The organism is Streptomyces sp. NPDC002403, assembly GCF_053593015.1.
Map to the genome: position 1 here is coordinate 221,968 of NZ_JBSFBQ010000002.1, position 55,878 is coordinate 277,845.

The 55,878-nt window shown below is 72.2% G+C and carries 49 protein-coding genes and 2 pseudogenes (2 of these 51 cut by a window edge); 19 read left to right on the forward strand and 32 right to left on the reverse strand.

Annotated elements, in window-relative coordinates; all coding sequences use genetic code 11:
* The 4 genes in view from ACWCPY_RS03505 to ACWCPY_RS03520 are tightly spaced (at most 5 nt apart) and all read right to left on the reverse strand, a layout consistent with a single transcriptional unit that may run on beyond the window.
* Window positions 1-148 carry the 5' portion of a carbohydrate ABC transporter permease gene (locus ACWCPY_RS03505; protein ID WP_451262646.1) on the reverse strand. Its footprint begins 668 nt before the window's first position, so only the first 148 of its 816 coding nucleotides appear in the window; the start codon lies at window positions 146-148; its stop codon lies off the left edge, out of view.
* Window positions 145-1,107, reverse strand: coding sequence for a carbohydrate ABC transporter permease (locus ACWCPY_RS03510; protein WP_451262647.1), 963 nt, complete (start codon window positions 1,105-1,107; stop codon window positions 145-147). The genes ACWCPY_RS03505 and ACWCPY_RS03510 overlap by 4 nt, the downstream gene beginning before the upstream one ends.
* Window positions 1,108-1,112: 5 nt before the next feature.
* Window positions 1,113-2,441 (reverse strand): extracellular solute-binding protein, encoded by a 1,329-nt coding sequence (locus tag ACWCPY_RS03515; RefSeq protein ID WP_451262648.1) that lies wholly within the window; start codon window positions 2,439-2,441, stop codon window positions 1,113-1,115.
* The gene (locus tag ACWCPY_RS03520; protein WP_451262650.1) at window positions 2,426-3,622 is read right to left on the reverse strand and encodes an aminotransferase class V-fold PLP-dependent enzyme; all 1,197 of its coding nucleotides are present in this window, start codon (window positions 3,620-3,622) and stop codon (window positions 2,426-2,428) included. Before ACWCPY_RS03520 ends, ACWCPY_RS03515 begins: the two co-directional genes overlap by 16 nt.
* 1,337 nt (window positions 3,623-4,959) lie before the next feature.
* Here ACWCPY_RS03520 and ACWCPY_RS03525 point away from each other — a divergent pair.
* Window positions 4,960-6,414 (forward strand): MFS transporter, encoded by a 1,455-nt coding sequence (locus tag ACWCPY_RS03525; protein ID WP_451262651.1) that lies wholly within the window; start codon window positions 4,960-4,962, stop codon window positions 6,412-6,414.
* Between the two features lie 90 nt (window positions 6,415-6,504).
* Here ACWCPY_RS03525 and ACWCPY_RS03530 read toward each other — a convergent pair whose 3' ends face one another.
* Window positions 6,505-7,350 carry a class I SAM-dependent methyltransferase gene (locus ACWCPY_RS03530; RefSeq protein ID WP_451262652.1) on the reverse strand — a complete coding sequence of 282 codons (846 nt, stop codon included), beginning with the start codon at window positions 7,348-7,350 and terminating at the stop codon, window positions 6,505-6,507.
* A gap of 119 nt (window positions 7,351-7,469) precedes the next feature.
* On the opposite strand from ACWCPY_RS03530, the gene ACWCPY_RS03535 reads away from it, so the two are divergent.
* Window positions 7,470-8,084: a TetR family transcriptional regulator gene (locus ACWCPY_RS03535; protein WP_451262653.1), complete on the forward strand. Its 615-nt coding sequence runs from the start codon at window positions 7,470-7,472 to the stop codon at window positions 8,082-8,084.
* Window positions 8,085-8,170: 86 nt separating this feature from the next.
* Here the strand turns inward: ACWCPY_RS03535 and ACWCPY_RS03540 are convergent, their stop codons facing one another.
* Window positions 8,171-10,609, reverse strand: coding sequence for a polysaccharide lyase 8 family protein (locus ACWCPY_RS03540; protein WP_451262654.1), 2,439 nt, complete (start codon window positions 10,607-10,609; stop codon window positions 8,171-8,173).
* Window positions 10,610-10,782: 173 nt separating this feature from the next.
* Window positions 10,783-11,105: pseudogene (locus ACWCPY_RS03545) on the reverse strand (nuclear transport factor 2 family protein); the annotation flags it as partial.
* Between the two features lie 92 nt (window positions 11,106-11,197).
* Here ACWCPY_RS03545 and ACWCPY_RS03550 point away from each other — a divergent pair.
* Window positions 11,198-11,360 (forward strand): annotated as a pseudogene (locus tag ACWCPY_RS03550) (SGNH/GDSL hydrolase family protein); the annotation flags it as partial.
* A gap of 13 nt (window positions 11,361-11,373) precedes the next feature.
* Here ACWCPY_RS03550 and ACWCPY_RS03555 read toward each other — a convergent pair.
* Window positions 11,374-13,773: a SpoIIE family protein phosphatase gene (locus ACWCPY_RS03555; RefSeq protein ID WP_451262655.1), complete on the reverse strand. Its 2,400-nt coding sequence runs from the start codon at window positions 13,771-13,773 to the stop codon at window positions 11,374-11,376.
* A 202-nt stretch (window positions 13,774-13,975) separates the two neighbouring features.
* Between ACWCPY_RS03555 and ACWCPY_RS03560 the strand changes: the two genes are divergently transcribed.
* On the forward strand, window positions 13,976-14,896 hold the full coding sequence (locus ACWCPY_RS03560; RefSeq protein WP_451262656.1) for a metallophosphoesterase family protein: 921 nt from the start codon (window positions 13,976-13,978) through the stop codon (window positions 14,894-14,896).
* Here ACWCPY_RS03560 and ACWCPY_RS03565 read toward each other — a convergent pair.
* The 6 genes from ACWCPY_RS03565 to ACWCPY_RS03590 form a co-directional block, all read right to left on the reverse strand.
* Window positions 14,874-15,239: a VOC family protein gene (locus ACWCPY_RS03565; protein WP_451262657.1), complete on the reverse strand. Its 366-nt coding sequence runs from the start codon at window positions 15,237-15,239 to the stop codon at window positions 14,874-14,876. The two genes, ACWCPY_RS03560 and ACWCPY_RS03565, sit on opposite strands and share 23 nt — an antisense overlap.
* Before the next feature lie 60 nt (window positions 15,240-15,299).
* Entirely contained in the window at window positions 15,300-16,202 is a 903-nt protein-coding gene (locus ACWCPY_RS03570; protein WP_451262658.1) for a glycosyltransferase family 2 protein, read from the reverse strand.
* Window positions 16,203-16,267: 65 nt separating this feature from the next.
* Window positions 16,268-16,696, reverse strand: a complete 429-nt coding sequence (locus ACWCPY_RS03575; RefSeq protein ID WP_451262659.1) for a MazG-like family protein — start codon at window positions 16,694-16,696, stop codon at window positions 16,268-16,270.
* 23 nt (window positions 16,697-16,719) lie between these two features.
* Window positions 16,720-17,601, reverse strand: a complete 882-nt coding sequence (locus tag ACWCPY_RS03580) for a PhzF family phenazine biosynthesis protein (protein ID WP_451262660.1) — start codon at window positions 17,599-17,601, stop codon at window positions 16,720-16,722.
* A 68-nt stretch (window positions 17,602-17,669) separates the two neighbouring features.
* Entirely contained in the window at window positions 17,670-18,137 is a 468-nt protein-coding gene (locus ACWCPY_RS03585) for a lamin tail domain-containing protein (protein WP_451262661.1), read from the reverse strand.
* A 127-nt stretch (window positions 18,138-18,264) separates the two neighbouring features.
* Entirely contained in the window at window positions 18,265-19,038 is a 774-nt protein-coding gene (locus tag ACWCPY_RS03590) for an SDR family oxidoreductase (RefSeq protein ID WP_451262662.1), read from the reverse strand.
* A gap of 261 nt (window positions 19,039-19,299) precedes the next feature.
* Here ACWCPY_RS03590 and ACWCPY_RS03595 point away from each other — a divergent pair, with 261 nt between their 5' ends.
* A complete protein-coding gene (locus ACWCPY_RS03595; RefSeq protein ID WP_451262663.1) occupies window positions 19,300-20,928 on the forward strand; it encodes an alkaline phosphatase D family protein in 1,629 nt (542 codons plus the stop codon).
* Here the strand turns inward: ACWCPY_RS03595 and ACWCPY_RS03600 are convergent.
* Window positions 20,915-21,934: a Gfo/Idh/MocA family protein gene (locus ACWCPY_RS03600; RefSeq protein ID WP_451262664.1), complete on the reverse strand. Its 1,020-nt coding sequence runs from the start codon at window positions 21,932-21,934 to the stop codon at window positions 20,915-20,917. The two genes, ACWCPY_RS03595 and ACWCPY_RS03600, sit on opposite strands and share 14 nt — an antisense overlap.
* 86 nt (window positions 21,935-22,020) lie before the next feature.
* Here ACWCPY_RS03600 and ACWCPY_RS03605 point away from each other — a divergent pair, with 86 nt between their 5' ends.
* The gene (locus tag ACWCPY_RS03605) at window positions 22,021-23,340 is read left to right on the forward strand and encodes a multidrug effflux MFS transporter (RefSeq protein ID WP_451262665.1); all 1,320 of its coding nucleotides are present in this window, start codon (window positions 22,021-22,023) and stop codon (window positions 23,338-23,340) included.
* A gap of 249 nt (window positions 23,341-23,589) precedes the next feature.
* Here ACWCPY_RS03605 and ACWCPY_RS03610 read toward each other — a convergent pair whose 3' ends face one another.
* The gene (locus ACWCPY_RS03610; RefSeq protein ID WP_451262666.1) at window positions 23,590-24,897 is read right to left on the reverse strand and encodes a hypothetical protein; all 1,308 of its coding nucleotides are present in this window, start codon (window positions 24,895-24,897) and stop codon (window positions 23,590-23,592) included.
* A gap of 141 nt (window positions 24,898-25,038) precedes the next feature.
* On the opposite strand from ACWCPY_RS03610, the gene ACWCPY_RS03615 reads away from it, so the two are divergent.
* Window positions 25,039-26,034: a small ribosomal subunit Rsm22 family protein gene (locus ACWCPY_RS03615; RefSeq protein WP_451262667.1), complete on the forward strand. Its 996-nt coding sequence runs from the start codon at window positions 25,039-25,041 to the stop codon at window positions 26,032-26,034.
* A gap of 64 nt (window positions 26,035-26,098) precedes the next feature.
* Here the strand turns inward: ACWCPY_RS03615 and ddaH are convergent, their stop codons facing one another.
* Window positions 26,099-26,956, reverse strand: a complete 858-nt coding sequence (ddaH, locus tag ACWCPY_RS03620) for a dimethylargininase (protein WP_451262668.1) — start codon at window positions 26,954-26,956, stop codon at window positions 26,099-26,101.
* A 126-nt stretch (window positions 26,957-27,082) separates the two neighbouring features.
* Here ddaH and ACWCPY_RS03625 point away from each other — a divergent pair, with 126 nt between their 5' ends.
* Window positions 27,083-27,697, forward strand: coding sequence for a TetR/AcrR family transcriptional regulator (locus ACWCPY_RS03625; RefSeq protein WP_451262669.1), 615 nt, complete (start codon window positions 27,083-27,085; stop codon window positions 27,695-27,697).
* A gap of 143 nt (window positions 27,698-27,840) precedes the next feature.
* Complete coding sequence (locus ACWCPY_RS03630) at window positions 27,841-28,587, forward strand: bifunctional DNA primase/polymerase (RefSeq protein WP_451262670.1); 747 nt, start codon at window positions 27,841-27,843, stop codon at window positions 28,585-28,587.
* A gap of 53 nt (window positions 28,588-28,640) precedes the next feature.
* Here ACWCPY_RS03630 and ACWCPY_RS03635 read toward each other — a convergent pair whose 3' ends face one another.
* The 7 genes from ACWCPY_RS03635 to ACWCPY_RS03665 form a co-directional block, all read right to left on the reverse strand.
* Window positions 28,641-29,612 carry a hypothetical protein gene (locus ACWCPY_RS03635; protein WP_451262820.1) on the reverse strand — a complete coding sequence of 324 codons (972 nt, stop codon included), beginning with the start codon at window positions 29,610-29,612 and terminating at the stop codon, window positions 28,641-28,643.
* Window positions 29,512-30,483, reverse strand: coding sequence for an iron uptake transporter permease EfeU (gene efeU / locus ACWCPY_RS03640; RefSeq protein ID WP_451262671.1), 972 nt, complete (start codon window positions 30,481-30,483; stop codon window positions 29,512-29,514). Before efeU ends, ACWCPY_RS03635 begins: the two co-directional genes overlap by 101 nt.
* A gap of 27 nt (window positions 30,484-30,510) precedes the next feature.
* A complete protein-coding gene (gene efeB / locus ACWCPY_RS03645; protein WP_451262672.1) occupies window positions 30,511-31,785 on the reverse strand; it encodes an iron uptake transporter deferrochelatase/peroxidase subunit in 1,275 nt (424 codons plus the stop codon).
* Window positions 31,786-31,805: 20 nt separating this feature from the next.
* A complete protein-coding gene (gene efeO, locus ACWCPY_RS03650) occupies window positions 31,806-32,942 on the reverse strand; it encodes an iron uptake system protein EfeO (RefSeq protein WP_451262673.1) in 1,137 nt (378 codons plus the stop codon).
* Between the two features lie 191 nt (window positions 32,943-33,133).
* Window positions 33,134-33,976 (reverse strand): heme ABC transporter ATP-binding protein, encoded by an 843-nt coding sequence (locus ACWCPY_RS03655; RefSeq protein WP_451262674.1) that lies wholly within the window; start codon window positions 33,974-33,976, stop codon window positions 33,134-33,136.
* Window positions 33,973-35,070: a FecCD family ABC transporter permease gene (locus ACWCPY_RS03660; protein ID WP_451262675.1), complete on the reverse strand. Its 1,098-nt coding sequence runs from the start codon at window positions 35,068-35,070 to the stop codon at window positions 33,973-33,975. The genes ACWCPY_RS03655 and ACWCPY_RS03660 overlap by 4 nt, the downstream gene beginning before the upstream one ends.
* Window positions 35,067-36,146: a heme/hemin ABC transporter substrate-binding protein gene (locus tag ACWCPY_RS03665; protein WP_451262676.1), complete on the reverse strand. Its 1,080-nt coding sequence runs from the start codon at window positions 36,144-36,146 to the stop codon at window positions 35,067-35,069. The genes ACWCPY_RS03660 and ACWCPY_RS03665 overlap by 4 nt, the downstream gene beginning before the upstream one ends.
* A gap of 133 nt (window positions 36,147-36,279) precedes the next feature.
* On the opposite strand from ACWCPY_RS03665, the gene ACWCPY_RS03670 reads away from it, so the two are divergent.
* The 3 genes from ACWCPY_RS03670 to ACWCPY_RS03680 all read left to right on the forward strand — a co-directional run bounded on the left by ACWCPY_RS03670 (window position 36,280) and on the right by ACWCPY_RS03680 (window position 40,095).
* Window positions 36,280-37,689: an HtaA domain-containing protein gene (locus ACWCPY_RS03670; RefSeq protein ID WP_451262677.1), complete on the forward strand. Its 1,410-nt coding sequence runs from the start codon at window positions 36,280-36,282 to the stop codon at window positions 37,687-37,689.
* A gap of 51 nt (window positions 37,690-37,740) precedes the next feature.
* Complete coding sequence (locus tag ACWCPY_RS03675) at window positions 37,741-39,330, forward strand: HtaA domain-containing protein (RefSeq protein ID WP_451262678.1); 1,590 nt, start codon at window positions 37,741-37,743, stop codon at window positions 39,328-39,330.
* Window positions 39,331-39,408: 78 nt separating this feature from the next.
* Entirely contained in the window at window positions 39,409-40,095 is a 687-nt protein-coding gene (locus ACWCPY_RS03680) for a PhzF family phenazine biosynthesis protein (RefSeq protein WP_451262679.1), read from the forward strand.
* A 15-nt stretch (window positions 40,096-40,110) separates the two neighbouring features.
* Here the strand turns inward: ACWCPY_RS03680 and ACWCPY_RS03685 are convergent, their stop codons facing one another.
* Both ACWCPY_RS03685 and map read right to left on the reverse strand, forming a co-directional pair.
* Window positions 40,111-40,776 (reverse strand): biliverdin-producing heme oxygenase, encoded by a 666-nt coding sequence (locus ACWCPY_RS03685; protein ID WP_451262680.1) that lies wholly within the window; start codon window positions 40,774-40,776, stop codon window positions 40,111-40,113.
* A 280-nt stretch (window positions 40,777-41,056) separates the two neighbouring features.
* Window positions 41,057-41,914, reverse strand: a complete 858-nt coding sequence (gene map, locus ACWCPY_RS03690; protein ID WP_451262681.1) for a type I methionyl aminopeptidase — start codon at window positions 41,912-41,914, stop codon at window positions 41,057-41,059.
* 58 nt (window positions 41,915-41,972) lie between these two features.
* On the opposite strand from map, the gene ACWCPY_RS03695 reads away from it, so the two are divergent.
* On the forward strand, window positions 41,973-42,203 hold the full coding sequence (locus ACWCPY_RS03695) for a hypothetical protein (RefSeq protein WP_072483357.1): 231 nt from the start codon (window positions 41,973-41,975) through the stop codon (window positions 42,201-42,203).
* A 46-nt stretch (window positions 42,204-42,249) separates the two neighbouring features.
* Here the strand turns inward: ACWCPY_RS03695 and ACWCPY_RS03700 are convergent, their stop codons facing one another.
* Together ACWCPY_RS03700 and ACWCPY_RS03705 are read right to left on the reverse strand one after the other, a co-directional pair.
* Window positions 42,250-43,551, reverse strand: coding sequence for an MFS transporter (locus ACWCPY_RS03700; RefSeq protein WP_451262682.1), 1,302 nt, complete (start codon window positions 43,549-43,551; stop codon window positions 42,250-42,252).
* A 69-nt stretch (window positions 43,552-43,620) separates the two neighbouring features.
* Window positions 43,621-44,223: a hypothetical protein gene (locus tag ACWCPY_RS03705; protein ID WP_451262683.1), complete on the reverse strand. Its 603-nt coding sequence runs from the start codon at window positions 44,221-44,223 to the stop codon at window positions 43,621-43,623.
* A gap of 131 nt (window positions 44,224-44,354) precedes the next feature.
* Here ACWCPY_RS03705 and npdG point away from each other — a divergent pair, with 131 nt between their 5' ends.
* A complete protein-coding gene (gene npdG, locus ACWCPY_RS03710; RefSeq protein WP_451262684.1) occupies window positions 44,355-45,065 on the forward strand; it encodes an NADPH-dependent F420 reductase in 711 nt (236 codons plus the stop codon).
* A 123-nt stretch (window positions 45,066-45,188) separates the two neighbouring features.
* The gene (locus tag ACWCPY_RS03715; RefSeq protein WP_451262685.1) at window positions 45,189-45,362 is read left to right on the forward strand and encodes a hypothetical protein; all 174 of its coding nucleotides are present in this window, start codon (window positions 45,189-45,191) and stop codon (window positions 45,360-45,362) included.
* 13 nt (window positions 45,363-45,375) lie between these two features.
* On the opposite strand, the gene ACWCPY_RS03720 is transcribed toward ACWCPY_RS03715, so the two are convergent.
* The gene (locus tag ACWCPY_RS03720; protein WP_451262686.1) at window positions 45,376-46,182 is read right to left on the reverse strand and encodes a site-2 protease family protein; all 807 of its coding nucleotides are present in this window, start codon (window positions 46,180-46,182) and stop codon (window positions 45,376-45,378) included.
* Between the two features lie 202 nt (window positions 46,183-46,384).
* Between ACWCPY_RS03720 and ACWCPY_RS03725 the strand changes: the two genes are divergently transcribed.
* Window positions 46,385-49,684 carry a BTAD domain-containing putative transcriptional regulator gene (locus tag ACWCPY_RS03725; protein ID WP_451262687.1) on the forward strand — a complete coding sequence of 1,100 codons (3,300 nt, stop codon included), beginning with the start codon at window positions 46,385-46,387 and terminating at the stop codon, window positions 49,682-49,684.
* Window positions 49,685-49,693: 9 nt separating this feature from the next.
* Here the strand turns inward: ACWCPY_RS03725 and ACWCPY_RS03730 are convergent, their stop codons facing one another.
* The 3 genes from ACWCPY_RS03730 to panB form a co-directional block, all read right to left on the reverse strand.
* Entirely contained in the window at window positions 49,694-50,548 is an 855-nt protein-coding gene (locus ACWCPY_RS03730) for an ABC transporter permease (RefSeq protein WP_451262688.1), read from the reverse strand.
* A complete protein-coding gene (locus tag ACWCPY_RS03735) occupies window positions 50,545-51,567 on the reverse strand; it encodes an ATP-binding cassette domain-containing protein (RefSeq protein ID WP_451262689.1) in 1,023 nt (340 codons plus the stop codon). The genes ACWCPY_RS03730 and ACWCPY_RS03735 overlap by 4 nt, the downstream gene beginning before the upstream one ends.
* 171 nt (window positions 51,568-51,738) lie before the next feature.
* Window positions 51,739-52,626, reverse strand: coding sequence for a 3-methyl-2-oxobutanoate hydroxymethyltransferase (gene panB, locus ACWCPY_RS03740; RefSeq protein WP_329816148.1), 888 nt, complete (start codon window positions 52,624-52,626; stop codon window positions 51,739-51,741).
* A 193-nt stretch (window positions 52,627-52,819) separates the two neighbouring features.
* On the opposite strand from panB, the gene ACWCPY_RS03745 reads away from it, so the two are divergent.
* The 3 genes from ACWCPY_RS03745 to ACWCPY_RS03755 form a co-directional block, all read left to right on the forward strand.
* Window positions 52,820-54,436, forward strand: coding sequence for an MFS transporter (locus ACWCPY_RS03745; RefSeq protein ID WP_451262690.1), 1,617 nt, complete (start codon window positions 52,820-52,822; stop codon window positions 54,434-54,436).
* Between the two features lie 36 nt (window positions 54,437-54,472).
* Window positions 54,473-55,123 (forward strand): TetR/AcrR family transcriptional regulator, encoded by a 651-nt coding sequence (locus ACWCPY_RS03750; protein WP_451262691.1) that lies wholly within the window; start codon window positions 54,473-54,475, stop codon window positions 55,121-55,123.
* Between the two features lie 236 nt (window positions 55,124-55,359).
* Window positions 55,360-55,878: the 5' portion of an endonuclease/exonuclease/phosphatase family protein gene (locus ACWCPY_RS03755; protein WP_451262692.1), read on the forward strand. Its footprint extends 528 nt past the window's final position; 519 of the gene's 1,047 nt are visible here — the first part of the coding sequence; its start codon is at window positions 55,360-55,362; its stop codon lies off the right edge, out of view.

A 55,878-nucleotide genomic window follows, 5' to 3' on the forward strand; every position in this document is an offset into this window, starting at 1 on the left:
GGTGACCGCCGGGCAGCAGCTTCGGCGGCCAGGAGAACACGTCGCTGTTCTCCTGGGTGGCGGCCATGGCGAGCCAGTAGAACGGACCGACGCAGAGCCCGAAGGCGCCCGCGAGGAGCAGGGTGAGCAGGAGGCTGCGGCGCTTCACTTGCGCTCTCCCATCAGGCGGACCTGCAGGAAGCCGAGCACGGCCACGATGAGCGCGAGCGCGTAGGCGAGAGCCGAGGCGTAGCCGAAGTCGAAGTATTTGAAGCCGTTGTTGTAGAGGTACATGGTGACCGTCAAGGTGGAGTTGTCGGGGCCGCCGCCGGTGAGGACGTACGGCTCGTCGAAGAGCTGCAGGGTGCCGATGGTGGAGAGCACCACGGTGAGGAGCAGGATCGGGCGCAGCTGGGGAAGGGTGATGGAGACGAAGCGGCGGACCGGTCCCGCGCCGTCGACCTTCGCGGCCTCGTACAGCTCCTGGGGAATGCCCTGGAGGCCGGCGAGGTAGATCACCGCGTTGTAGCCGGTGTAGTGCCAGGTGATGACGAGGACGACGCCGACGCGGGCCCAGAAGGGGCTGCCGAGCCAGTTCACCCGGTCGATGCCGAACAGGGAGAGGACCCAGTTCAGCAGTCCGGCGTCGCGGTTGAGGATCACGGAGAACATCACGCCCGCGGCGACCAGACCGGTCAGCGAGGGGACGAAGACGCCGAGCCGCCAGAGCGGGCGCAGCCGGACCTCGGTGGAGTTGAGGCCGAGGGCGACGAGCAGGGCGAGGCCGAGCATCAGCGGCACCTGGACGACCAGGATCAGCGCCGTGTTCTTCAGCGCGGTCCAGAACAGCGGGTCGTTCAGCAGGCGCTGGTAGTTGTCGAGCCCGGTGAAGTGGCGACCGGCGCCGTTGCCGGTGGTGAGGCTGATCCAGAGCGAGGCGACGATGGGGTACGCCTTGAAGATCGCGAAGCCCAGCACGGCGGGCATGATCAGCAGGTACGGGACACAGGTGCGGGTCAGGAGTCGGCGGCGGCCCGGGCGGGCGCGGCCGGTCTGCTCGGTGGTGCCGCGGCCGGCCGGAGTGGCGGTGGCGGTGGCGGGAGCGTGTTCGGACGGGGCGAGGGACATGGTGGTCAGACCGCCTGCTGCCGACCGGTCTGCCGGGCAAGCTGCTCGGCGGCCTTCCTGAGGGCGTCGGCCGGGTCGGCGCCCTTGAGCAGCACCTGGCTCTGGGCGTCGCTGGCGAACTTGAGGGCGCGGGCGTAGTCGCCGGTGAAGTTGGTGGCCCCGGCATCGGCGGAGAGCGACTCGACGAAGGGCTTCAGCACCTTCTGGCCGCCGTAGAAGGGGTGCGGCGCGCTGAACCTCGGGTCGTCGTACGCCGTCTTGAGAGCGGGGAAGACGCCGCCGGAGGCGAACATCCGGTTGATCCGGGCGGGCTCGGTGAGCGCGTACTCGATGAATCGCCAGGCGGCCTTGCGGCGCGTGCTGGAGCCGGAGACGGTCAGGTAGGTGGAGTTGACGATGGCGTTGCGCTTGCCCCCGGGGACGGCGGCGGGCGGCTGCATGGAGCGCCACTTCCCCTTCTGCTCGGGGAAGGTGGAGGCCAGGTACTCCACGGCCCAGGCCGCCTCCGCGTAGGTGGCGAGCTTCCCCTGGCCGAGCAGGCGCTTCTCGGTGCCCTGGCCCGCGGTGTCGGCGATCAGGCCGGCGTCGTTGAGCCGCTTGATGAGGGTGAGGGCCTTGACGGCGGCCGGGGAGGCGAGCGTGATCTTCCCGTCCTGGTCGAAGTAGAAGACGTCCTGGAGCTGCATCAGGTTCTGGAAGAAGTCCATGTCCTGGGTGGCGCCGGTCTTGTCGAGCCCGAGCAGCCGGACACCGGTGGCGTCGAGGATCTTCGACCCTGCGGCGGTCATGTCGTTCCAGTCGCCGATGCCGTCGGGGTCGACACCGGCCTTCTCGAAGTGGTCGTGGCGGTAGAAGAGACCGAGTGGGTTGACCTCCCACGGGAGGGCGTGGGCGGCCTTGTCCTTGCCCATGACGGTCGGCCACAGACCCCTGGCGAAGGCGTCCTTGTACTTGTCGGCGCCGAGCCTGGACAGGTCGGCGATGCCGTCGGGGAACTTGTCCAGGTAACCGGGCAGGTAGTCGACGCCGATGTGCAGGACGTCCGCGAGGCCCTTGCCGCCCGAGGCGAGGCCGACGGTGATCTTGTCCCAGATGGCCGGGTTGCCGACATCCTGGACGTCGACCTCGATGCCGGGGTTGTCCCGCTCGAAGGCGGGGACGACGCTGCGCAGGCCCTCGGCCGCGGTGGTCCAGCTCCAGACCGTGATCCTGCCGCTGTCGCCGTCTCCTCCGACGCTGCCCGATCCGTTGTCGCCGCAGGCGGCGAGGCCGAGTCCGGCGACGGAGGCGGTGGCGAGCTGAAGCAGACGGCGGCGGCTCAGTTGGTGGGACATATGGGCTCCTGGGAGTGGGACGTGGGGCGGGTGAAGACGTGCAGCGCCTCGGTGAGCAGGTCCACCGCGGCGTCGGGGGTCGAAGCGTGGGGAGACAGCCGGATCCACTCGTCGCGGCGGGTGGTGATGACTCCGCTCGCTTCGAGGGCGCGGTGGACGGAGACGGGATCATGACCGGGCAGCCGGAAAGCGCCGATGCCGCCGCGTTCCCGGGGCCCGAGCCCGTCCAGCAGGACCTCGGCACCGGCCTGGCGTGCACGATCGAGCAGTTCGTCGAGGACGGCGCGGATGCGACCGCCGACGACGGCCGGTCCGCCCTGGCGGATCAGGTCGTCGATCGCCGCGCCGAGGGCCGCGGCGGCCGGGAAGTCCGGGTTGGTGGCGAGATGGGCGGCGGCCCCGGGCAGCGGCGGCGCCGGATGCCGCGGCGCGAAGGGATCCGCGACGCCGGCCCAGCCGCCGAGCCCGGGAGCCAGGCGCTCGGCGCACCGGTCGCGGATCAGGAGCAGTGCTGCCCCCCAGCCGGCCCTTAGCCACTTCTGGCCGCCGCTGACGAGGATGTCGGCGGCATCCGCTTCGAGGGGGACGGCGCCCAGGCCCTGGATGGCGTCGACGATCAGCAGCCGCTCGGGCCCGAGGACCTCCTTGAGGGCGGCGAGCGGTGCCAGGTGGCCGGTGAGCGAGTCGACGGCGCTGACGGTGAGGGCGGTGACCTCGGGGGTGAGGTGTCGGCGCAGCAGGTCGGGGGTGATGTGCCGCTGCCCGGCCGGGTCGACGAGACGGACGGCGGGGCCGCCGCGGCCGGCGAAGCGCAGCCAGGGGTAGAGGTTGGCGGGGAACTCGCCACGGGGCACCAGGACGGTGCCGGGGCCGTGGAGCGCGGCGGCCACGGTGAACAGGCCGTTGCTGGTCGACGGGGCGAGGGCGATTTCGTGCGGACGGGCGTCGAGCAGCCGGGCCGCCGAGGCCAGGGCGGCGTCGCCGAGGGCGAAGAGCCGGTCGAGGTCGGCAGGGTCGACGCGGGCGGCGAGCGCGGTCGCCTCGGCGAGTGCGGCGGCGGCCGGGCGGGACAGCGGGCCGACCCTGGCGTGGTCGAGGTAGCCCACCATCGGACCGCCCGAGGAGGCCGGACCGGGGGCCGCGGAGGTGGCGGCTTCGGGTAGCTGGATTTGATCGTTCAAAAACTTGCCCTAACGAAGCTTGTGACATGCGCCTTCTGGGAATTTGAAGGTTCACATTAGGGAGAGCGGGCCGACCGGGCAAGAGGTTCGGCGCAACTGCTTTGCGATGAGTCGGCCGGCCCCGCACGGGTGGGTCACCGGCGCGGGCTCCGCTTCGACGGGAGCCGAGCGCTGCCGTCCTGCATCACTTCGCTCGGAGGACGCCGGATCGTCGGCCCGGGCCCGGAGGGCCGGCGCTCCGCCGGAGCCGCCCGGTGCGAGTCGCTCGCGGGGCTGACCGGCCCGCGCCTGTGCAAGCGGTGCGTCGAGCCGGCGTACGGCCCGACGCGTCCGCCGCCACCTGCGGCTTTGCTCGGGAACGGGCCCTGCGGCCTGGGTCGCAGGGCCCGTTCCGGTCCTTCGGGCGCGGGTGGTCTACGGCTGCCCGGGGTGTCCGGGAGTTCTCGACGGCGCCCGGGTCGGTCCATGCCGGGCATGCCGATCAGGGTGGTGAGGGCTGCTCGCGCAGCGCGCTCCGGGGTCCGCACCGGGCTGGTCACCGGTCACGGTGTGCTCGGGATTCCGGGGCGCGCCGGCCAGTCGCGCCCCGGGAAGCGGGTGGTGCCCCGGGCCCGGCCGTGTCAGCCGTCCTGGTGGTCGGGTTGCTCCGGGGCCTCCAGGTACTCGGGGCATTCGGGGTTATGGCAGGGGCCTGGGTGCCACACGGGCACGAAGATTCCGAGACTCTTGTGGCGTCTCTTCACGACCGCGGTCACGGGCTGCTTGCAGACCGGGCAGACAAGCGCCCCTTGAGGACCGGTCTCATGCTCGGCTTTGCTCATCCTTTGACAATAGGCTCAATAGCCCCAGAGGGGGACAGGGGGCGCGTACGTGTATGCGTTCCCCCGCCTCGATCGGCCTGCCGGACGGCCTGTCGGTGGGGGTGAATCCTTCTTGGTGAGGTGAGCTGTTCGCCGCGACGGCTCCGCTGCGCAGCTGCCAGTCCAGCGGATTCACCCCGGCGGCGCGGACTTCCACCAGTACCTGCCCGGGACCCGGGAGGGGCAGCTCGCGGTCCACCACGCGTAAGACCTCGGGACCTCCGTACTCCGAGAACTCCACGGCGCGATACGTCTTCGTCGTCTCTGCTCTTCTCCGTGCGGGTTCCGGCTGATTGATCAGGATCTCTGACGATTCGTCAACTTCCGTACCCAAGCTGTCGAACGAAGGGCGGCGGGTCGTTCGGCTCCGGCCGGGTCGCGCCACTCGTCCTTGGGTCGCCGGTACTGGTCATGGATACCCCTAGGGGGTATATTCGCGATCCATAGATACCCCCCTCCCGTATAGGAGTGCTTGCAATGACCGTGTCAGCCGCACCAACCGCGTCAACCGATTCGCGGAGATGGTCCGCGCTCGCGCTGATCGCCCTGGCCCAGTTCATCGTCATCATGGACACGTCGATCATCGGCGTGGCCCTGCCCGAGATGCAGGCCGACCTGGGCTTCTCCCAGGAGAACCTGTCGTGGGTGTTCAACGCCTATGTCGTCGCCTTCGGGGGGCTGTTGCTGCTCGGCGGACGGCTGTCGGACCTGCTCGGCGCCAGGCGCCTGTTCGGTGCCGGATGGGTCGTCCTCGCCGCGGGCTCCCTGACCGCGGGCCTCGCCGGTGAGGTCTGGGTCGAGCTGACCGGGCGGGCCCTGCAGGGCGTGGGCGCCGCGCTGATCGCCCCGTCCGCCCTCACCCTGCTGATGACCCTGTTCGGCTCCCGGCCCAAGGAGCTGGGGAAGGCCTTCGCGCTGTACGGTGCGGCCGCCCCGGCCGGCGGTACCGCCGGGGTCTTCCTCGGCGGGGTCATCACCCAGTACGCCAGCTGGCCCTGGGTGTTCTACATCAACGTCCCCGTCGCCCTGATCGTCCTGGCCGCCACGCCCGCCGTCATGCCCTCGGGCGCGGGGCGGCGCGGCTCCATCGACCTGGCCGGCGCGGTCACCGTCACGGCGGGTCTCGCCGCCGCCGTCTACGCCGTCGTCCGCGCCCCCGAGACCGGTTGGGGCTCCGCCCGGACCTGGCTGGTCCTCCTGGCCGGTGCGGCACTGGTCGCCGCGTTCGTCGCGATCCAGTCCAGGCGGCGCGAACCGCTGATGCGGCTGGGCATCTGGCGGGCGCCCAACCTGGCCGGTGCCAACATCGCCCAGCTGCTCATGGCCGCCGCGTGGATACCCATGTGGTTCTTCCTCAACCTCTACCTTCAGCAGGTCCTGGGACTGGGCGCCTTCGCCTCCGGCTCCGCGCTGCTGCCCATGACCGTCGCCATCATGGTCATGATGATCGTCCTGGCGCCGCGCCTGATCTCCCGGTTCGGGCCCAAGCCCCTCATCGTCATCGGGCTGCTCGCGCTCGGCGCGGGCATGTTCTGGCTCTCGCTCGCCCGCCCGGACGGAAACTTCCTCGTCGACGTCCTGCCCGCCTCGCTGCTCTCGGCGGTGGGCATGTCGCTGGCGTTCATCCCCTCGCTCGGCACCGCGCTCTCCAGTGCCCGCCCGGAGGAGGGCGGCCTCGCCTCGGGGATCGTCAACACCAGCTACCAGGTCGGCTCCGCCCTCGGTCTCGCCGCCATGACCGCGATCGCCGCCGCGCACGGCGCCCGTGAACCCGGCGACCCGGTGGCCCTCACCAACGGCTTCTCCGCCGCCTTCCTCGGAGCCGCGGCCCTCGCCGTGGTCGGCGCCCTCGCCGCGCTGCTGACCCTGCGCACCGCACCTGCCGCCGAGGGCGCGGGCAGCGGCGACACGTCGGAAAGGGTCACGGCCTGAAAGGGGGCGGTGGTCCGCCGACGGTGACGGCCGGGCGGCGCCCGCTGCCGGGGCGGACACCCGCCCCTGGCAGCGGACGCCGCCCGCCCGTCATCCGGGCCGTCGGGCGGTGACCAGCAGTGCGGAGGTGCGCAGCCGGAGCGCCCCGTCGCGCTCGTGGGGGCGCAGGAGGTCGACGAGCCTGCTCCGGGCCCGGTCCCGGACGTCCTCCCCGGCCCGGTCGATCAGGTGCCGGCCGGGGCCGGAGTCCAGCAGGAAGCCGGCGGCGTCGTCGGCGTCCCGGCCCCACGTCCCGTACGCCTCGACGGGTGCGGTGCCGATCGCCTCGTACCCGGCCCGGGACAGCACGTCGCGCACCGTCGCCGGGTCCGCCAGCGAGAACATGCCGGGCTCTCCCGGGGCGCCCAGCGAACCGACGGGCAGCAGGTCACGCAGCCCCTGAACGGCCAGCAGCCATTCGGTCCGGCCGGGCTCCGCCGGGCAGACGAAGGCGATACGGCCGCCGGGGCGCAGCGCCCGCCCGATGTTGGCGAAGGCGGCGACGGGATCGGCGAAGAACATCACCGCGAACCGGCTGATCGCCACGTCGAAGCTCCCGGGCCCGAACGGATGGACCTGGACGTCCGCCTGCTCGAACGTCACATTGCCGAGTGCTTCCTGCTTTGCGGACTCCCGCGCGCGGGCGAGCATCGGCGCCGACAGGTCGAGTCCCAGCGCCCGTCCGCCGCCCGCCCGCCGTGCGGCGAGCAGGGTGGTGGACCCCGCCCCGCAGCCGACGTCGAGGACCCGCTCCCCGTCGGTGATCGCCGCGGCGGCGAGCAGGGGTTCGTCGAATCCCTCGTTCACGGCGTCCCAACGGGCCCGGTGGGTGGCCCAGTACGTTCCCTCGTAACCGTTCCACGCCTGCTCCTGGTCCGTGTTGACGATGTGTCGCATGCGGTGCTCCCCGGTGGATGAGGGCGCCCGGAGGTGTCAGGGCAACTAGTATGGGCGGGCGCCCATTCAAAGGTATGGGCAATCGCCCATACTGTAAACACACCGGGAAGGAGGGGCCCATGTCACCGCGTGGCGTGACGACCCCCGACGTCCGCGAGCTGCTGTTCGGTGCAGCGGAGCGGGTGCTGGAGCGCGAGGGGCCGGGAGCCCTGACGAGCAGGGCGATCACCGGCGAGGCGGGCTGTGCGAAGGGCCTGCTGCACGCCCATTTCTCCGGACTGGACGAGTTCGTCGCGGAGTTGGTCCTGGACCGCTTCGCGCGAGTGGCCCGGCACGCCGAAGAGCTCCGGGGGCGGGTGGGGCAGCGCACCGTCGCGGAGAACCTGCTCGGGACCGCTCTCGCGCTGCTGTCCTCGGCCGGCCCCACCGTCGCGGGCCTGGCGCTCGTCAGGCCCGCGGCGTCCTCACGCATCCGCGAGGCCCTGGTGGGCGGTGCGCCGGGCTTCGACACGGTCCAGGACGCGATCGCCGACTACCTGGACGCGGAGCGGCGGGGCGGCCGGGTCGCCGAGGGGGCCGACACCGCCACCGCGGCCCTCGCCCTGGTCGGGACCGTCCACCACCTGCTCATGACCGGCGGACCCGACCGGCAGGACGCGCGGGAGCGGGTCGGGCGGCTGGTCGCCCTGCTCGAAGCCACCCTCCGGAACGGGCCCGGCGGCCACGTCGGGTGAGCCGGTACGGGAACGGGGGTGCCGCCGCGGATCCGTACCCGCGACGGCACCCCCGTCCGGCCCGGCTCAGCCGGTCCGGCCCGTGATCACCGCACCCGGACGCGCACCGTGTGCGTGGCGCCCCGGCTCTTGCTCAGGTCGCCGTAGGTCACGGTCACCGACGAGCCGGTCCGGACACCGCTGACGCTGTCCGCCCTGGACAGGACGGACTTGACCGGCCGCTGCCAGGTGAGGGTGAGCCCGGTGACGGTCCGGGACGGGTCGGAGACGCAGATCGTCGCGGTGCCGTCGCGCTTCTCGTGGATCTGCACGCAGACCGGCGCGCTCGCCGTGACCTTGCCCGCCGTGCCGGCCTCCCAGAAGTTGACACCGGTGAAACCGAGGGAGGGGACCCGGATGCCGGTGCGCCGGGCGTCATTGGCGAGGATCTGCAGCCAGCCGGTGTCCTTGGCGCGGTCGGCGGTGCGCTTGCTGCTCGCGCCCGGCAGCAGGATGTACGCGTAGGAGCTGTCCGCCGGGTCGGTGCCGTGGTCCTGCCAGAGGGTCAGGTACCGGCGGGTGTTGGCCGTGGCGGTGCCGCCGTCGTTGATGTCCTTCCAGGCACCGGTGCGCTCCTCGCGCAGGGCGTGCAGTTGGGTGCCGCCGGGGAAGACGTATCCGGCATGCCGGTCGAGGTGGGCCCAGGTGGTGGTGCGGGTGGTGGTCCAGCCCTGGGCGGCGGGCTGTGCCACGCCGTCGAGCAGCAGCCGCTGCGTGCCGCCCGCGCCGAGGCAGCGGTTGTCGACGACCGTCTCCACGCCCGCGCCGTCGGCGGAGGTGATGCCGGAGCCGAGGCAGACCACGCAGTCGTCCAGCCAGAACCACGACTTGCGGGCGTGCATCGTGCTCGCCAGGCCCTGGAGGTGCTGGCCGGTGGTGCCGAACTCGCCGTCGCCGGTGCCGCCGACCCACCGCGTGTCCGGTGTCGGGTTGGCCCAGGCGCCGCCCTGCCCGTCCGCGAGCCGCTTCCGGGAGACGGTGATGCCGGGCAGCCGGTACGGGTCCACGGTCGGCCAGTACGCGTCCGAGTACTGGTCGAGCCCGGCGCCGTCGCCCCACCACTGGAGCCAGCCCGCGCCGGTGTGCCAGCCGCGCTTGTTCTCCCCGTTGCCGAACTCGTAGTGGGCGATCCGCTCGGAGGCCATGGAGAGCCCGGCGCCCCAGCCGCGGCGGCGGTGGGTGACCCGGTCCATGTTGTGGAAGCTGCGGTGCGCGGACGGCTCCGGGGACGCGGTGACGGTGGCGTCGTCCAGCAGGGACTGCAGCCGGGCGGTGTTGACCAGGCTCAGGGAGCCTGCCTTGAGCGCCGGGGCGTAGTAGTCACGCTGGAGCCAGCCCTTGACCATGGCGCGCCAGCGGGCGTTCTCCTCGGGGGCCGCGCCCATGCCGAGCAGCACGATGGAGGCCATGACGCCGTGGGCGCGGGTGTGGTCGCTGGAACCGACACGGGTGATGCCGCGGCCCGAGACGTTGTCCATCATCAGGCCGTCGTAGATGAACGGGGCGATGGCCGCGTCGATGGTGTCGAGGAACTGCCGGCTGCCCGGGTCGGTGATCTCCCAGGTCGAGCCGCGCAGCAGGGCGAAGAGCCGGCCGAGCCCGTCGTTGAGGACCGCGCCGTAGCCGCCGATGTACGGGATGGAGGTGTGCTGGACGAAGGAGCCGTCCGCGTAGAAGCCGTCGCCGGTCGTGACGTACGGGAAGACCGGCGAGAGCGCGGCGACCGCCCGCGCGATCTTGGCGGTGCTCGCGCCGACGATGCCGCGCAGGATCATGCCCCGGCACAGGTCGACACGGTTGGCGCCGGTGCTGGTACCGGTGTACGAGCCGACGGCCGAGTCCGGCAGGAACGTGTCGACGGCCGCGCAGTAGTTGGCCCTCTGGGCGTCCGACAGGGCGTCGTGGAGCAGCACGCAGGTGTCCATGAGGGCCTGGGGCGCGCCGATCTGCCAGTTCCACCAGTTCCCGTAGCGGGTGGTCGTCTCGTTGAAGACGTCGGCGTACAGGTGGTCGAGGCCGGTGATGACCGCGTCCCTCAGCCCGGTGTCTCCGGTGACTCCGGTGCCGGGCTGGGCGTACGCCTCCGCCATGGTGCGCAGCCGGTTGTAGCCGGTGTTCATGTTGGCGGAGAAGTTGAACGACTCGGTGTCGGTGTCCGGATCGGGGTCCAGATAGACCAGGTCCGGCCAGAGGGAGCCGCGCGCGGGGGCCATCGTGGAGAGGTAACCGCTTGCCTGGGTGCCGAGGTCGGCGAGCTTGGACCTGAAGGGCTCGGCGGTCGGGCTGAAACCCGTTCCCAGGTACAGATCGCGCCACTTGGCGCGCAGGGCGGCGAACTCGTCGGCTGCTTCGGCTGCTTCGGCGGAGGGCGACGCGGCCGGGCGGGAGGCGGAGTCGGACGCGGACGCGGCGGTCGGCAGACCGAGGGCGAGCGCCGCACCGCCGCCCGTGGCCAGCAGGGCACGACGGGACCAGGCAGTTGTCATCGAAGCTCCGGAGGAAGAGTGGGCCAGTGCGGGAATGCCAGCGTGGTAAGCGTTTTCTAGCATGGGGGCGTTGGGGTACTCAAGGGGTCGCCCGAGCCCTGGTCCACCCTTCCGAGGTGGTGGTACGGCGTCCCGGACGAGGCCGGGCAGGCGGACTGCCCCTGCTGATCGGCCGGTTCCGGAACGAGCCCGTCCGCGATCAGGCCGGTGAGTACGGCGTCACCGAGGCCCGTACGGCGGACTGGGGGCGGACCATCACCGTGAACTCCTTGACGCGGCCGTCGTCGTCGAAGTGCAGCGGATCGACGCCGTGGATCTCCTTGCCGCCGGCTTCGGCGCGGAACAGCAGGGCGGCGGACGGGGCGGATGCGCCGTCGGTGCCGGTCCGGGCGGTACCGGTGAACTCGCCGACGCAGCGGAAGTTCTCGAATGTGCGCAGCAGCACCCCGAAGAGGCCCAGCACCATCGGCCTGCCCTCGAACGGCGTGAACTTCACCGCTACGAGCGCTTCGTGGCCTGGGCGACAGCCGGAGCGAGGGCCTCGGTGACGGCGGCGACACCACCGGCCTGCGCGGTTTCGCCGACCCCCCGTCCGGACCGCGCATGGCCGCCGCGGAACTGCGCTGGGCCGTCTCGTTCCTCGGCCCCTGGCTCCTGAGGCGGCTGGTGCGGCCACTCCTCCGGCGACGGCCGCACCGCGAAACGCCCCGGCCTCCTGCCGGTCCGCACACCGCCGGACCGCGGCCGGTGAGGGCGCGGACGGATCAGCCGCTCCGGGCGTGCGGGGTGTCCGGGAGCGGCTGCTCGGCCCAGATCGTCTTGCCGCGCCGGGTGTAGCGGCTGCCCCAGCGGCTGGTGAGCTGGGCGACCAGATACAGGCCGCGGCCGCCCTCGTCGGTGAGCAGGGCCCGGCGCATGCGGGGCTGCGTGGCGCTGGGGTCGGAGACCTCGCAGGTCAGCTGTCCGGCGCGGATCAGCCGTACCTCGACCGGGCCGCCGGCATGACGGATGGCGTTGGTGACCAGTTCGCTCAGCACCAGTTCGGTGGTGAAGACGAGCTCCTCCAGCCCCCACTCGCGCAACTGCCGGGCCGCTTCCTGCCGTACCTGCGCGACGGCGACCGGGTCGGCGTCCACCGGCCAGACCGCGGTGTTCCCGGACGGCACCGCACGGGTGCGGGCCAGCAACAGTGTGACGTCGTCGGCGAGTTGGTGCGCAGGGCGGGCGGAGATGATCTCCTGTCCCAGTTCCCGCAGCGGCGCGGTGGCGGCGCCGGGCCGGGCCAGCCGGCGGTGCAGCTCGGCCATGCCCTCGTCGAGGTCGCTGTCGCGTCCCTCGATCAGCCCGTCGGTGTAGAGCACGAGGAGGCTGCCGGGCGTCAGTTCGACCTCGGTCACCTCGAAGGGCAGGCCGTTGACGCCCAGCGGCGGGCCGGGGTTCAGGGGGACGTACGAGACGGTCCCGTCGGGATCCGCGACGGCGGGCGGCGGGTGTCCGGCGGAGACCATCGCGCAGCACCGGGAGACCGGGTCGTAGACGGCGTACAGACAGGTGGCGCCGACCGGGTCGGCCCGGTGGCCGCCGTCCGCCCCGCCTTCGTCCGCCCGGGTGAGCCGGCTGGGCCGAACGGGCCCGCCCGGCCGGCCGGGTCCGTCGGGTTCGTTGGGCTCGTCGCGGAGCTGGGAGACCAGGTCGTCGAGATGGACCATCAGCTCGTCCGGTTCGAGTTCGAGGTCGGCGAGGGTACGGACGGCGGTACGCAGCCGGCCCATGGTGGCGGTGGCCGCCAGCCCGTGGCCCACCACGTCCCCGGCGACCAGGGCGACCCGGGCCGAGGACAGCGGGATCACGTCGAACCAGTCGCCGCCGACGCCGGTGGCGGTGTCGGCAGGGAGATAGAAACCGGAGGTGGTCACGGCGACGGTCTCGGCCTGCGCGGGCGGCAGCAGGCTGCGTTGCAGGCCGACGGCGGCCCGGTGTTCGCGGGTGTAGCGGCGGGCGTTGTCCAGGGCGAGGGCCGCGCGGGCGGCGATCTCGCAGAGCAGGTCCAGGTCGGCCGGTGCGTAGTCGGGCCGGCCGGGCCCGCGCCGGACGGTCACCCGGCCGAGGAAGATGCCCCGGGCCCGCAGCGGGGCGGTCATCGACGCGGGGGAGCGGCCGAGGGCCGGGGCGCAGCCGGCATCGGCCGGGACCACGGTGCCGGCCGGCGGATCCGCCGCGCTCCCACCGGCCGTCGCGGTCCGGCGCAGCGGCAGCAGCCCGTCCTCGCCGGGAGCCGGTTCCTCGCCCGTGAACACCGCCTCCGCGATCTCCACCACGGCGACATCGGCCAGTTCGGGCACCAGCACGGCGGCCAGTTCCTCGCCGGTGCCGGAGACGGACAGCGATCCGCCGACGCCCGCAGTGGCGTGGTGCAGAATCGCCAGCCGCTCGTCCGAACGGCGCTGCTCGGTGACGTCCGTGAACAGCGCGGTGACGCCGAAGACCTGCCCGTCCGGCGCCTGGAGCCGGAACGCCGAGACGGCCATCACCACCCCGCCGCCGGGGTCCTCGATGGTCCGTACCGTCTCCTCCGCCAGGATCAGCGGCCGGCCGGTCCGCAGCACCTCGCGCAGCCGGCCCTCGACCGCCGCGGCGCCCTCGGCCTGCAGGAAGTCCTTCAGGCGCAGGCCGCGCAGATCCGGCAGGAGGCCGGTGTACGGCAGCAGATGGGTGTTGGTCCTGACCAGCCGCAGCTCCGCGTCGAACACGGCGAGACCCAGCCGGTCCTGGAGGAAGAGCTCCCGGGTGAACGCCTGGTCCTGGCGCCAGCGGTCGACCGTCCCGACCGGGGCCCAGAGCACGAGGTACCCGGTCGCACCGCCGGCGGCCGCCAGCGGCAGCGCGTGGAAGACGATGCCCACGTCCTCGCCCCGGCCGGTGCGCACCACCGTCTCGCCCGACCAGGCGGTCTCCCGGTATCCGGCAGGTGGTTCGGGACCGGTGGCCGGGTCCGCGAGCAGATCCAGGGCGGGACTGCCGCAGACCTGCTCGGCCGACAGTCCGAACAGTTCCTCCGCCGCGGGTGTCCAGCCGATGATCAGTCCGTCCGCATCGAGCAGGGCCCCGGCCGCGCTGTCCGCGAACGGGAGCCCGCTGTGCCCGGGTGCGCCCGGGAGGGTCATGCCGTCCACCTCGTTCCCCGCTCTCCTTCACGGCCCTGCCGACGTTCCCGCGCCGCGTCCACGGACGTCTCCATCATCCCTCCGCTCGTTGCGCCCGCCAGTCCCGGCGAGCCGGTCGCGGGGCCCGGATCCGGCCGTCCTCGACCGGGACGGTCCGCGGTGAGGCACTATTTCGTTCAGTCGACCCGCGGGAAGGTTCCGGATGTCCGATCGAACCGATGGAAGCCCCGGCGCCCTGCTGGCGGTGAGTGACCTTCATGTGGGGATGGCGGACAACCGGCCCCTCATCGAGTCCCTGCGGCCCGGATCGGACGAGGACTGGCTGATCGTCGCCGGTGATGTCGCGGAGCGGATGGCGGACGTGGAGTGGGCGCTGAGACTGCTCGCGGGCCGCTTCAGGCGGGTGGTCTGGGCCCCGGGGAACCACGAGTTGTGGACGCCCGAGCGCGATCCGGTCCGGCTGCGGGGCCAGGAGCGCTACGAGCACCTGGTCGAGCTGTGCCGGAGCCTCGGGGTGAGCACCCCGGAGGACCCGTACCCCCTGTGGCCCGGGCCCGGCGGGCCGGTGGCCGTGGCGCCCGTGTTCGTGCTGTACGACTACAGCTTCCGGGCGCCGGGCACGACGACCAAGGAGGAGTCCCTGGAGTACGCGCGCCGGACGGGGGTGGTGTGCACCGACGAGTTCCTGCTGCACCCCGACCCGTACCCGAGCCGCGACGCCTGGTGCCGGGCGCGGGTGGCGGAGACCGAACGGCGCCTGGCGGCACACGATCCGCAGATCCCGCTGGTCCTCGTCGGTCACTGGCCGCTGGTGCGCGAACCGATGGACGTCCTGTGGTACCCGGAGTTCGCCCAGTGGTGCGGTACGCGGCTCACCGCCGACTGGCACCGGCGTTTCAATGTGGCGGCCGTGGTCTACGGACACCTGCACATTCCCCGTACGACCTGGTACGACGGGGTGCGCTTCGAGGAGGTCTCCATCGGTTACCCGAGGGAGTGGCGCAAACGCGGCCACCCCAGGGGGCTGCTGCGGCAGATCCTTCCGTACGACGGCGAGGGCGACGCCGGGAACGGCGGCGGGGCCGGCCGGGAGGGGGCCGTCAGCGGTGGCCCAGCACATTGACGACGCGTCCGTTCGGGTCGCGGACGAAGAACCGGCGTACGCCCCATTCCTCGTCGCGCAACGGGTACACGATCTCCGCGCCGGCCTCCCGCATGGCCGTGTGCGCGGCGTCCACGTCCTCGACCTCGATGCTCAGGTCCGGTGCCACCGGGGCGGTCGCGTCGGCCCCCATGACGCTGAGCTGGACCGAGGGGTGGGAGGAGGAGGCCAGCGTCACGATCCAGCCGTGGTTCATGACCTCCTCCAGGCCCAGCAGACCGTAGAACTCCGCGCTCCGCTCCATCCCTTCGGTGGCGGGGCCGCCCGCGGTCCGGATGTTGGGGACGATTCTGCGGACGGACATCGGCAACTCCTGTCACGGGACTGACTCCGTGCCACCCGTCGTCGCCGGACCCGGCGCGGGTCAGATGACCGGCGGCCGTCCCAGTTTGGTCATCTGCCACACCGTGCGCCAGCGCATCGGCCGCCTTCGCCCGCACGGGGTACGGACACCCTCGGCGAAACCGCCGGCCCAGGCGCGCAGCCCCGTCGCCGAGCGGGTGCGGGCCACGGTGAGCAGGGTCCAGGTGCCCAGGTAGGCCGGGACCAGGGGGAGGGGGAGGTTCCGGCGGGCCAGCCAGACCCGGTTGCGGGCCGTCATCCGGTAGTAGACGGAGTGCCTGGCCGGGGAGGTCTTGGGGTGCTGGAGCAGCAGATCGGGCTCGTAGAGGATCTTCCAGCCCGCGTCCAGCGCCCGCCAGGACAGGTCCGTCTCCTCGTGCGTGAAGAAGAACTCCGCGGGCCAGGGCCCCGTCTGGGCGAGCATCTTCATGGAGAAGGCGTGGCCGCCGCCCAGGAACGCGGTGACCGGTCCGCGCCGCATCGGGTCGCCGGCGCGCAGCCGCGGTACGTGACGGCGCTGGGTCTCGCCGCGCTCGTCGGCGATCCGGAAGCCGATGATGCCGAGCCGCGGGTCGGCGGCGAACAGCTCCCGCACCTTGCGGAACACCCCGTCGTCGACCAGGAGTCCGTCGTCGTCGAGCTCGATGACGACGTCCACGTCGCCGAACTCGGCCAGCTTGGCGAGGGCGACGTTGCGGCCCCCGGGGCAGCCCAGGTTCTCCGGCAGCTCGATCGTCGTCACACCGCCGGACAGATCGGACAGGCCGGGAAACGCGGCGAAGTCCGGGAGGGGCGATCCGTTGCCCACGACGACGAGGCGGGCCGGGCGGACGTCCTGCCCGGCCACCGAGGCCAGCAGGGCCTCGACCTCCTGCGGGCGATCGCCCATGGTGACGATGGAAACGGCGATGCGCGGTTCGGACACGGTCGGCACTCCTGGTCTCGCTGCGGTGCCCGTGATCGTAGCCGCAAGCGATGGTCGCCCGTTGTTCAGCCACCCGTTGCCGCCCCGCCACGCCCCGTGGTTCTCGTCCGGGGCGCGGTGCCGGGGGCCTGCGGGGACGGGGCGAGCGGGGTGCGCGGGCGTGCGGCGACGCGCCGTACGTGCCGGTCGAAGACGGCCGCCGCGTCGGGGGTGAGGGTGCGCAGCGCGACCATCGCCGTCACGATGACGTCGCAGAGCTCGGCCTCCACGTCCTGCCAGGAATGGGTGGCGCCCTTGCGCGGGTTCTGCCCGGTCGCCCCGATGACGGCCTGGGCGACCTCGCCGACCTCCTCCGACAGCTTCAGCATCCGCAGGAGCAGATCCTGCTCGGGCGGGATACCGGTCTCCGCGTCGAGCCAGCCGTGCAGCTCGTCGATCGTCCGCCAGGTGCTGTGGTCCTGGTCCTCGTGGCCGTGGGTGCTCCGCTGGTCCATGGCGCCCAGCCTGCCAGGGTCGGTCAGTCCCCGATGCGGGTTCCGGTCCCGCTCACCCGCACCCGGGCGTCGCCCGCCCGCAGTTCGACGGTGAGGGTGCCGGGGCGGCCCATGTCCTCGCCCTGGTGGAGGGTGAGGACCGCGGTGTCGGGGACGAGGCCCCCGGCGCGCAGATAGGCGCCGAAGGCGGCCGCCGCCGCTCCGGTGGCGGGGTCCTCCACGACACCGCCGACCGGGAACGGGTCGCGGACGTGGAAGACGGCCGGCGCCGCCCGCCACACGAGCTGAAGGGTGGTCAGGTCCAGTCGGTGCATCAGGGCTTCGAGGCGCGCGAAGTCGTATCGGAGGTCGGCCAGGCGCTCGCGGGTCGCGGCGGCCACCACCAGATGGCGGGCGCCGGCGAAGGCGATCCGGGGCGGCAGGGCCGGGTCGAGGTCGGCGGCCGGCCAGTCCAGGGCGGCGAGCGCCTCCGCCAGGTCGTCGGGGGCGATGTCCAGGACGTCCGGTTCGACGCTGGTGAGCGTGGCGCGCAGTTCGCCGCCCTCCCGGGCGACGGTGACCGGGACCGTCCCCGCGCGCGTGCTGAACACCAGGTCGCCGGGGCCGTCGCGCTCGGCGAGTGCCAGGGCCGTGGCGACGGTGGCGTGGCCGCAGAACGGGACCTCGGCCTTCGGGCTGAAGTAGCGCACGGTGTACTCCCGGGCATCCGGTGCCCCCGTACCGCCCGGCTCTCCCCGCCCGGTCAGGAACGCCGACTCGCTGTAGCCCAGCTCCGCCGCGACGGCGAGCATGGCGGCGTCGTCGAGACCGGACGCGTCAAGGACGACCCCGGCGGGATTGCCGCCTTCGGGGTCGGCGGAGAACGCGGTGTAACGCAGGACCTCGATACCTGGAATCTGGCTCATGCCGCAGGTCAACCGTGCCGCGGCCCGGGACATTCCCCCAGGGTCCGTCCGGACCGCGGCCGCCCGGCTCAGTGGCAGTTCTTGGTGCCCGTGCCCGACTTCGTCCAGGAGCAGGAGTCCTGGAGCTTGCCGTTCGGCTTGATCAGCCGGGCCTTGTCGCCGGTGTTGTTCCAGACGTACGAACCGCGGTTCCAGTACACGTTGCCCGAGGCGTTCCCGCCCCGGCCGGTGTGGACCCTGACGGTCTTGCCCGCGCCGATCGTGTAACTGCCGAAGGTGTACGTGTAGCCGGTGTCGTCCTTGAGCTTGTAGCCCTTGAGCTGGAGCTTCGACTTGCCGTTGTTGTGGATGTCCACCCACTCGGCGTTCAGGGACGAGTTGCTCCGGTCGTCCTTGCCGGGGCTGTCGTACTGGATCCTGCCGAGGTGCAGCCCGCCCTGGTGGGGGGCGGCCGTGGCGGGGGCCGCGACGAGCAGCGAGCCGGCCAGGGCGGTGGCGGCCGCCAGGGCGAGGGGAGCCGCGGTGCGTATGCGCATGCCGTGTTCCTTTTGTGGAGTTGTGGTGAAGGAGCGTCAGCATAGGGGCAGCGCACGGCGCCCCGGCGCGCGGGGGTGACCGCCCGCGCCGGGGCGCTCGTCGGAACGTCCGGCCGGCCGCGCCCCGTCAGCCGCGTCCCACGTACGGCATCGCCGTCGCCAGGACCGTCGCGAACTGCATGTTCGCCTCCAGCGGCAGCTCCGCCATGTGGAGCACCGTGCGGGCCACGTCCGCCGCCGCCATCACCGGCTCGACCGCGAGTTCGCCATTGGCCTGGAGGATGCCGGTCCGCATCTGTTCGGTCATGTCCGTGGCCGCGTTGCCGATGTCGATCTGCCCGCAGGCGATCCGGTACGGACGCCCGTCCAGCGAGAGGGACTTCGTCAGCCCCGTCATCGCGTGCTTGGTCGTGGTGTAGGCGACCGAGTGGGGGCGCGGCGCGTGGGCGGAGATCGAGCCGTTGTTGATGATCCGGCCGCCCTGCGGGTCCTGGTCCTTCATCAGCCGGTACGCCGCCTGCGCGCACAGGAACGCGCCCGTCACGTTCACGTCCACCACCGAGCGCCAGTCCGCCACCGGGAGCTCCTCCACCGGGACGGAACGCGGGCCGAACGTACCGGCGTTGTTGAAGAGCAGGTCGAGGCGGCCGAAGCACTCCCGTACCGAGGAGAACAGCGCGGTCACGTCGTCGGGGCGGGACACATCGGCGGGGACGGTGATCACCCGGGCGTGCTCCCCGGCCAGCGCGGCGGTCTCGGCGAGCGGTTCCGGGCGCCGGCCCGCGAGCGCCACCGACCAGCCGGCGCCGGTCAGGGCGAGTGCCACCGCGCGGCCGATCCCGGAACCCGCACCCGTCACGACCGCCGTCTTCGCAGCGGAATTCAACACTTTGTTGCTCATGGGGCCGCAGCGTACGCCCTCCCTCCCGGGGTGCGCGTGAGGCCACATGGGGTCAAGGCGGCGCGTGGGGCGGCGCGTTCGCGCCCCGGCCGGCCGTGGAAGATGATCATTGCCCCGTCGTGGATGCGCGCTTTGTCCCCGCGGACCCATTGCTGCCGCATTCCTCATCCACGCGACGCCCCAGCGACGTGAACACGACAGCCGCTCGATGTGCTGAGCCGTTGAACTGCTCGCGTACACCACCAGCCAGGGGAGGGCCAGATGACAGACTCATCGCACCAGCAGGAGATGCGCGACGCCGCCAGGCAGGTCGGACGCCGCCGCTTCCTCACCGTCACCGGCGCCGCCGCCGCGCTCGCCTTCTCGGTCAACCTGCCCGCCGCGGGCACCGCGAGCGCCGCCGAGCTGGACGCGAAGAAGATCGGCGACGACCCGTTCACCCTCGGCGTCGCCTCCGGCGACCCGCTTCCCGACTCGGTCCTGCTGTGGACGAGACTCGCACCGCGCCCCTACGAGCCCGGCGGCGGTCTGCCCCGGGCCCGGGTGCAGGTGCGCTGGGAACTCGCCCGCGACGAGCGCTTCTCCCGCGTCGTACGGCGCGGATCGGCCACCGCCCACCCGGAGTTCAACCACAGTGTCCACGTCGAGGTCAAGGGCCTCGAAGCCGGCCGGGTCCTCTACTACCGCTTCCGCACCGGAAGCTGGACCAGCCCCGTCGGCCGGACCCGCACCGCACCCGCCCGCGGCGCCCGCAACAGCTCGCTGAGCCTGGCCGCCGTCTCCTGCCAGGCGTACCACGACGGCTACTTCACCGCGTACAAGCACCTCGCCCAGGAGGACGTCGACGTCGTCTTCCACCTCGGCGACTACCTCTACGAGTACGCCGTCGACGCGACCGGCGGCGCCCGCAACTACACCGACCGCCGGCTTCCCGCCCACTTCAACCGGGAGACGGTCACGCTGGAGGACTACCGGCTGCGGTACGCCCTCTACAAGTCCGACCCCGATCTGCGCGCCGCCCACGCCGCGCACCCCTTCGTCGTCACCTGGGACGACCACGAGACCGAGAACAACTACGCGGGCGAGATCCCCGAGAACGACGTCCCGCCGGAGGAGTTCCTGCTGCGCCGCGCCGCCGCCTACCGCGCGTACTGGGAGAACCAGCCGCTGCGCGCCCCGCAGCGCCCCACCGGCCCGGACATGAAGCTCTACCGGCGCCTGCGCTTCGGCCGGCTCGCCCAGTTCGACATCCTCGACACCCGCCAGTACCGCAGCGACCAGGCGTACGGCGACGGCTGGCAGACACCCGGACCGGAGTCCCAGGACCCGTCGCGCACCATGACCGGCGCCACCCAGGAGCGCTGGCTGATCGACGGCTGGCGCACCTCGAAGGCCACCTGGAACGTCGTGCCGCAGCAGGTCACCTTCGCCCAGCGGCGCGACGTGCCCACCGACGCCTTCAAGCTGTCCATGGACGCGTGGGACGGCTACCCCGCCTCCCGGGGCCGCATCCTGAAGGGCGCCGAGGCCGCCGGGGTCGACAACCTGATGGTGCTGACCGGCGATGTGCACGTCGGCTACGGCTTCGACCTGAAGAAGGACTTCGACGACCCCGCCTCCCGCACCGTCGGCACGGAGATCGTCGCCACCTCCGTCACCAGCGGCAAGGACGGCTCGGACAAGCCCGGCAGCTGGAACAACCAGATGCGGGCCAACCCGCACATGAAGTTCTTCAACGGCCGGCGCGGATACGCCGTCGTCACGCTGGGCCGGGAGCGGGCGCGCGCCGACTACCGCACGGTGTCCGCCGTCACCAGGCCCGGTGCGCCCCTGGCGACGGCCGCGTCGTTCGTCACCGAGGTCGGGAACCAGGGCCTCACCCCTGCGTGAGGCCGTCCGCCGGGTAGCGGACGCCGATGCGGTCACGTACCGCGTCGAGCGTCCGCATCACGGCGAGCGAGCCGTCCAGCGGCACCAGCGGCGACTCCGTCTCGCCCGCCCGCAGCGCCCGCGCCACCTCGGCCTGCTCGAACTGCAGGCCGCGCAGTGCGCCGCCGCCGGTTCCGGCCGTTCCGGCGGTGAACTCCTCGGGTTCGTGTCCGGGCCGGTGCAGCACGAACCGCTCCGGGTAGAAGAAGCCGCGCGGGAACTCGATCCGGCCCTTCGAGCCCGTGACCGCCGCGGTCTGCGGGGTGTCCGCGACGATCGAGCAGTTCAGCAGCGCCGAGGCGCCCGCCTCCGACCAGCCCAGCAGCATCGCCGTGTGCAGGTCGACGCCCTCGGGAGAGAGCACCGCGTCGGCCTGCACCCGGTCCGGCTCACCCAGCAGCAGCTGCGCGAACGACACCGGATAGACCCCGAGGTCCAGCAGCGCGCCGCCGCCCAGCGCCCGGTCGCGCAGCCGGTGTTCGGGGCCGAAGGGGCCCGCGAGTCCGAAGTCGGCCTGCACGGTGCGGATCTCTCCGATGGCACCGTCCCGCACCAGCTCCGTCATGCGCCGGATCACCGGGTTGCAGTACGTCCACATCGCCTCCATCAGGAAGAGGCCCCGGTCCCGGGCGAGCTTCACCAGCTCGTCCGCCTCCCGCGCGTTGAGCGTGAACGCCTTCTCGCACAGCACGTGCTTCCCGGCCTCCAGACAGAGCGCCGCCGCCTCCCGGTGCGCCGAGTGCGGCGTCGCGACGTACACCACATCGACCTCGTCGTCGGCGGCGAGAGCGGCCCAGTCGCCGTACGCCCGGGGTATCCCGAACCGTTCGGCGAACGCCTGCGCCGAGGCCTCTGTCCGAGATGCGACGGCCACCACTTCCGCGTCCGGCATCGACCGGAGATCCTCGGTGAACGCCGCGGCGATACCGCCGGTCGCCAGCACACCCCACCGCACAGTGCCGCTCATGCCTGTCATGCCTGCTCCCCAAGAGGTCTCGACCAGTCCGGCTGAGCTGAGAGCATAGATGCGGATTCAACGACATGGAGATGAGAATGCCGGAGAGCGGCGCAAGCCGGGCCCAGCAGGAACGCACACACATACCGACCGCCGGAACCGGGGCCACGGAGCCCGGAACCACCGGCACCCCACCCCGAGCACCGGCCGCCCCGGCGGTCCGGCGCACCGGACTTCTCGTCACCCTCGTCCTCGGCGGCCTCACCGCGGTTCCGCCGCTCTCCATGGACATGTACCTCCCCGCCCTGCCCGCGGTCACCGAGTCCCTGCACACGCCCGCCGCCACCGTCCAGCTCACCCTCACCGCGTGCCTGACCGGCCTGGCGCTCGGACAGGTCGTCGTCGGGCCGCTGAGCGACCGGTGGGGGAGGCGCAGGCCGCTGCTCATCGGCATGATGATCTACGTCGTCGCCACCGCGATGTGCGTCTTCGCGCCCACCACCGGGCTCCTCATCGGCTTCCGTCTGCTCCAGGGCCTGGCCGGTGCGGCGGGCATCGTCATCGCCCGTGCCGTGGTGCGCGACATGTACGACGGCGTGGAGATGGCCAGGTTCTTCTCCACCCTGATGCTCATCTCCGGTGTCGCGCCGATCGTCGCCCCACTGATCGGCGGCCAGGTGCTGCGGTTCACCGACTGGCGCGGAATCTTCGCCGTCCTCACCGTCGTCGGCCTGGTGCTCACCCTCGTCGTCTGGAAGTGGCTGGGCGAGACCCTGCCCCCGCAGGACCGGCACACCGGCGGCCTCGGCGACGCGCTGCGCACCATGCGCGGACTGCTCGCCGACCGGGTCTTCACCGGCTACATGATCGCGGGCAGCCTGGCCTTCGCCACCCTGTTCTCGTACGTGAGCGCCTCGCCGTTCGTCATGCAGGAGATCTACGGGGCATCGCCGCAGACGTTCAGCCTGCTCTTCGGCCTCAACTCGGTCGGCATGATCGCGGTCGGCCAGATCAACGGCAAGCTGCTGGTCGGCCGGGTCAGCCTGGACAAGGCGCTCGCCTTCGGGCTCTGTGTCATCACGCTCGCGGCGCTCGCGCTGCTGCTGATGACGACCGGCGTCTTCGGCGAGGTGGGCCTGGCCCCGGTCGCCGCCGGGCTGTTCGTGCTGATGTCGGCGATGGGCATGGCGATGCCGAACACGAACGCGCAGGCGCTGATGCGCACGAAGCACGCCGCCGGCTCCGCCTCCGCGCTGCTCGGCACCTCGTCGTTCCTGATCGGTGCCATCGCCTCGCCCCTCGTCGGGATCGCGGGCGAGGACACGGCCGTCCCGATGGCCGTCGTCCAGCTGGTCTGCGCGGTCGGCGCGATGGCCTGCTTCCTCGGCCTGTGCCGGCCCTGGCGGCGGACGGCGTGAGCGTGATGTGCGTTCCGTGACGCGGGGCGGCGGGACCGGTCCGTGGCTCAGCCCCAGGTCTTGCCGCTGACCGGGTCCGGCCCGAAGCAGCGGGAGACGACCGAGGCCGGCGGCGGCACCGCGCCCTCTCCCGACGCGTGTTTGAAGGTGTGGACCACACAGGTCTGCACCGGATGCGTCGGCCCCTGACAGCGGAGCCCGGAGCGGGGCGAACGGGTTTCCCCGACGCCCCGCCCCGGGCCCCGCGCGCTACGACGACCTCGGGTAGCCGATCAGGTGCGGGCGGTCCTTCTCGTCCGTCCAGCGGAACAGGCCCACACCGTCCGCGGTCTCCATGCCCGGAACCAGGACGTTCGAGGGCAGGGCGCCCGTCGCACCGCTTCTGACGGCGACCGCGACCGGGGCACCGCCGCCGGCCAGGACGTCCGCCGCGTTGCGGGCGCTCGACGCGCCGTACGCGGTGCCCTCGTCGTTCACGGAGGCCAGGGTCAGCGGCTTCGTGCCGTCCGCGCCCTCGAAACAGAAGCCCCGCTTCGTGGCCAGGTCGAAGGCGAGCGGCCCGGCCACCAGATAGGAGCCCGAGGGTGCGGAGACCAGCTGCGGGTACTGGCCCGGCTTTATCGCGGGCTTGCTGCACTCCACCGAAGCCAGGGTCTTGCCCGTCTCCGCGTCCTGCACCGCCCACATGTCGTGCGTGGTGGCGCGCTTGGCGCCCTTCGCGAGCTGCCACTTCGCCAGGATCAGCCCCGGGATCACCGACGTCGGGATCCCGCTCTGCCTGTCCGTGCCCTTGGGAGCGACATCGCGGCTGAACCAGCCGCCCTGCACCCAGAACTCCTTGGACCCGCTGACCAGCAGGCCCTTCTGCGTCAGCCCGCGCACCTCGGTGAGCTGCTTGCAGGTCTTGCAGCCCTTCGGGTACTTGAGCGAGGAAGCCTCGACCTTCGACACCCGGCCGGTCACCGGGTCGACCACCACGCTGTTGGTCCGGCCGTCGCTGATGAGGATGCCGGGGCCGGTCGTCGAGACCGTGGGCACGGAGTTCCACGGCACCTCGACGCGCCGCCGGGAGCCGTCCTCCACGTCGTAGACGTCCATCGAGACGATCGTGTCGGCGGGGGTCAGCGCGTTCTCGCCGACCTTCCCGTACGCCCACGTCACGAAGTACTCGTGGTCGTCGACCGTGACCTGGAGGAGCTTGGGGAACTGGTGCGGGGACGGGGGCCGCCAGCTCTCGCCGTGCCAGCCCGCCTGCCCCGTCTTGGCGTCGATGGTCCGCAGCCGGTACTTGGTCTCCGACTCCCGCACCAGATAGGCGAGACGGCCCGTCGTCCGGGAGATCGCGTAGTCGGGCGAGGTCCCGATGAGCTCCCAGCCGCGCTCCGTCGCGTACGCGGAGGGAACGGTGAGCTGAGTCACCTTGGTCTGGCTCTTCCCGGCCTGCTTCCCGGGCTCCTCCTCGTGCTTCTCGCCGCTGCCGCATGTGGCGAGCAGAAGAAGCATGACAAGCACGAGCACTCCGCCGACCAGAACAAGGCGCACGATCTTCTGTCTCATGGCTTCCCTCGATGGGCAATCCCGACCTCGCGGCGGTCAGCGTAGCAACTTGCGCAGGTGCCGGGGCAGTTCGGACGGGTTGCGGTTCGGTGCCGAAGCCGGGGCGGAAGCAGGTGGTCCGCCTTTGCCTACAATTCGTCGGTGAACGCCACCCTCCCCACCGCGGAAGACCTGCGCGCGGCGCTGGCCGGACTGCTCGACGGGCTGCCGCCCAAGCAGGCCGCCCAGGCCGTCGAACGGCTCATCGCCAACTACCGCGGGACCACCCCGACCGACGCTCCGGTGCTCCGCGACCGCTCCGACGTCGCCGCGTACGCCGCGTACCGGATGCCCGCCACCTTCGAAGCGGTACGGGCCGCCCTCGCCGCACTCCAGGAGGCCGCCCCGGACTGGGTGCCCGTCACGCACACCGACATCGGCGGCGGCACCGGAGCGGCGAGCTGGGCCGTGGCGGGGAGCTGGGAGGGGCCGCGCACCACCGTGCTGGACTGGGCCGAGCCCGCACTCGCCCTCGGCCGTGAACTGGCGGAGCTCTCCGGCAGCCCCGCCCTGCGCGGGGCCGAGTGGCGCCGGGCCCGGATCGGCGCGGGCCAGGAACTCGCCCCCACCGACCTGATCACCGTCTCCTACGTGCTCAAGGAACTGACGGCGGATGTCCGCGCCGCCCTCGTCGACACCGCAGCGGCCGCGGCGCAGGCGGTCGTGGTCGTCGAACCCGGTACCCCCGACGGCTACGCCCGGATCATCGAGGCCCGCGACCGGCTGATCGCCGCCGGGCTGCAGGTCGCCGCGCCCTGCCCGCACAGCGAGGCCTGCCCGATCGAGCCCGGCACGGACTGGTGCCACTTCTCGGCCCGGGTCAGCCGCTCCTCGCTGCACCGGCGGGTCAAGGGCGGCTCGCTGCCGTACGAGGACGAGAAGTTCAGCTATGTCGTGGCGACCCGCTTCGCGACGGAGCCCGTCCGGGCGCGGGTCACCCGCAAGCCGCAGATCCGCAAGGGGCAGGTGCTGCTGGACCTGTGCACCCGCGACGAGGCCCTGCGGCGGGCCACGGTCACCAAGCGGCACGGCGAGCTGTACCGGGCCGCCCGGGACGTCGCGTGGGGCGACGAGTGGCCGCCCGGCGAGAACGCCTGAGAGCCTGTCGGGCGACCGCCCGGTCGGAGGTCGCCCTACAGGCCCCCGAGGGCGGCCGGCTCCCTCACCCCCGCAGTTCCTGCGTGCAGCACTTCACGCTGCCGCCGCCCTTGAGCAGCTCGCCCAGGTCCATCGGCACCGGTTCGAAGCCCCGCGCCCGCAGCGGGTCGAAGAGCCCCGTCGCGGCCTGCGGCAGCAGTACGTGGAGGCCGTCGCTCACCGCGTTCAGACCGAGCGCCGCGGCGTCCGCCTCCTCGGCGATCAGCGCACCGGGGAAGAGCCGGGCCAGCACCGACCGGCTGCCCGGCGAGAAGGCGCCCGGGTAGTACATGATCTCGTCGCCCGCGTCGTCGAGCACCGACAGCGCCGTGTCCAGGTGGTAGTAGCGCGGGTCGACCAGATCGAGCCCGATCACCGGCCGCCCGAAGAACTCCTGCGCCTCGCCGTGCGAGAGCGGACTGGACCGGAAACCCCGCCCGGCCAGGACGTAGGAGGAGGTCACCGCGAAGTCGCCCTCGCCCTCGTTGACATGGTCCGGTTCGTGGATCTCGGTGAAGCCGTTCGCCCGGAACCAGTCACGGTGGGCCCCGGCCTCCTCGTACCGCTCCCGGTACGCGAAGCGGGCCCCCAGCACCCGGCCGTCGATGACGGTGGCACCGTTGGCGGCGAACACCATGTCGGGCAGCTCGGGGCGGGGGGCGATCAGCTCCACGGTGTGCCCGAGGGCGCGGTACCGGTCGCGCAGGTCCTCCCACTGGGTCTGGGCCAGGGGGAGGTCCACGGGCTTGCTGGGGTCCATCCAGGGGTTGATGGAGTACGTCACCCTGAAGTGCGTGGGCGCGCACATCAGGTAGCGGCGGGGTGTGGCTTCACGAGGCAATGAAGGCTCCTCACGAAAGGCAGGGGTTGCCTGCCGAGACATCGCACGGGTGTGTGCGTGAGCCCATGGTCCGCTCTGCGGCGCCCGCGCGCAGTGATCCGATCGGGTGGTTCCCGCGCGACCGGAAGACGATACGTATCGCCTCGTCCCGCTGCTAGATTGGCCGGCATGGCAGAGAACCGGTCGCCCGACGCCAGCCGCCGCAGCGAGCGCTCGCGCCGCGCGATCCACGACGCGGCGCTCGCCCTGGTCGCGGAGGTGGGCTACCCCAGGACCACCATCGAGGCCATCGCCGCGCGGGCCGGTGTCGGCAAGCAGACGATCTACCGCTGGTGGCCCTCCAAGGCGGCCGTCCTCCTGGAGGCCTTCGTGGGTCTCGGCGAGCGGGCCGCCGAGCAGAACGGCGCGGACGGGGCGCGGGGGATCCCGGACACCGGCGATCTCGCGGCCGACCTCAAGGCCGTCCTGCGGGCCACCGTCGACGAGCTGAACGACCCCGCCTTCGAGGGGCCGACCAGGGCGCTCGCCGCCGAGGGGATCGTCGACCCGCAGCTCGGCGCCGAATTCGTCCAGAAGCTGCTGGAACCCGGGCTCCAGCTGTACGCGGCGCGGCTGCGCGCCGCCCAGGAGACGGGCCGGGCCCGCGCCGACATCGACCCGCGGATCGCCCTGGAGCTCCTCGTCGGGCCGCTCACCCACCGCTGGCTGCTGCGCACCCTCCCGCTCACCCATGAGTACGCGGATGCGATCGTCGACCACGCCCTGCGCGGGCTGGCCCCCTGAGACGCACCCGTCATTTCAGGACAACAAGTGGCATAGTGCCCAGCTCACGGCATCATCGCCCGTACCCCGCTTCGGAACTCCGGCCACCCGAGGCGCAGGATGGTGGGACCATGGGTGGAGGCAACGCTGAGGTAAGGGGATAGATGGGCGCCGATTTCGGCCGTTATCGCGGCTCAGAGAGCAAATTTTCCCAATGGCTTCGCCGCCGACCCAAACCGCACCAGAGCGAGGTCGACGACGCCGCCCGGGAGGCGCTGCTCCTGGCCGTCGCCGAGGCCGGAATGCCGATCGCACCGGCCGCGCACCCGGTCGGATACCGATGTTCGTGCGAACGCATCGGCTGTCCCACCCCCGCCCGGCACCCGATCTCCTTCGCCTGGCAGACGCAGTCCACCACCGACCGGGCCCAGATCGAGCGCTGGGCCCGCAGCCAGCCGCAGGCCAACTTCATCACCGCGACCGGCATGATCCACGACGTGCTCGACGTGCCGCTGTCCGCGGGCACCCAGGCACTGGAACGGCTCCTGGCCGCCGGTATCGACGTCGGCCCGGTCGCCCGGTCCGGCGACGACCGGATGCTCTTCTTCACCGCCACCCGGGGCACCCCCGAGGACGAGGACGAATGGTGGCCGTGCGAGCTCGACTGCCACCCCGAGACCATGGACGAGCATCCGGGTCTGCGGTGGCACTGCCGCGGCAGCTATGTGCTGCTGCCGCCGGCCCGCCTCCCCGGCGAACTGGACGTGCGGTGGGTGCGCGGGCCGGAGAACCCGCTGCCGGACCCCCTGACCCTGCTGGAGACGCTCACCGACGCGTGCGCGCAGTACGCGGACGAGGCGGACCAGAGCGATCTCGACCACGACTCGGTTGCCTGGCCGATGAGCCGCTGAGGCGGCGGATCATGACCGGGGCCGTTCCCGAACGCGGGGCGGCCCCGGTTCCGTCACGAGCCCTTCGCCGCCGTCAGGCCCGGCAGCCGGTTCAGGACGACCACCTTGCCGCCGTCCTTCGTCGAGCCCTTCTTCGGGACGTACACCATCTCGCTGGAGATCCGCTCCTTGGTGAGGGTGGACCGCACCTCACCGGTCAGCAGCGCCTCCACGTCCTGGTCGACCGCCGGGCGCAGCCCCTTCGCCGCGGTCTGCCGCTCGAAGTGCTTGCTGCTGAAGAAGACCAGCGCCCCGCCGTCCTCCGTCTCCAGGCCCAGCGGGCCGAACGTACCGCTGTCCAGCGGCTGGTCGATGTACTGGTAGGAGAACCCCGCCCGCCGGGTGGTCCGGCGCGCCTCCCGCCAGGCCGAGGTGGCGGAGCCGGGGGCGAAGACGTCCGGGGTGCCCTTCTGCAGGTACTGCGTGTACTGGGTGCTCAAGTCCTGCGGAGCCACGGCCAGTTCCGTGCTGTCGACGGCCACCGGCTCGGCCATGCCGTCGCCGTCCTTCGCGAAGGCGGGCATCCGGGAGGGCGCGACGACCGACAGGTAGGAGGCCTTCCACCCGGCGTCGGGCCCGGACTTGACGAAGACGACCAGCCAGCGGGTGTCCAGCTTCCCGTCGTCCTGGTCGCGGTTGGAGTCGGTGTCGGCGAGGAACCACCGCGGCCAGCCGGCCTTCTTCGGGATGACGAATTCGGCGTCGGTCAGCTCCAGCGGCGAATGGTCCGGGTTGCCGTCCGGATGGCTCTTCTGCCGCGCCTTCAGCCCGGCCTGGTTGATCGCGCCGAGCGAGCCGGTGACCCGGTCCGCGTCCAGGGCCGGGTCGTAGGCCTTGTCCGCCGCGTTGTACGCGGCGGTGAAGTCGGCCAGGGCCTTCGCGGCCTCAGACCTGGTTGCCCCCGGCACCACTTCCAGCTCGCCGTGCACCGTCACGCAGCCGCTCGCCGTCATGGACAGCACCGTCGCCGTCGCGAGCCCCGTCATCAGCCGAACCGGCCTCAGGCTTCTCATCCGCTGCTTTCCGCGCCTTCCGATCCGTCGCCCCCACTGACCGTCCGAACCCTACCGGGGAGAGGAACAGCGCGAGGGTGGGGATCAGATACAGCGCCCACACCGTGATCTGGAGAACGGTCGGGTCGGGCTGGAAGTTGAACGTGCCCTTCAGCAGCGTGCCGTACCAGCTGTCCGGCGGGATCGTGGCGCTGATGTCGAACGCCTGGTTGTGGAGACCGCCGATGAACTCCGCTTCCTGGAGGTCGTGGACGCCGTACGCGAGCACGCCCGCGGCGACGATCACCAGCATGCCGCCGGTCCAGGTGAAGAACTTCGACAGATTGATCTTCAGAGCACCCCGGTAGAACAGCCAGCCCAGCACGACGGCGGCGGCGATGCCGAGGAGCGCGCCGATCATCGGGTGCCAGCCGTCGTCCGCCGCGTGCACCGCGCGCCACACGAACAGCGAGGTCTCCAGACCTTCACGGCCCACCGCCAGGAGCGCCGTGGCGACCAGAGCGCCGGTGCCCATCGCGAGCGCCGCGTCGAGCTTGCCGTGCAGCTCCGTCTTCAGGTGCCGCGCGGTGCGCCGCATCCAGAAGACCATCCAGGTGACCAGGCCGACGGAGACGATCGACAGCGAACCGCCCAGTGCCTCCTGGGCCTTGAACGTCATCTCCTGCGAACCGAATTCGAGCCCGGCGCCGAACGCCAGGCTGACGACGATCGCGATCCCGACGCCGGTCCAGATCGGCACCAGCTTGTTCCTGTTGCCGGTCTTCACCAGATAGGCGATGAGGATGCAGACGACCAGGCTGGCCTCCAGGCCCTCGCGCAGGCCGATCAGGAAGTTGCTGAACACGATTCCGTTCTCCTTTTCTGCTTCGCTCTACGAGAACAGTGCCCGGCCCCACCAGTCGTCCTTGTCGCGGACGCCCGGCGGGACGGCGAAGTGCGCCGAACCCACGTGCTGGATGTACTCGTTGAGCGCGTCGTGCGCCGCCAGGCGCCGCTGGAGCGGGATGAACGCCTTGCGGACGTCGCGCTGGTAGGCGATGAAGAACAGCCCGGCGTCGAGCCGGCCGAGGCCGTCCGTGCCGTCGGTGAAGGAGTAGCCGCGGCGCAGGATCGTCGCACCGTCGTTGCTGTCCGGGTGGGCGAGGCGGACGTGCGCGGTGGGCAGCATCGCCTTCAGGAACGGCTCGTCGCGCTCCTTGGACTTGCCGACCGGTGCGCCCTCGCCCTTGTCGCGGCCGAAGACGTCCTCCTGCTCCTGGAGCGGGGCGCGGTCCCAGGTCTCGATGTGCATCCGGATGCGGCGGGCCACCAGGTACGAACCCCCGGTCATCCAGCCCGCGTCGTCCTTCCCGCCGACCCACACATGCTTGTCCAGGGCGGCGGTGTCGGTGCCGGCGATGTTCCGGGTGCCGTCCTTGAAACCCATCATGTTGCGCGGGGTCTGGGCGTCCGGCGTCGTCGAGGACGTCTTGCCGAAGCCCAGCTGGGACCAGCGGATCGCGGTGCGGCCCATGCCGATCCTGGCGAGGTTGCGGATGGCGTGCACCGCGACCTGCGGGTCGTCCGCGCACGCCTGGACGCAGAGATCGCCGCCGCTGCGGGCCGCGTCGAGGTTGTCGCCGGGGAACTTCGGCAGATCGACGAGCGCCTCGGGCCGCTTGTCCTCCAGGCCGAACCGGCCCTTGGCGAAGAGCGAGGGCCCGAAGCCGATGGTGAGCGTGAGCCGGGACGGCTTCAGTCCCAGCGCCTCGCCCGTGTCGTCCGGCGGGGCCTCGGCGAGACCGCCGTACGCCCCGTCGCCGACCGCGTGACCGGCCGTCATGCGCTCCGCCGCCCGCGTCCACTCCTTGAGCAGCGCGATCAGCTCACCGCGGTCCTTCGTCGTCACGTCGAACGCGGCGAAGTGCAGCCTGTCCTGTACGGCGGTGGCGATCCCGGCCTGGTGCGCACCGTGGAACGGCACGGCCGCACCGCTGTCCGCGGCCGGCACCTGGTCGCTCTGGGTGCGCACCGCGGCGACCGCGCCGCCGGCCGCGACGGCGCCCAGCGCGAGACCCGCGCCGCCCCAGCCGAGCAGTGCCCGGCGGGACGGGGCGGAACCGGCGCTCTCCTGCGGAGTCTCGCCGGCCTGTGTCTGATCGGACATGACCGAGGCCCTCCCGCCCGTTACTTCGTCACCGCGGCGGCGAGCCGGGACAGCGGCTCGGCCAGCGCGTTGACCGCGTCCGAAAGCTCCTTGCGGTCGGCCTTGCCGACCTTCTCGTACGAGGTGAACTCGTAGGAGCTCTTGTCCTTGCGGTACTTGTCCAGCAGCGTGTTCAGCTCCGCGAACCGCTTGTCCAGGGTGGCGGTCAGTGCCGCGTCGTTCTTCGAGGCGATCGGCTTCAACAGCTCGTAGGACTTCTCGGCGCCCTCGACATTGCCCTTGAAGTCGACCAGGTCGGTGTGGCTGTAGCGCTCCTCCTCACCGGTGACCTTGCCGGTGGCGACCTCGTCGAGGAGCTCCTTGGCGCCGTTGGCCATCGAGGTCGGGGTGATCTCCGCCGTGCCGACCCGCTTCTGCCAGTCCAGCAGGTCCTTGTAGAGCGCCGGGGCGAGGGCCTTCTCCTCGGCGCCCAGCTTCTTGTCCTGCCACAGCGCCTTCTCCAGGCGGTGCCAGCCGGTCCACTTCTGGCCGTCCTCCAGGCCGTCCTCGCGGATGTCGACCTTCGGGTCGATGTCGCCGAAGGACTCGGCGACCGGCTCGGTGCGCTCCCAGCCGAGGCGGGAGTCGGCGTAGATCTTCTTGGCGGCCTCGATGTCACCGGCGGCGACGGCGTCCGTGAACTTCTTGGCCTTCGGCAGCGTCTCGTCGGCCTGGGCCTGGACGTAGGTGCGGTACTCCGCGACGGCCTTGTCCATCTCGGGGCTGCGCTTGGCCGCGTTGGCTCCGGTGATCTCCAGCTTCTGCCGGATGCCGTGGCCCTTCATGCCGGGCTTGCAGGCGATCTCGTACGAACCGGCCTTGATCTCGGCCGTGATGGTGGCCTTGGTGCCGGGGCCGATGTTCTCGCGCTCGGCGACGATGCGGTCGTCCGGGAAGAGCACGTAGACCTCGGTGACCTTGGAGCCCTTGTTCTGCACGGCCAGTTCGATGTGACCGGCCGGGAGCTTCTTCTTCGACACCTCGCAGGAGTCGTCCTTCGCGACGACCTGCAGGGCGCCGTCGCCCTTGCCGTCGCTCTTCTCTGCGCAGCCCGTGACGGCGGTCAGAGCGGCCACCGTGGCGGCAGCGGTGACGACGGAGAAACGAACGGCTCGCATACGGGCTCCACATGAGGACGAAGGAGAAGCGGGTGAAGATTCGGACAAAGGCAGGTGAGGCGGACCTAACTTAACCGAGGCTTACCTCAGCAGTACCCACCCGCGCAGTGATTCAGCTCTCATCCCGGACCCCCGGAAACGGGGCGATCACGGGCAACCCATGGATATCCCATGGAAAGGTCAAGTAAAGGTCAAGCCCCTCGTTCCGGTACGACGAGCGGCGCCCCGGTCCGCGGGTGGGGGAACACCTCGACCGGCTGCCGGTAGACCTCGCCGAGCAGCTCGCCGGTGAACACCTCGGCGGGCGGCCCCGCCACCGCGATCCGCCCGTCGTGCAGCACGGCCACCCGGTCCGCGTACGCCGCGGCGAGTCCCAGATCGTGCAGCACCACGACGACCGCGTCCCCGGCGGCGGCCCGCTCCCGGCAGATCCGCAGCACCAGTTCCTGGTGGCGCAGATCGAGCGCGGCCGTCGGCTCGTCGAGCAGCAGCAGCGGGGCGCGCTGCGCCAGCACCCTGGCCAGCGCGACCCGGGCCCGTTCGCCGCCGGACAGGGCGGAGAAGGGGCGCGCGGCGAACCCGGTGACCTCGGTCGCCGCCATCGCCGCGGCGACCGCGGGATCGTCCTCGTCCGCCCGCTCCGTACCGGCCCACGGCGCCCGCCCCATCCGTACGACGTCCTCCACCGGGAACGGGAACGACAGGGCGGCGGACTGCGGCAGTACGGCCCGGCGCAGCGCCAGCTCGGCGGCCGACCAGTCGCCGGCCGGGCACCCGTCGATCCGGATCTCGCCGCCGGCCGCGGGCAGATCGGCGGCCAGCGCCGCCAACAGGGTCGACTTGCCCGCCCCGTTGGGCCCCACCAGTGCCAGCACCTCGCCCGCGTGCGCGGTCAGATCGATGGAGTCGAGCACCGGCCGCTGCCCCCGCAGTACCCGCAGCCCGCGCGCCTCGGCGACGGGGGAGCCGGGGGCGACGGGAGCGGGCGGCAGGCGCCGTACGCGTACCCGGAACGGATTCTTCAGGGACTTCATGCCCAACCACCTTGCCTACGACGGGTCCTGCGCAGCAGCCAGAAGAAGAACGGGCTGCCGAAGAGCGCGGTCAGCACACCGAGCGGCAGCTCGGCGGGGTCGGCGACGGTCCGGGCCGCGAGATCGCCCACCACCAGGACCAGGGCGCCGCCGAGCGCGCTGCCGGGGACGAGGAAGCGATGGCCGGGGCCGTTCGCCATCCGCAGCAGATGCGGCACCAGCAGCCCCACGAACGAGATGATCCCGGCGACCGCCACCGCGGCGGCGGTCAGCAGCGCCACGACGAGCACCAGCACGACCCGGAGCCGTTCGACATCGACCCCCAGGTGCCGGGCGGGCCGCTCGCCGAGCGCGAGGAGGTCCAGCTTCCGGGCGTGGAACGGCGCGACGAGCAGCCCGAGCACCGCGCACGGCAGCACCGCGAGCACCTTGGGCCAGGTCGCCTGGGCCAGCGAGCCCAGCTGCCAGAAGGTGATCTGGGAGACCTGCGCGTTGTCCGCGAAGAAGATGAACAGCCCGATCAGCGCGCCCGCGAAGGCGTTGACCGCGATCCCGGTGAGGATCAGCGTCACCACCTCGGTCCGGCCGCCCGACCGCGACAGCGCGTACACCAGCAGCACGGTCGCGAGCCCGGCGGCGAACGCGCAGACGGTGACGGTCCAGTTGCCGAGGAAGTTCAGTCCGAGCGCGATCGAGGCGACCGCGCCGACCGCGGCGCCGGAGGAGATCCCGATCACCCCGGGCTCGGCGAGCGGATTGCCGAACACCCCCTGCATCAGGGCACCCGCGCAGCCCAGCGACGCCCCGACCAGCAGCGCGAGGACGACCCTCGGCAGCCGCACGTTCCACAGCACGCTCTCGCCGACCCGGTCCAGCGCGGCCCCGCCGAGGCCGAGCCGGTGCTGGACGGAGGCGAGGACGTCGCCGAGCGGGATGCTGTACGCGCCGAGCCCGGCGGAGAGCAGACAGCACACCAGCAGGGCGGCGAGCAGTCCGGCGGTCAGCGCGAAGGACGAGGAGAAGCGCCGGGGCTCCGGCGGCTTCGGGGCCGGGGCGGTGTCGGCCCGGTCGCGTTCCGGCGAGGTGGTGGTCACTTGTCCGCTCCGTCCCCGGGGTAGAGCTGGGCGATCAGTTCGGCCAGCACCCGGTCCGTGCGCGGGCCGTAGTTCAGCAGCACCCCGTCGTCGATGGAGACGATCCGCCGGTCCATCCCGGCCGGGGTCTCGGCGACGCCCGGGATCTTCACGAGCCCGTCGACGCCGCCCACCGATTCGAGCCCCTTGCTCATCACCAGGATGGCGTCGGGGGCGGCCTTGGCGAGCGCCTCGCTGGTGATGGCGGTGAAGTCCTTCTTCAGCCCGGACGCCTTGCCCGCGTCGACGGCGCCCGCCGCTTCGAGGAGCGAACTCGCGCCGGACTCCCGGCCGCCCAGCAGATACACCGAGGCCGAGCCGCGCAGATAGAGGAAGGCGACCCGGGGCCTGTCGTGCCCGTCCGCCGGGGCGGGCACGGACTCGCGTACGGCGTCGATACGCGACTGGGTGCGCGACTTCAGTTCGGTGCCCGAGTCCGGCACGCCCAGGGTTGCCGCCACGGTGCCGATCCGGCGGCCGACGTCGGAGAGCTGCCGGGCCGGTGCGACGACGACGAGCGGGATGCCGGCGTCCCGGATCTGGTCGATGGCCTCCGCCGGGCCGGTCGTGGTCTCGGCGAGCACGACGGTGGGCTTCAGCGACAGCACGCTCTCCGCCGAGACGTCATGGGCCCGGGTCACCACGGGGAGTTTCGCCGCCTGTTCGAACGTGGCGGTGATGTCGCGGGCCACGACCTGCTTGCCGAGGCCGAGCGTGAAGACGATCTCGCTCAGTCCGCCGGTCAGCGGAACGATCCGGTCCGCCGAGGTGACGGTGACCTCGGCGCCGTCCGCCGACTTCACCGTGACGGGCAGTTCGGGCTCCGCCGCGGTGGCGAGGGGCTCGATCCGGTCGGCGGTGGCCTCGGCAGCGGCGGCGGGGGCCTTCGCGTCCGTATTGCCGCCGCAGCCCGTCAGGACGAGCGCCAGCGCGAGAGCGGCCGTCAGGGCGCCGATCGGTCCACGGGTCCCGGACCGCCCGCGCCCCGGCCGCCGGCCGCCCTGGCCCGGTGGGGCGAAGTCCTGCGAGAAGCGCACTGGGGCACCGTCCTGTCGTTCAGCGTGGGCAGTTGGTCATGGTTCGCGAGTGATGTAGCGGAAGGGGGTCCTCCACAAGACCTGCATGTCTTAGGTTAGCCTTACCTCAGTTTCCAGACCTCGGAGGGGTTCCATGCTGCCGTCCAGACCTGCCCGCGCACTCGCCGTCGCGCTTCTCGCGGCGGTGCTGGGAGCCCTGCTCCCGGCCACCGCCGCCCAGGCGGCGGCCCGTACGGTGCAGGGCGGCAGGCTGGACTGGGGCATCAAGTCCTCCTTCCAGAGCTATGTCACCGGGCCGATCGCGAACGGCAGTTGGAGCCTGACCGGCGGAGCCGCCACGGTCGGCGGCAGCCAGTTCCGCTTCCACTCCGCCACCGGTTCCTACGACCCGGCGACCGGCGCCTTCGCCTCGGGCTTCACCGGCGGGGTCCACTTCCTCGGCCACCGGAAGTCCGACGGCAGCCACGAACTGGACCTCACCATCAGCCGCCCCACCGTCCGCATCGCGGGCGGCAGCGGCACCCTGTACGCCGACATGGTCAGCAAGGACCGGGGGAGCGGCCGGGTGACCTCGGCCGCCCAGGTGCCGCTCGCGACGCTCGGCCTGTCCGGGATCGACATGAGGGGCGGTACCACCCCCGTCGCCCTGACCAACATCCCGGCGACGCTGACCCCGCAGGGCGCGAAGGCCTTCGCCGGCTATTACACGGCCGGCACCCCGCTCGACCCGGTCAGCCTCTCCGTGGACACCTCCGCCCCGGCCGGGAAGCCCGCCGCCTCCAAGTCCCCCGGGAAGAAGCCGCAGTCGAAGAAGACCGCGGCGGCCGCCGGGCGCTTCGAGGACGCCGCCGTCGACTGGGGCGTCCGCCGGACCTTCCGCGAGTACGTCACCGGCTCCATCGGCAAGGGAAAGTGGACCCTCGCCGACGGCGCCCAGGACGGCGGTGCGCTCTTCCGCTTCCCGCGCGGCAAGGGCACGTACGACCCGGCGAAGAAGAACCTGGACGCCCGCTTCGCGGGCAGCGTCCGGTTCACCGGCGCCGACGGGCTCGATCTGGAACTGTCGTCCGTCGCGGTCCGGGTGAAGGCGGGCAAGGGCACGCTCCTGGCCGACGTCCACAGCGACGGCGACCGGCGCGAGGCCGTCCCGCTCGTCACCTTCGCCGCGAAGGACCTGGCACCGAGGAACGGCCTGGCCGTCCTCACCGAAGCCCCCGCCACGCTCACCGCCGACGGCGCCGAGGCGTTCGGCTCGCTCTACCGGGCGGGCACCGCGATGGACCCGGTCTCGCTGGCCGTCGCCGTCGAGGCCGGGGCCCAACTCCCCGCCCTGCCCGACCTGGGCAGCGCCCCCGACCCGTCGTCGGAGCCGTCGGCCACCGCGTCCGCGCCGGCCGCGGCGAAGGCCACCCCCGCCGCGGCCTCGGCGGCCGGCTCCGGCAGCGCCCTGTACCCGGTCCTCGGCGGCGCGGGCGTCCTCGCCGTCGCGGCGGGCGCGCTGTACCTCGCCCGGCGCCGCCGCACCCCGCGGAACAACGACTAGACCCCCGTCCCCCCGTCCCACCCCCCCTGTTTCCTGAGGAGACCAACGACCATGGCAGCCACCCGCCGCCCCATAGCCCTCACCGCCGCGGTCGCCACCGCGGCCGCCCTCGGCGCCACCGTGTTCGCCCTTCCGGCACTCGCCGCCGACGGCACCGCCGATGCCGGCGCGACCGCTGCGGCGCCGAAGCTGGAGCTGAAGGACGGCACGCTGGATTGGGGCGTCAAGGAGTCCTTCCGCAAGTACCTCGCCTCGTCGTTCTCCGGCGGGAAGATCACCGTCAAGGACGGTGCCGTCCAGGCGCCCGACAACGGGGTGTTCACCTTCTCCGGCGGCAAGGGCACCTACGACACGGCCACGCACGGCACCGACACCGCCTTCGGCGGCGGCGTCAACTTCTACGCCCACGGCGGCGTCCTCGACATCACCCTCTCCGATGTGAAGCTCGCCACGAGCGGCACCGGCGGCGCGATCACCGTCGATGTGACGACCCCGCAGGGCACCCGCGACGACGTGAAGTTCGCCTCCCTCGACCTCTCGGCGGTGCGGCCGGGCCGGGGCGAGGGCGGCGCGATGGTCTTCAAGGACATCCCGGCGACGCTGACCAAGGCCGGCTCCGAGGCCTTCAACGGCCAGTACAAGGAGGGCGACGCGCTCGATCCGGCCACGCTCTCGGTGAAGGCGGTCACGCCCCCGACCACCGACCCCACCGAGGAGCCCGGCACCGAACCGACCGGCACGCCCTCCACGGAGCCCACCGGCGACCCGTCCACCGAACCCGGCACGAAGCCCACCACGACCGCGTCCCCGTCCCCCTCGGCCACGACCACCGACAAGCCGGCCGCCACCCCGGGCGAGATCGTCGACGGCACCCTGGACTGGGGCGTCAAGAAGTCCTTCCGCTCGTACGTCACGGGCCCGATCGCCCAGGGCGAGGTCGAGACGACGGCCGGTGCCACCGCGTCCGGCGACGGCTACCGGTTCCCCGACGCGACCGGCCGCTTCGACGCCGCGAAGCAGACCCTGAACGCCGAATTCCACGGCAAGGTCCGCTTCCTGGGCCACGAGGAGGACGGGGCGTACACCCTCGACCTCTCCCTGACCGGCATGGAGATCCAGGTGAACGGCACGAAGGGCACCCTGATCGCGGACGTCTCCACCAAGGACCGCAAGACCAAGAAGGTCTCCACGTACACCGGCCTGGCCCTCGCGGACCTGAAGCCGGCCAAGGGACAGCTCGCCGCCAAGAACGGCGTGGTGAACATCTCGGCCGTCCCGGCGACCCTCACCGCCGACGGCACCAAGGCGTTCGGCGGCATGTACCGGGCCGGTGAGCAGCTCGACGCGCTGACCGTCGCGGTCGCCCTCGACAAGGACGCCGAACTCCCGGGCGCCGCAGGCGGTTCCGGCGAGGCGGGCGGCTCCGCGGCCACCGGTGGCGGCAGCGTGGGCGGCGGTTCCGCGGGCGGCTCCGTCGGTGGTTCGGCCGGCGGTTCGGCCGGTGGTTCGGTCGGCGGCGCGGGCTCCCTCGCCGCCACCGGCTCCGACCTCCCGGCCGGCGCCCTGTTCGCCGCCTCGGGCGTGATCGTGGCGGCCGGCGCCGGAGCCGTGGCCGTGGCCCGCCGTCGCCGTACCGCCTGACCCGTCCGCGTCCCACGACGGCACCGCCCGGACGGACCGGCCCGACGGCCACCGTCCGGGCGGTGCTTGAATGCCCGTGTGAGCGACAGCGACTTCGACGTACCCGCGGGCATCGACGTACTGCGCGTGTTCTGCGGCCCCGACGGCCGGCACGGCAACGCACTCGGCGTGGTGCGCGACGGGCGTACGTACCCGGACCGGGCCTCCCGGCAGGAGCTGGCCCGCCGGCTGGGCTTCAGCGAGACGGTGTTCGTCGACGACCCCGAGCGCGGGCACGTCGACATCTACACCCCGGGACTGCGCCTCCCGTTCGCCGGGCATCCGCTCGTCGGCACGGCCTGGCTGCTCGACCTGGAGATCCTGGAGCTTCCGGTCGGGGAGGTCTTCGCCCGCCAGGACGGCGAGTTCAGCTGGATCACCGCCCGCCCCGAGTGGGCGCCCCCGCGCACGCTGGAGCGGTACGGCTCGGCCGCCGAGGTCGAGGCGCTCACCGGGCCGCCGCCGGGGGAGGGCTGGCTGTACGTATGGGCCTGGGAGGACGAGGCGGGCGGCCGGGTCAGGGCGCGGGCCTTCCCCCGGCGCGACGACAACATCGTGGAGGACGAGGCGACGGGCGCGGCGGCGCTGCTGCTCAGCGCGGAGCTGGGGCGCGCCCTCAACATCACGCAAGGACGCGGCTCCCAGATCCTCACCGCTCCCGCACCCGACGGCACGGTGGAGATCGGGGGCCGCGTGGCACTCGCCGCGGTCCGGTCCCGGTACTGAACCGGGCCGGGGGCCCTACGCGCTGAGCGGGAACACCTCGCCCAGCTCCCGGAACACCGCCGTGTTCAGCGCGAACGCGCGCTTGCACTCGTCGACGATCCGCTGCTTCTCCAGGTCGTCCGCGTCCACCGCGTCCAGCAGTTCGCGGTAGTCCCGCTTGAACGAGGCGGGGTTGGATATCTCCTCGAAGACGTAGAACCGGACCCCGTCGCCCTTGCGCGCGAAGCCCCAGGCCCGCTCGGCCCGGTCGCGGATGATCTGGCCGCCGGAGAGGTCGCCGAGGTAGCGGGTGTAGTGGTGCGCGACATAACCGGCGGGCCAGCTGCGGATGCACTCTGCGACCCGGGCGGCGTACGCGGCGGTGGCGGGCAGCGGCTCCAGGCCCTCGCGCCAGCCGGCTCCCCGCAGATGGGCCAGATCGCGCTCCAGCTCGGCGGTGCGCATCAGTTCGGGCCGGATGAAGGGACCGGCGACCGGATCGCCCTGCAGCGCCTGCGCGCCGTCCTCCAGTGCTCGGTACACGAACCACAGCTGCTCGGTGTAGCGCGTGTACGCGTCCACTCCGAGCCGTCCGCCCAGCAGGTCGCTCATGAAGGTCGAGGTCTCCGCCTCGGTGTGCTGCTCGTGCGACGCGGTGCGGATGAGCGTCGAGAAGGGCGTGGTGGCGGCGGTTGCGTCCAAGGCGGGCCTCCGGAGACCGAGGGGACGGAAAAGTCCTGGAAGAGACAGAAATATCGGCAGCGACCGCGTATTGCGGCGATTGCTGTCGACAACTCCGATCTTCCTACTTAGGTTTACCTAAGTCAACATCTTCCCGACGCCCTGTCGGTAAAAACGATACGCCTGGTCCCTCGTCCGCGCCGGGTGCGTGGGAAAGCAGGTGTGCGGGGAAGCGGCCGGGCACGCGAAAGCGGCCGCCCGGGGGCGGCCGCTTTCGGGGAGGAACTGTCCGGGCGGGGGGCTACGGGAGCGTCAGGATCTCCGCGCCCGTCTCCGTCACCACCAGCGTGTGCTCGAACTGCGCGGTGCGCTTGCGGTCCTTCGTCACCACGGTCCAGCCGTCGTCCCACATGTCGTAGTCATGGCTGCCCAGCGTCAGCATCGGCTCGATGGTGAACGTCATCCCGGGCTGCATCACGGTGGTCGCGTGCGGGCTGTCGTAGTGCGGGATGATCAGGCCGGAGTGGAACGAGGAATTGATCCCGTGCCCGGTGAAGTCCCGCACCACGCCGTAGCCGAAGCGCTTGGCGTACGACTCGATGACCCGCCCGATCACATTGATCTGCCGCCCCGGCCGGACCGCCTTGATGGCCCGGTTCAGCGACTCCTGGGTGCGCTCCACCAGCAGCCGGGACGCCTCGTCCACGTCTCCGCAGAGATACGTGGCGTTGTTGTCGCCGTGCACACCGTCGATGTACGCCGTGACGTCGAGGTTCACGATGTCGCCGTCGCGCAGCACCGTGGAGTCCGGGATGCCGTGGCAGATCACCTCGTTGAGCGAGGTGCAGAGCGACTTGGGGAAGCCGCGGTAGCCGAGCGTCGAGGGGTACGCGCCGTGGTCGCACATGAACTCATGGGCGACCCGGTCGAGTTCGTCCGTCGTGACGCCGGGGGCGATGTGCTTCGCGGCCTCCGCCATCGCCTGCGCGGCGATCCGGCCCGCGACGCGCATGCGCTCGACGGTGTCGGTGTCCTGGATCTCCGGACCGGTGTACGGGGTGGGGCCCGGCTTGCCCACGTATTCGGGGCGGCGGATCCTTCCGGGCACGGAACGGATGGGAGTGATCTCCCCGGGTGCGAGCAGCGACTGGCCAGACATGTCAGCGAGTCTAACCAGCGCGCTTGGGGCAGCATGGCCCCGAGGGAAGGAGCCGCTGATGGCCCTGTTCAAGAAGCGCACGGTCGGCAAGCCGGGCGAGTGGTACTACTGCCTGGAGCATCACAAGGTCGAGGAGGGCCCCGAGTGCCCGGCCAAGGACCGTTTCGGGCCGTACACCTCCCGCGAGGAGGCCCAGCACGCCATGGACACCGCACGGGAGCGGAACCTGGAGTGGGAGAACGACCCCAAGTGGCACGACGGGGGCACACCGCGCGACCCGGAGGCCTGACCGGGGCCACGGGCCCCCGGGCCCCCGCCTCCCGGGGGCCCGTACCTCAGGCCGCGGACGGGCTGGACTCCCTGGCCTCCCGCCTGCGCAGCGCGTCCTCGTCCGTCTCGGAGTCGTAGGTGAGCAGCTTCGGGAGCGCTGCCGCGAGCAGCGCGACCGAGGCCACGCACGCCACGCCACCGCTCCAGACCGCCGCCCGGGTCCCCGTCCAGCCCGCCATCGCACCGGCCCGCACCTGACCCAGCTGCGGGCCGACGCTGTACGAGAGCACCTCGATGCCCGCCAGCCGGCCCCGCAGCTCCTCAGGGATCGTCTGGTTCCAGATCGTGGAGCGGCCCAGACCGCTGAGCATGTCGCCCGCGCCCGCCACCGCCAGGCAGACCAGCACCACCCACACATTGCCGAACCACCCGGCCGCCGCGATCGCCAGCCCCCAGACCGCGGCCCCGGACACCACGAACAGCCCGTGCCGCCGCACCCGCGACGTCCAGCCGCTGGTCAGCCCCAGCACCAGCGAGCCGACCGAGCCCGCGGCGTACATCAGGCCCAGCGACCAGTCGGCGTCCAGGTCGTCCGCCAGGAACGGGAAGATCGCGTTCGGGAAGGCGAAGAACATCGCGGCCATGTCGACCGCGTACGTCCCCAGCAGCACCGGCCGGCTCCAGGCGTACTTCGCGCCCTCCACGATGCCGCGCAGCGACGGCTTGGCGCTGTCCCGGGCGGGCGGCGCGGGTGCCAGACGCAGGCACAGCAGCACGGAGACGGCGAAGGTGGCCACCGTTACCGCGTACGCCGTGGCGTGCCCGGCGTACGCGACCACCAGCCCCGCCACCGCCGGGCCGGTGATCGCGCCGAACTGCCAGCGCAGCGAGTTCAGCGCGGCGGCCGCGGTCTGCTGCTCGTGCGGGACGATCCGGGCCATCAGGGAGTCCAGCGCGGGTCGCTGGAGCCCGGAGAGCGCGGAGACCCCGGCCGCCACCACATAGAGCGGCCAGAGCATCGGGTCGGGCATCGCCGCGTTGACCAGGAGCACCAGGGCGAGCAGCCCCAGCCCCGCCTCGGTGGCCAGGATCACCCTGCGGCGGTCCACGGCGTCCGCGAGCGCCCCGCCGTACAGGCCGAAGACCACCAGCGGCACCAGCTCGACCGCGCCCATCACGCCGACGGCCAGCGGCGAACCCGTCAGCTCCTTGATCTGGAGCGGCAGCGCGATCATCGCCATGAAGCTGCCGAAGTACGTCACCAGGCCCTGGATCCACAGCAGCCGGAAGTCGGCGGAGGAGCGCAGGGGCGAGAGATCGGGCAGCAGGGCGGCCAGCCGGGCGGCCGGGGACGGGGCAGAAGTCACGGAAGGCCATGCTCCGGCGCCGCGGGGCCCGTCGCAACGGAATTTCCGCGGCGGGCCGGCCCCGGGCCGTCACCAGCGGGCAGGGGGCGGAGCCGTCAGCCGGTCGGCGAGCCGGGACAGCCGGTCCCGGAAGCCGCGGCGGCCGCGCGGCGCGGGGGCACTGTTCTCCCCGGCCGCCGCGCTCACCAGATGCTGCACGGTGTCCAGGTCCACGTCGTCGTCGCCGCTCACCGCGAGCGTCTCGTGGGCCAGCCCGCGCACCTCCGGGTCGCCGTCGTTCAGCGAGAGCACCGTGGCCCCGGCGCGCCGCGCGTCGTGCACCCGCTCCAGCAGCCCCGCACCGGGCCGCTCCGGGGCCACCAGCAGCAGCGTCTCGCCCCGCCCGGCCGCCTCGATCCTGCCCAGACCGACGGCCAGATGCGCGGGGCAGCCCGGCTCCACCCGGTGGCGTACCAGGGTGGGGGCCAGTTCCGGCAGCCCCGACCAGGTGGACTCGTCGACCAGATGGGCCGCCAGGTGCCACGGCTCGTACGCCGCCGTCCCCACCAGCAGCAGACCGCCGCCGTGCGGGACGACACAGGACCTCAGCGCCCCGGCGAACCGCCGGGTCGCGGCGGGCCACTCGGTCCCGGCGAGCACTTCACGGAGCAGGGCCACGCGTACGGCATCCATGGCCCGGCATCATGCCCGAGAGCCACCGCCCGGCACCGGGGAACGGCTGCGGACCAGCCGAACGGGGAACCGGGGTCTTTCGTCCGGATCACGCCCGGTCCCGCTCCGTGGCGGGCAGTAATGTCGGAGCCATGACTACGAATGGCAGTGACAGCGCGGCCAAGCCTCCCGCCAAGGACCCCTGGGACCTTCCCGACGTCTCCGGGCTGACCGTCGGCGTGCTCGGAGGCACCGGGCCCCAGGGGCGCGGCCTCGCCTACCGGTTCGCCCGCGCCGGGCAGCAGGTGATCATCGGCTCCAGGGCCGCCGACCGTGCGAAGAGCGCCGCCGAGGAGCTCGGCCACGGCGTGGAGGGCGCGGACAACGCGGAGTGCGCCCGCCGCAGCGACATCGTGATCGTCGCCGTGCCGTGGGACGGCCACGCCAAGACCCTGGAGTCGCTGCGGGACGAACTCGCGGGCAAGCTCGTCGTCGACTGCGTCAACCCGCTCGGCTTCGACAAGAAGGGCGCCTACGCGCTGAAGCCCGAGGAGGGCAGCGCCGCCGAGCAGGCCGCCGCCCTGCTCCCGGAGTCACGGGTCACCGCCGCCTTCCACCACCTCTCGGCGGTGCTGCTGCAGGACGGGAGCATCGAGGAGATCGACACCGATGTGCTGGTGCTGGGCGAGGCCCGCGCCGACACCGACCTCGTACAGGCGCTGGCGGGCCGGATCCCCGGCATGCGCGGCATCTTCGCCGGGCGGCTGCGCAACGCGCACCAGGTCGAGTCGCTGGTCGCCAACCTGATCTCCGTCAACCGCCGCTACAAGGCGCACGCCGGGCTCCGTACCACCGACGTCTGAGCCGGACCGGCCCCACCGGTGTCCGGGCCGGTCCCGCCCGCGGACCCACCCTGCGACGAGCGAAAAGGGGCATGGGGGACACTGGACGGGACCGCGCACCACCCCCGACAGGAGCCGCCCGCCATGCCCCGACTCGCTCTCTACGCCATCGCCGTCTGTGTCCTGGCGGTCGTCGCGGCCGTGATCTCGTTCGCCCGGGGCAGCCTGCTCGGGATCGTCTGGGTGCTGCTGGCCGGGCTCTCGTCCAACATGGCGTGGTTCTACCTGCGACGGCAGCGGGCGCGGACCGCCGAATGAGGCGGGGCGGCTCCTACGGTCCGACCGCGCAGAGCGGATACTCCTCGTTCCAGTTCTCCCAGAACCGGTAGGCGGCGCGGCCGCACTCCGTCTCCAGGCCGCTCACGCCCAGCGAGTCCAGCACGCCGTGGACCAGGTCGAAGAAGACATGGTTGATCCCCGGGATCCACAGCACGGCGAACACCGCGAGCAGTCCGAACTGCGCGAACGGCGCCACCTGGTGCCGGATCCGGTACGACAGCCAGGGCTCGATCACCCCGTACCCGTCCAGCCCGGGGACCGGCAGGGAGTTCAGGATCGCCGCGGTGACCTGGAGCAGGGCCAGGAACGCCAGCGCGTACCGGAACTCCCTCGGGACGCCGTCCAGCGCGTGCAGCCAGAACGGCGCCGTGCACACCAGCGCGAACAGCACATTCGTCAGCGGGCCCGCCGCCGAGATCAGACTGTGCCTCCAGCGCCCCCGGATCCGCCCCCGCTCGATGAAGACGGCGCCGCCGGGCAGCCCGATCCCGCCCATGATCACGAACAGCACCGGCAGCACGATGCTGAGCAGGGCGTGCGTGTAAGCGAGCGGATTGAGGGTGAGGTACCCCTTCGCACCGACCGAGATGTCCCCGCTGTGCAGTGCGGTACGGGCATGCGCGTACTCGTGGAGGCAGAGCGAGACCACCCAGGCAGCCGTGACGAAGACGAAGGCCGCGAGACCGTACGGGTATCCGGTACTCGTCCACACCGCCCAGCCCGACACCGCCGCCACGGCGACGATCCCGAGGAAGACCGGGCTGATCCGCCGGTCGCTGCGGGCTGCTGCGCTGGTCATCGGCGAACTCCTGACAGGCGGCCGGAAAGGGGACGGAGCGGAGGGCGAGCCCGACCGTACCGCCGACACGTCACAAACGTCTCGCGCCGGGGCGGTGGTTCCGGAAAGGGTGGGGGCATGACGAGCGATCCCGGAACACGGCGCACAGGGGTGCGACCGGACATGTGTGCCCATCCCGGTCCCGGTCACGGAGAATAGGCCGGTGCGCTACTGCATTCTCGGAACGGCCCGGGCACTCCGCGACGACGGCACGGCCGTCGCCCTCGGCGGGGCGCGGCTGCGCGCCCTGCTCACCGTCCTCGCGCTGCGCCCCGGACGCACCGTCCCCGCCGCCGTGCTCGTCGACGAGGTGTGGGACGGCGAGCCGCCCGCCGACGCGGTGGGCGCCCTGCAGGCGCTCGTCGGCCGGCTCCGGCGCGCCGTCGGCCACGACGCGGTGATCTCCGCGGACAGCGGCTACCGGCTGGCCGCCGAGCCGGACGCCGTCGACCTCCACCGCTTCGAACGGCTCGCCGGGGAGGGCGCGCGGGCGCTGGAGGAGGGCGACGCGACGAAGGCCGAGGCCGTGCTCGACGACGCTCTCGGCCTGTGGGGCGGGCCGGTCCTGGCCGATCTGCCCGACCGCGACGCCGTCGCGGCCCGCTGGGAGGCCCGGCGTCTGGACGCCCGCCGCAACAGGCTCCGCGCGGCCCTCGCGCTCGGCCGCGCGGACGAGGTCCTGCCCGAACTGGTGGCCCTGTGCGCCGAGCACCCCATCGACGAACCCCTCCAGGCGCTGCGGCTTCGGGCCCTGCGCGACGCCGGGCGCACGGCACAGGCCCTGGCCGCCTACGACGAGGTCCGCACCGTGCTCGCCGACCGCCTCGGCACCGACCCCGGCCCCGAACTGCGCTCGCTCCACGCCGAACTGCTCCGTCAGGACCCGCCCCGCCCACCCGCACCACCGGCCCGCACCGGGCCCCCCGCCGCACGGCAGGGCAACCTCCGGGCCCGGCTCACCAGCTTCGTCGGGCGCGAGGGCGACATCGACACCCTGCGCGAGGACCTCGCGCACGCCCGTCTCGTCACCCTCCTGGGCCCCGGCGGCGCGGGCAAGACCCGGCTCTCCCAGGAGGCCGCCGAATCCGTCGCGCCCGCCTGGCCGGACGGCGTCTGGCTGGCCGAACTCGCCCCCGTCGACGACCCCGATGCGGTGCCGGAGGCCGTACTGACCGCGCTCGGCGCCCGCGAGACCGTGCTGCGCGGCGCCGGAGCCGAGGAGCTCAGGGTCGCCGAGGGAAACGTGAACGACCCCCTCGCACGCCTCACCGAGCACTGCTCCCGGCGCCGCATGCTGCTGCTCCTGGACAACTGCGAACACCTCGTCGGGGCCGCCGCCGCGCTCGCCGACCACCTGCTCGCGCACTGCCCGCACCTCACCGTGCTCGCCACCAGCCGCGAACCCCTCGGCGTGCCGGGCGAGTTCGTCCGCCCCGTCGAACCGCTGCCCGACCCGATGGCGCTGCGCCTGTTCGCCGAACGCGGCGCCGCCGCCCGGCCGGGCTTCCGGACCGACGCGGACGAGGAGACCGCGGCCGCCTCGGCGGAGATCTGCCGCCGCCTCGACGGACTGCCGCTCGCCATCGAACTCGCCGCCGCCCGGCTGCGGATGCTCGGCCCGCGCCAGATCGCCGACCGGCTCGACGACCGGTTCCGCCTGCTCACCAGCGGAGCCCGCACCGTACTGCCCCGCCAGCAGACCCTGCGTGCCGTCGTCGACTGGTCCTGGGACCTGCTCGACGAACCCGAACGCGCCGTGCTGCGCCGGCTCTCCGTCTTCGCGGGCGGCTGCACCCTGACCGCGGCCGAGGCGGTCTGCGCGGACGGGCCGCAGGGCGCGCGCGAGGTCGCCGGGCTGCTCGGCTCCCTCGTCGACAAATCGCTCGTCGTCGCCGCGCCCGCCGAGGACGGCGAGATGCGCTACCGGCTGCTGGAGACCGTCGGCGAGTACACCTCCGCCCGGCTCGACGAGGCGGCGGAACGCGGCCCCGTGGTCCGGCGCCACCTGGTGTTCTTCCGGGAGCTGGTCCGCACCACGGAGCCCCGGCTCCGCGGCGCCGGACAGCGGTCCGCCGTCGAACTCCTCCAGCGCGAGTACGAGAACATCCGCACCGCCCTGCGAAGCGCCGTCGCCGCCCGCGACGAGCAGGAGGCGCTCTGCATGGTGCTCTCGCTGTGCTGGTACTGGCAGATGCGCGATCTGAGCAGCGACGCGCTGCACTGGGCCGACGCCGCCGCGGCGCTGGGCCCCGACCCCTTCGCCCCGCCCGCCGAACCCGCGCCCTCCATCCACGAACGCTGCACCGACGCACCGCCGCCCATGGGGCCCGAGCTGCTCCAGGAGGCACGCCGCCAGGCGGGCCTGATCCGGCTGGTCAGCATGGACCACGCCGCCGAGAGGTGGACCGACGAGGCGAGCATGGCCCGGCTGCGGGTCATCGCGGACACCTACCGGGCCGGCCAGCCGCAGACCTGCCGGGTCCCGGCATCGCTCTGGTTCTTCGCGGTCATGCTCGTCGGGGAGACCGGGAGGCTGCGCGAGCTGCTGGACGAAACGGTCCGCGCCTGCCGGGAGTTCGGCTACGAATGGGAGCTCGCCGCGGCCCTCCAGATGCGGGCCAACGTGCTGGCCAACCGGCCCGAGTGGGCGGGCGACGCGCGCACGGACGCCGACGAGAGTCTGGAGCTCTTCAGCCGGATCCGTGACGACTGGGGCGTCGCCGAATCGCTCTCGGCACGGGGCGAGGCCCATGAACGCCGGGGCGAGTACGCGCGCGCGGCCGAGGACTTCCGGGTCTCCATCGGCCACGCGGAGAAGCTGGGCGCACCCTCCCAGGTGGCGGTCCTGCGCACCCGGTACGCGGCCGTGCTCACCGAGATGGACCGCGGCGCCGAGGGCGAGGCGATCCTGCGCGAGGTGATCGCCGGGCGGCACGACACGAGGTCCATCGCCCGACTCCATCTCGCCATGTGGCTGGGGCGCACCGGCCGCACCGGCGAGGCGCGCGAGCAACTGGCCGTGCTGCGCGGCGAGTTCCACTCCGAGACCGTGGCGATCTTCGAAGGGGTCGTGCTGGGCGCGATGGCCTGGCTGGACAACCAGGACGGGCTGTACGCGCAGGCCCTGCCCGGGGGACTGGTGGCGCTGGAGCGGTCCCACGACCGGCTGTCGCAGTTGGTGGCGCCGCAGATGTCCGTCATCAGTCTCGTCTCCGTCGCCCGTTCACTGGCCGGCATCGGCGGCGAGCGGCGGGCCACCACCGCGGCCCGGCTGCTGGGGGCGGGCCGGGAACTGCTGCCCCGGGGCCACGTACCGACGTCGATGGAGCGGGACGACTGGGCCAGGGCGGAGGAACTGGCCGTCGCCGTGCTCGGCCGGGACGCCTACCGGAGCGCGTACACCGAGGGCGGCGGCCTCTCCCTGGAGGAGGCCACCGCCCTCGTGGACGCGTACCGGGAATGACCCCGCCGGTCAGGACTTCTTGCGGAACCTGGAGACCGCGAGCGGCGCCATCACCGCGGTGATGGCCACGGTCCAGCCGAGCGTCACCAGGACCGAGTGGGCGAGCGGGCCGCCCATCATCAGGGCGCGTGCTGCGTCGGCCAGGTTGGACAGCGGGTTGTAGTCGGTGAACGTCTGGAGCCAGCCGGGCATCGTCTTCGTCGGGGCGAAGATCGAGGAGCCGAACTGGAGCGGCATCAGCACCAGCATCCCCATTCCCTGAACCGCCTGGGCCGTCTTCATGGTCAGTCCGAGCAGGATGAAGATCCACATGATGGCGGCGCCGAACGCGGCCGACAGCGCGATCGCCCCGATCAGTCCGAGCACCGACTCCTGGAGCTCCATGCCGAGCGCGAAGCCCATGGCCAGCAGGATGAGGGTGGCGACCATCATCCGGCCCAGCTCGACCACGATCTTCGCGATGAGCACCGAGGAACGGGCGATCGGCATCGTCCGGAACCGGTCCATGACGCCCTTGCGGAAGTCGTCGTTGACGCCGGAGCCGACCGCCATGGCGATGTTCATGCCCATCATCGCCATCAGCCCGGGGATCAGGTAGTTCAGATACTCCTGCCGGCCGCCGCCCATGCTGCCGCCGACCGATCCGCCGAAGACGTACACGAACAGCAGCGTGAAGATGATCGGCATCAGGAGCGCGTCGAACATCGACTCCGGATCCTTCTTGATCTGGAGCATGTTGCGCCGCACCAGCGCGCCGATGTGGCGCAGATTGTTGCGCAGCCCTATCCGGCCCTCGTCGTGGACCGTCCTCGCCCGGGCGGACCCGGCGGGCGTGGGCGTGGGTGTCAGAGTCGCCGTGCTCATGCCGCGACCTCCTCGGGGATCGTGTCGGCGGCGGAAGCGGACTTCTCGCCGGTGATGGCCAGGAAGACCTCGTCCAGGCTGGGCAGCGCGGTGGCGACGTGCGCCAGCGGGAAGCCCCGGGCGCCGAGCAGGCCTATGACGGCGGTCAGCTGCTCGTCGCTGAGGATCGGTACGTACAGCAGTCCCTCGTCCGGGACGGCCTGCGCACCCGAGACCCCGTCGAGGCCCGCCTCGCGGATCGCCTGCGCCATCGCGGGCAGCTGCGCCGGGTCCGAGGGCCGGATCTGCAGGGTGCGGCCGCCGACCTTCGCCTTCAGCTCGTCGACCCCGCCGCGGGCGATGATCTTCCCCTTGTCGATGACGGTCAGCTCGCTGGCGAGCTGCTCGGCCTCTTCCATGTACTGGGTGGTGAGCAGCACGGTCGCCCCCTCCGCGACCATCCGCTGCACCTCGTCCCAGACCTCGTTGCGGGTCCGGGGGTCGAGCCCCGTCGTCGGCTCGTCCAGGTACAGCACGGCCGGGCTGCCGATCATCGAGGCGGCCAGGTCGAGCCGGCGCCGCATGCCGCCGGAGTAGTCCATCGCGGCCTTCCGGGCCGCTTCGGTGAGCGAGAACCGCTCCAGCAGCTCATCGGCCCGGGACCGGGCGGTCTTTCGGGGCAGATCGAGCAGCCGCCCGATCATGTAGAGGTTCTCCCAGCCGGAGAGCTTCTCGTCGACCGAGGCGTACTGCCCGGTCAGGCCGATGGTGCGGCGCAGCTGCCGGGGCTGCTTCACCACGTCGTAGCCCGCCACGGTGGCGTGTCCGGCGTCGGGAACGATCAGGGTGGACAGGCAGCGTACGAGCGTGGTCTTGCCTGCTCCGTTGGGACCGAGGACACCGAGCACGGTGCCTTCGCGGACATCGAGGTCCACGCCGTCCAGAGCCTTGGTCGAGCCGTAGTGCTTGACCAGCCCCCGGACCTCCACGGCGTTCGGGCCGCTCCTGGGGTTCTTGTCGATTCGCGTCATGTCCACCATGGGACCAGCCGCCACCGACAACCCGCCGACAGCGGGCCGACAGCCCGCCGATGGGGGATGTCGGCGGGCTGTCGGTGGTGCGGGCAGTGGTTCAGGCGGAACGAACCGGCGGGACCGGTGGAACTGGGGTCTCTCGTTTGGATCATGCCGGGCTGATCCAAACGAAAGACCCTAGTGGAAGGTGTGCTCGGCGGCCGGGAAGGCGCCGCCGACGACCTCTTCCGCGAACTCCTTCGCCGCGTCGCCCAGTACCTGGCGCAGGTTCGCGTACTGCTTGGTGAAGCGCGGCACCTTGCCGCCGGTCAGCCCGACCATGTCGGTGTAGACCAGCACCTGGGCATCGGTGTCGGGACCGGCGCCGATGCCGACGGTCGGGATGTGCAGGGTGCGGGTGACCTCGGCGGCCAGTTCGGCCGGTACGAGCTCCAGGACGACGGCGAACGCGCCCGCGTCCTGCACGGCCTTGGCGTCGCGCAGCATCTGCTGGGCGGCCTCCTCGCCGCGGCCCTGCACCCGGTAGCCCATCGCGTTGACGGACTGCGGGGTCAGGCCGATGTGGGCCATGACCGGGATACCGGCGTCGACCAGCAGCCTGATCTGCTCGTGGCTGCGCTCGCCGCCCTCCAGCTTGACCGCGCCGACACCGGACTCCTTGATCAGCCGGGTGGCGTTGCGCAGGGCCTGGACGGGGCCCTCCTGGTACGCCCCGAAGGGCAGGTCGGCGACGATCAGGGCACGCCTGGTGCCCCGCACGACGGCGGCCGAGAGGATCGCGATCTCGTCCATCGTGACGGGCACGGTGGTCTCGTAGCCGAGATGGCAGTTGCCCATGGAGTCGCCGACGAGCATGACCGGGATCCCGGCCTCGTCGAAGACGGACGCGGTCATCGCGTCGTAGGCGGTGAGCATGGGCCACTTCTCGCCGCGCTCGGTGGCGGCGGCGATGTCATGGATGGAGATACGGCGGGTGCTCTTGCCTCCGTACAGCGCCTTGCTGCTGTCGGCGGGGGCTCCCGCGGGGGATGGTGCGGACTGATTCCGCGCAGCCTGAAGCGACATTGCGAACGGCTCCTTCATCATCTCGAGGCGCCCTGACGGCGTCCCCGGATCGCTTCCATGGTGGCATCCCGCAGCGGTCCACGGGAAGTGGGTCCGCACACGCCCGTGCGGGCATGGCCGGAAGGCGACTCCGAATGGTCATGTGTTTGCAATACGAGACGGTTCCGTATCGAAATCGGATAAGCTCCTTGCCATGTCGATGCCGTCCGGTGCTCGCGCTGCCGTGCCCCAGATCCCGGAGGCGGTCCACCGCCGCCGCTGGGCGATCCTGGTCGTCCTGATGTTCAGCCTGCTCATCGTCGTGCTGGACAACTCGATCCTGAACGTCGCGGTCAAGACCATCGCCAGCCCCGCACCCACGGGCCTCGGGGCCACCCAGAGCGAGCTGGAGTGGGCGATCAACGCCTACACGCTCGTGTTCGCCGGATTCCTGTTCACCGCGGGCCTGCTCGGCGACCGCATCGGCCGCAAGAAGGTGCTGCTCTTCGGCATCCTGCTGTTCGGCGTCGGCTCCGCGCTGGCCGCCATGTCCGGCTCGCCCGCCCAGCTGATCACCTGGCGTGCCCTGATGGGCTTCGGCGCCGCGTTCGTCATGCCGGCCACCCTCGCGGTCCTGATGAACGTCTTCGAGCGCGAGGAACAGCCCAGGGCCATCGGCATATGGGCGGGCAGCGTCGGCGTGGCCATCGCGATCGGCCCGATCACCGGCGGGCTGCTGCTCGAACACTTCTGGTGGGGCTCGATCTTCCTGGTCAATGTGCCGGTGGTGGCCGTGGCGCTGACCGCGATGGTGCTGCTGGTCCCGGACTCCAAGGACCCGAACCCGGGCCGGACCGACCCGTTCGGCGTCGGGCTCTCCATCGTCGGCCTGGTGCTGCTGGTGTACGGCATCATCCGCGGCGGCCAGCTCGCCGACTTCACCGACCCCGTCGTGCTGCTGTCGAGCCTCGGCGGCCTGCTCGTCCTGGCCTGGTTCGTCTGGCACGAGAAGCGCAGCAGTCACCCGGCCATCGACATCGCGTACTTCAGGGAGCCGTCGTTCGCCGCGGCCGTCGCCGCCATAGCGCTGGTCTTCTTCGCGCTGATGGGGGTGACCTTCTTCTCCGCCTTCTACATGCAGAGCGTGCGCGGCTGGACCGCGCTGCAGGCGGGGCTGATGCTCCTGCCGCTGGCGGCCGCCCAGATGATCTTCGCGCCGCGGGCCCGGCTGCTCGTCGACCGCTTCGGCGCCCGGGCCACCTGCACCGGCGGCATGCTGCTGGTCGCGCTCGGACTGGCCTCGTTCACGCTGTTCGACGGCACCACGCCGGTCTGGGTGCTGTGCCTGCTCTTCTTCGTCCAGGGCACGGGCATGGCCCATGTGATGACGCCGGTCACCGTCTCGGTGATGCAGGCGCTGCCCCGCGAGAAGGCCGGTTCCGGATCGGCCGTCAACAACACCTTCCGGCAGGTCGGCGGGGCGCTCGGGGTCGCCGTGCTCGGCTCGGTGCTCTCCACCGTCTACCGGGGCGACATCGAGGGGCACCTCGGCGCGGTCCCGGCCGGCGCCAGACAGGCGGCGGGGGAGTCGATCGAGGCGACGCTCGGCATCGCCGACAAGCTGGGCCCGGCGGGCGCCCCGCTGATCGTCTCGGCGAACGACGCGTTCCTGAAGGCCATGCACGTCACCGCCGCCGGTTCCGCGAGCGTCGCCCTGGTGGGCACGCTCGTCGTCGCGCTGTTCCTGCCGGGGAAGCCGCCCGCCGGACCGGGGGCCGGCGGATCGGACGAGGGCGACCGTTCGGTGCGTGCGGCGGGGGCGGGCCGGTGAGACCGGTGGCCCGGAAGTACTGAGGAGTGGAGCGACGTGCGGGTACAGGCACAGGCGGAAGGCCGGAACCGGGCGGTCCGGGAGGAACCGGAACCGCGACGGGGCCGGCCGCGCAGCGCGGCGGCCGAGCGGGCGATCCTGGACGCCGTCGTCGGACTGCTGGAGGCCGGTGAGCCCCTGGCCGGCCTCTCCATCGAGCGCATAGCCCGTACCGCCGGCGTCGGCAAGGCGACCATCTACCGGCGGTGGAGCGGCAAGGAGGAACTCTTCGTCGACGTCCTGAAGGACATGGAGCCGCCGGAGCCCGCCGTCTCCGGCACCGCCGGCCTCGACGACCTGCGGCTGCTGCTGGATTCGATGCGCAGACGCGGCCTGGCCCAGCGCTCCTCGGTCCTGCTGCACAACGTGTTCGCGCAGATGAAGAGCCACCCCAAGCTGTGGGCGGAGTACCACGGCAATGTCATCGCGCCCCGCCGCGTCGCCATGCTGGCGGCCGTGCAGCGCGCGGTCGACGCCGGGGAGCTGCGCGCGGACCTGGACGTGGGGCTGATGGACGACCTGTTCCTGGGGCCCATGCTCGTACGCACCATCCACCGGCCCGACGCGCCGCTGCCCGAGGACCTCGCCGACCGCATCGTCCGGATCCTGGTCGAGGGCCTGGCGCCCCGCCCGGCCGACGGCGCGTGACACACCCGGGCGCCCGGCACTCCCGTACACCCGGCAATTCAGGAAACGGAACCGGACCCGCCCGATTGTGATCGTTCTGTCACAAGCCCCTCCGGGCCCCGCCCGGCCGGAACCCTCCGGACCCCGCCCCTCGTCCTCGTGGCAGTACGGCCGTCGTCGACGGCAGGAAACCCGTCGCCCATCGCCTAGGGTCGTGGACGCGGCGACATGCACGGCAAGGCAGTGAGGACAGCGCGATGGTGCAGGCGTACGGAGCGGACACCGGGAACGACCGTGCGGAGCCGGGCCCGGAGCCGGATCCGGTGCGCGCCGGGTCGGGGTCCCGCCTGCGTGAGCTGCGCGACAGGTGGACCAGGGACCCGGGTATCTGGCGGCGCGGCATCGTCCTCGCCCTCTGCTCGGTCCTGCTCACCTTCGTGATGGCCTTCCACGCCAAGATCCCGAACGCCATCGGCAACCTGGGCAGCCTCTCGGAGACGTTCCTGCCGTGGTTCGGGGTGTTCGTCCCGCTGCTGCTGGTCCTCGGCCTGGTGCGCCGCTCGGCGACCGCGCTGATCGCCCTGCTGCTGCCGGTCGTGGTCTGGTTCAACGTCTTCGGCGGCCTGCTCACCGACAAGTCCGGCAGCGGCGGCGACCTCACCGTGGCCACCCACAACGTCAACGCCGACAACCCCGACCCGGCGGGCACCGCCCGCAAGGTCGCGGCCTCCGGCGCCGACGTCATCGCCCTGGAGGAGCTGCCGAGCGGCAAGGTG

Bases quoted from the DNA above. Each gene is read 5' to 3' on its own strand.
- ACWCPY_RS03625 (WP_451262669.1), top strand. From the start codon at position 27,083: ATGGCAGAGAACCGGTCGCCCGACGCCAGCCGCCGCAGCGAGCGCTCG.
- ACWCPY_RS03635 (WP_451262820.1), bottom strand. From the start codon at position 29,612: ATGACGGGGCTCGCGACGGCGACGGTGCTGTCCATGACGGCGAGCGGC.
- ACWCPY_RS03610 (WP_451262666.1), bottom strand. From the start codon at position 24,897: ATGAGACAGAAGATCGTGCGCCTTGTTCTGGTCGGCGGAGTGCTCGTG.
- ACWCPY_RS03670 (WP_451262677.1), top strand. From the start codon at position 36,280: ATGCTGCCGTCCAGACCTGCCCGCGCACTCGCCGTCGCGCTTCTCGCG.
- ACWCPY_RS03705 (WP_451262683.1), bottom strand. From the start codon at position 44,223: ATGGATGCCGTACGCGTGGCCCTGCTCCGTGAAGTGCTCGCCGGGACC.
- ACWCPY_RS03585 (WP_451262661.1), bottom strand. From the start codon at position 18,137: ATGCGCATACGCACCGCGGCTCCCCTCGCCCTGGCGGCCGCCACCGCC.
- ACWCPY_RS03605 (WP_451262665.1), top strand. From the start codon at position 22,021: ATGCCGGAGAGCGGCGCAAGCCGGGCCCAGCAGGAACGCACACACATA.
- ACWCPY_RS03655 (WP_451262674.1), bottom strand. From the start codon at position 33,976: ATGAAGTCCCTGAAGAATCCGTTCCGGGTACGCGTACGGCGCCTGCCG.
- map (WP_451262681.1), bottom strand. From the start codon at position 41,914: ATGTCTGGCCAGTCGCTGCTCGCACCCGGGGAGATCACTCCCATCCGT.
- efeB (WP_451262672.1), bottom strand. From the start codon at position 31,785: ATGTCCGATCAGACACAGGCCGGCGAGACTCCGCAGGAGAGCGCCGGT.
- ACWCPY_RS03675 (WP_451262678.1), top strand. From the start codon at position 37,741: ATGGCAGCCACCCGCCGCCCCATAGCCCTCACCGCCGCGGTCGCCACC.
- ACWCPY_RS03565 (WP_451262657.1), bottom strand. From the start codon at position 15,239: ATGTCCGTCCGCAGAATCGTCCCCAACATCCGGACCGCGGGCGGCCCC.
- ACWCPY_RS03600 (WP_451262664.1), bottom strand. From the start codon at position 21,934: ATGAGCGGCACTGTGCGGTGGGGTGTGCTGGCGACCGGCGGTATCGCC.
- ACWCPY_RS03695 (WP_072483357.1), top strand. From the start codon at position 41,973: ATGGCCCTGTTCAAGAAGCGCACGGTCGGCAAGCCGGGCGAGTGGTAC.
- ACWCPY_RS03560 (WP_451262656.1), top strand. From the start codon at position 13,976: ATGTCCGATCGAACCGATGGAAGCCCCGGCGCCCTGCTGGCGGTGAGT.
- ACWCPY_RS03715 (WP_451262685.1), top strand. From the start codon at position 45,189: ATGCCCCGACTCGCTCTCTACGCCATCGCCGTCTGTGTCCTGGCGGTC.
- ACWCPY_RS03630 (WP_451262670.1), top strand. From the start codon at position 27,841: ATGGGCGCCGATTTCGGCCGTTATCGCGGCTCAGAGAGCAAATTTTCC.
- npdG (WP_451262684.1), top strand. From the start codon at position 44,355: ATGACTACGAATGGCAGTGACAGCGCGGCCAAGCCTCCCGCCAAGGAC.
- ACWCPY_RS03530 (WP_451262652.1), bottom strand. From the start codon at position 7,350: ATGCGACACATCGTCAACACGGACCAGGAGCAGGCGTGGAACGGTTAC.
- ACWCPY_RS03575 (WP_451262659.1), bottom strand. From the start codon at position 16,696: ATGGACCAGCGGAGCACCCACGGCCACGAGGACCAGGACCACAGCACC.
- ACWCPY_RS03510 (WP_451262647.1), bottom strand. From the start codon at position 1,107: ATGTCCCTCGCCCCGTCCGAACACGCTCCCGCCACCGCCACCGCCACT.
- ddaH (WP_451262668.1), bottom strand. From the start codon at position 26,956: ATGTCTCGGCAGGCAACCCCTGCCTTTCGTGAGGAGCCTTCATTGCCT.
- ACWCPY_RS03515 (WP_451262648.1), bottom strand. From the start codon at position 2,441: ATGTCCCACCAACTGAGCCGCCGCCGTCTGCTTCAGCTCGCCACCGCC.
- ACWCPY_RS03590 (WP_451262662.1), bottom strand. From the start codon at position 19,038: ATGAGCAACAAAGTGTTGAATTCCGCTGCGAAGACGGCGGTCGTGACG.
- ACWCPY_RS03555 (WP_451262655.1), bottom strand. From the start codon at position 13,773: ATGACCCTCCCGGGCGCACCCGGGCACAGCGGGCTCCCGTTCGCGGAC.
- panB (WP_329816148.1), bottom strand. From the start codon at position 52,626: ATGTCGCTTCAGGCTGCGCGGAATCAGTCCGCACCATCCCCCGCGGGA.
- ACWCPY_RS03535 (WP_451262653.1), top strand. From the start codon at position 7,470: ATGTCACCGCGTGGCGTGACGACCCCCGACGTCCGCGAGCTGCTGTTC.
- ACWCPY_RS03735 (WP_451262689.1), bottom strand. From the start codon at position 51,567: ATGGTGGACATGACGCGAATCGACAAGAACCCCAGGAGCGGCCCGAAC.
- efeO (WP_451262673.1), bottom strand. From the start codon at position 32,942: ATGCGAGCCGTTCGTTTCTCCGTCGTCACCGCTGCCGCCACGGTGGCC.
- ACWCPY_RS03595 (WP_451262663.1), top strand. From the start codon at position 19,300: ATGACAGACTCATCGCACCAGCAGGAGATGCGCGACGCCGCCAGGCAG.
- ACWCPY_RS03525 (WP_451262651.1), top strand. From the start codon at position 4,960: ATGACCGTGTCAGCCGCACCAACCGCGTCAACCGATTCGCGGAGATGG.
- ACWCPY_RS03745 (WP_451262690.1), top strand. From the start codon at position 52,820: ATGTCGATGCCGTCCGGTGCTCGCGCTGCCGTGCCCCAGATCCCGGAG.
- ACWCPY_RS03580 (WP_451262660.1), bottom strand. From the start codon at position 17,601: ATGAGCCAGATTCCAGGTATCGAGGTCCTGCGTTACACCGCGTTCTCC.
- ACWCPY_RS03720 (WP_451262686.1), bottom strand. From the start codon at position 46,182: ATGACCAGCGCAGCAGCCCGCAGCGACCGGCGGATCAGCCCGGTCTTC.
- ACWCPY_RS03730 (WP_451262688.1), bottom strand. From the start codon at position 50,548: ATGAGCACGGCGACTCTGACACCCACGCCCACGCCCGCCGGGTCCGCC.
- ACWCPY_RS03540 (WP_451262654.1), bottom strand. From the start codon at position 10,609: ATGACAACTGCCTGGTCCCGTCGTGCCCTGCTGGCCACGGGCGGCGGT.